The sequence below is a fragment of the Enterococcus dongliensis genome, from assembly GCF_031927985.1.
GTDB classification, from domain to species: domain Bacteria; phylum Bacillota; class Bacilli; order Lactobacillales; family Enterococcaceae; genus Enterococcus_A; species Enterococcus_A dongliensis.
Genome location: NZ_JARPZC010000003.1, coordinates 1 through 56042 on the forward strand (window position 1 = coordinate 1; position 56042 = coordinate 56042).

General features: G+C 37.3%; 67 protein-coding genes and 1 tRNA gene (1 of these 68 running past the window's edge). 10 read left to right on the forward strand and 58 right to left on the reverse strand.

Going from position 1 to position 56042, the window contains the following annotated elements; translation table 11 throughout:
• Nucleotides 1-458: 458 nt before the first annotated feature.
• The 8 genes from P7D84_RS02870 to P7D84_RS02905 form a co-directional block, all read right to left on the reverse strand.
• Nucleotides 459-1964: a HAMP domain-containing sensor histidine kinase gene (locus tag P7D84_RS02870; protein ID WP_311804938.1), complete on the reverse strand. Its 1506-nt coding sequence runs from the start codon at nucleotides 1962-1964 to the stop codon at nucleotides 459-461.
• Nucleotides 1961-2647 (reverse strand): response regulator transcription factor, encoded by a 687-nt coding sequence (locus P7D84_RS02875; protein WP_010740068.1) that lies wholly within the window; start codon nucleotides 2645-2647, stop codon nucleotides 1961-1963. The genes P7D84_RS02870 and P7D84_RS02875 overlap by 4 nt, the downstream gene beginning before the upstream one ends.
• A 107-nt stretch (nucleotides 2648-2754) precedes the next feature.
• Nucleotides 2755-4176 (reverse strand): NADP-dependent phosphogluconate dehydrogenase, encoded by a 1422-nt coding sequence (gnd, locus tag P7D84_RS02880; protein ID WP_311804939.1) that lies wholly within the window; start codon nucleotides 4174-4176, stop codon nucleotides 2755-2757.
• Nucleotides 4177-4428: 252 nt separating this feature from the next.
• Nucleotides 4429-4608, reverse strand: coding sequence for a 50S ribosomal protein L32 (rpmF, locus tag P7D84_RS02885; protein WP_010740070.1), 180 nt, complete (start codon nucleotides 4606-4608; stop codon nucleotides 4429-4431).
• A 59-nt stretch (nucleotides 4609-4667) separates the two neighbouring features.
• Complete coding sequence (locus tag P7D84_RS02890; RefSeq protein ID WP_137604384.1) at nucleotides 4668-5219, reverse strand: YceD family protein; 552 nt, start codon at nucleotides 5217-5219, stop codon at nucleotides 4668-4670.
• A gap of 204 nt (nucleotides 5220-5423) precedes the next feature.
• Nucleotides 5424-7208 carry a pyruvate kinase gene (gene pyk, locus P7D84_RS02895; RefSeq protein WP_311801507.1) on the reverse strand — a complete coding sequence of 595 codons (1785 nt, stop codon included), beginning with the start codon at nucleotides 7206-7208 and terminating at the stop codon, nucleotides 5424-5426.
• A 60-nt stretch (nucleotides 7209-7268) separates the two neighbouring features.
• Nucleotides 7269-8231 (reverse strand): 6-phosphofructokinase, encoded by a 963-nt coding sequence (gene pfkA, locus P7D84_RS02900; RefSeq protein ID WP_137604386.1) that lies wholly within the window; start codon nucleotides 8229-8231, stop codon nucleotides 7269-7271.
• Between the two features lie 137 nt (nucleotides 8232-8368).
• The gene (locus tag P7D84_RS02905) at nucleotides 8369-11626 is read right to left on the reverse strand and encodes a DNA polymerase III subunit alpha (protein WP_311804940.1); all 3258 of its coding nucleotides are present in this window, start codon (nucleotides 11624-11626) and stop codon (nucleotides 8369-8371) included.
• Nucleotides 11627-11744: 118 nt separating this feature from the next.
• Here P7D84_RS02905 and P7D84_RS02910 point away from each other — a divergent pair, with 118 nt between their 5' ends.
• On the forward strand, nucleotides 11745-11924 hold the full coding sequence (locus P7D84_RS02910) for a YjzD family protein (protein ID WP_137604388.1): 180 nt from the start codon (nucleotides 11745-11747) through the stop codon (nucleotides 11922-11924).
• Nucleotides 11925-11974: 50 nt separating this feature from the next.
• Here the strand turns inward: P7D84_RS02910 and P7D84_RS02915 are convergent, their stop codons facing one another.
• Nucleotides 11975-13177, reverse strand: a complete 1203-nt coding sequence (locus P7D84_RS02915) for a multidrug efflux MFS transporter (protein WP_311804941.1) — start codon at nucleotides 13175-13177, stop codon at nucleotides 11975-11977.
• A 179-nt stretch (nucleotides 13178-13356) separates the two neighbouring features.
• Here P7D84_RS02915 and P7D84_RS02920 point away from each other — a divergent pair, with 179 nt between their 5' ends.
• Nucleotides 13357-14163: a Cof-type HAD-IIB family hydrolase gene (locus P7D84_RS02920; protein ID WP_311804942.1), complete on the forward strand. Its 807-nt coding sequence runs from the start codon at nucleotides 13357-13359 to the stop codon at nucleotides 14161-14163.
• Between the two features lie 108 nt (nucleotides 14164-14271).
• On the opposite strand, the gene P7D84_RS02925 is transcribed toward P7D84_RS02920, so the two are convergent.
• Nucleotides 14272-15057, reverse strand: coding sequence for a hypothetical protein (locus P7D84_RS02925; protein ID WP_311804943.1), 786 nt, complete (start codon nucleotides 15055-15057; stop codon nucleotides 14272-14274).
• A 123-nt stretch (nucleotides 15058-15180) separates the two neighbouring features.
• Entirely contained in the window at nucleotides 15181-15402 is a 222-nt protein-coding gene (locus P7D84_RS02930; RefSeq protein ID WP_311804944.1) for a hypothetical protein, read from the reverse strand.
• 421 nt (nucleotides 15403-15823) lie between these two features.
• Between P7D84_RS02930 and P7D84_RS02935 the strand changes: the two genes are divergently transcribed.
• Entirely contained in the window at nucleotides 15824-16759 is a 936-nt protein-coding gene (locus P7D84_RS02935) for a Rossmann-fold NAD(P)-binding domain-containing protein (RefSeq protein ID WP_311804945.1), read from the forward strand.
• 312 nt (nucleotides 16760-17071) lie between these two features.
• Here the strand turns inward: P7D84_RS02935 and P7D84_RS02940 are convergent.
• Together P7D84_RS02940 and P7D84_RS02945 are read right to left on the reverse strand one after the other, a co-directional pair.
• A tRNA-Ser gene (locus P7D84_RS02940) sits at nucleotides 17072-17159 on the reverse strand.
• A 41-nt stretch (nucleotides 17160-17200) separates the two neighbouring features.
• Nucleotides 17201-17773: a TetR/AcrR family transcriptional regulator gene (locus tag P7D84_RS02945; RefSeq protein ID WP_311804946.1), complete on the reverse strand. Its 573-nt coding sequence runs from the start codon at nucleotides 17771-17773 to the stop codon at nucleotides 17201-17203.
• A 391-nt stretch (nucleotides 17774-18164) separates the two neighbouring features.
• Between P7D84_RS02945 and P7D84_RS02950 the strand changes: the two genes are divergently transcribed.
• The 4 genes from P7D84_RS02950 (at nucleotide 18165) to P7D84_RS02965 (ending at nucleotide 21872) form a co-directional block, all read left to right on the forward strand.
• Nucleotides 18165-18917, forward strand: a complete 753-nt coding sequence (locus tag P7D84_RS02950) for a threonine/serine exporter family protein (protein WP_137604394.1) — start codon at nucleotides 18165-18167, stop codon at nucleotides 18915-18917.
• A 131-nt stretch (nucleotides 18918-19048) separates the two neighbouring features.
• Complete coding sequence (locus tag P7D84_RS02955; RefSeq protein ID WP_137604395.1) at nucleotides 19049-19498, forward strand: threonine/serine exporter family protein; 450 nt, start codon at nucleotides 19049-19051, stop codon at nucleotides 19496-19498.
• A gap of 175 nt (nucleotides 19499-19673) precedes the next feature.
• Complete coding sequence (locus P7D84_RS02960) at nucleotides 19674-20273, forward strand: TVP38/TMEM64 family protein (protein ID WP_311804947.1); 600 nt, start codon at nucleotides 19674-19676, stop codon at nucleotides 20271-20273.
• Nucleotides 20274-20303: 30 nt separating this feature from the next.
• Nucleotides 20304-21872, forward strand: a complete 1569-nt coding sequence (locus P7D84_RS02965; protein WP_311804948.1) for a glycerophosphodiester phosphodiesterase family protein — start codon at nucleotides 20304-20306, stop codon at nucleotides 21870-21872.
• A gap of 32 nt (nucleotides 21873-21904) precedes the next feature.
• On the opposite strand, the gene P7D84_RS02970 is transcribed toward P7D84_RS02965, so the two are convergent.
• Together P7D84_RS02970 and P7D84_RS02975 are read right to left on the reverse strand one after the other, a co-directional pair.
• Nucleotides 21905-22051, reverse strand: a complete 147-nt coding sequence (locus tag P7D84_RS02970; RefSeq protein WP_311804949.1) for a hypothetical protein — start codon at nucleotides 22049-22051, stop codon at nucleotides 21905-21907.
• A 27-nt stretch (nucleotides 22052-22078) separates the two neighbouring features.
• On the reverse strand, nucleotides 22079-22297 hold the full coding sequence (locus tag P7D84_RS02975) for a hypothetical protein (protein WP_311804950.1): 219 nt from the start codon (nucleotides 22295-22297) through the stop codon (nucleotides 22079-22081).
• Nucleotides 22298-22910: 613 nt separating this feature from the next.
• Between P7D84_RS02975 and P7D84_RS02980 the strand changes: the two genes are divergently transcribed.
• Nucleotides 22911-23165, forward strand: a complete 255-nt coding sequence (locus P7D84_RS02980) for a hypothetical protein (protein ID WP_311804951.1) — start codon at nucleotides 22911-22913, stop codon at nucleotides 23163-23165.
• 120 nt (nucleotides 23166-23285) lie between these two features.
• On the opposite strand, the gene P7D84_RS02985 is transcribed toward P7D84_RS02980, so the two are convergent.
• Nucleotides 23286-23870, reverse strand: a complete 585-nt coding sequence (locus P7D84_RS02985; protein ID WP_311804952.1) for a KwaA family protein — start codon at nucleotides 23868-23870, stop codon at nucleotides 23286-23288.
• Nucleotides 23871-23891: 21 nt separating this feature from the next.
• Complete coding sequence (locus tag P7D84_RS02990; protein WP_311804953.1) at nucleotides 23892-24803, reverse strand: Kiwa anti-phage protein KwaB-like domain-containing protein; 912 nt, start codon at nucleotides 24801-24803, stop codon at nucleotides 23892-23894.
• 685 nt (nucleotides 24804-25488) lie between these two features.
• Between P7D84_RS02990 and P7D84_RS02995 the strand changes: the two genes are divergently transcribed.
• Nucleotides 25489-25683: a CsbD family protein gene (locus tag P7D84_RS02995; RefSeq protein ID WP_070621707.1), complete on the forward strand. Its 195-nt coding sequence runs from the start codon at nucleotides 25489-25491 to the stop codon at nucleotides 25681-25683.
• A 78-nt stretch (nucleotides 25684-25761) separates the two neighbouring features.
• Here P7D84_RS02995 and P7D84_RS03000 read toward each other — a convergent pair whose 3' ends face one another.
• From P7D84_RS03000 to P7D84_RS03110, 23 genes are all read right to left on the reverse strand, one after another.
• On the reverse strand, nucleotides 25762-26403 hold the full coding sequence (locus P7D84_RS03000) for a flagellar basal body L-ring protein FlgH (RefSeq protein ID WP_311804954.1): 642 nt from the start codon (nucleotides 26401-26403) through the stop codon (nucleotides 25762-25764).
• Nucleotides 26404-26411: 8 nt separating this feature from the next.
• Nucleotides 26412-26603, reverse strand: a complete 192-nt coding sequence (locus tag P7D84_RS03005) for a hypothetical protein (RefSeq protein WP_311804955.1) — start codon at nucleotides 26601-26603, stop codon at nucleotides 26412-26414.
• Nucleotides 26604-27317: 714 nt separating this feature from the next.
• The gene (locus tag P7D84_RS03010) at nucleotides 27318-28424 is read right to left on the reverse strand and encodes a GH25 family lysozyme (protein ID WP_311804956.1); all 1107 of its coding nucleotides are present in this window, start codon (nucleotides 28422-28424) and stop codon (nucleotides 27318-27320) included.
• Between the two features lie 13 nt (nucleotides 28425-28437).
• Entirely contained in the window at nucleotides 28438-28650 is a 213-nt protein-coding gene (locus P7D84_RS03015) for a phage holin (RefSeq protein WP_311804957.1), read from the reverse strand.
• A 12-nt stretch (nucleotides 28651-28662) separates the two neighbouring features.
• Nucleotides 28663-28905, reverse strand: a complete 243-nt coding sequence (locus P7D84_RS03020; protein WP_016180074.1) for a hemolysin XhlA family protein — start codon at nucleotides 28903-28905, stop codon at nucleotides 28663-28665.
• A gap of 62 nt (nucleotides 28906-28967) precedes the next feature.
• Nucleotides 28968-29096 carry an XkdX family protein gene (locus P7D84_RS03025; RefSeq protein ID WP_311804958.1) on the reverse strand — a complete coding sequence of 43 codons (129 nt, stop codon included), beginning with the start codon at nucleotides 29094-29096 and terminating at the stop codon, nucleotides 28968-28970.
• Nucleotides 29089-29466, reverse strand: coding sequence for a hypothetical protein (locus P7D84_RS03030; protein WP_311804959.1), 378 nt, complete (start codon nucleotides 29464-29466; stop codon nucleotides 29089-29091). The genes P7D84_RS03025 and P7D84_RS03030 overlap by 8 nt, the downstream gene beginning before the upstream one ends.
• 12 nt (nucleotides 29467-29478) lie before the next feature.
• Complete coding sequence (locus P7D84_RS03035; protein WP_311804960.1) at nucleotides 29479-30489, reverse strand: hypothetical protein; 1011 nt, start codon at nucleotides 30487-30489, stop codon at nucleotides 29479-29481.
• Complete coding sequence (locus tag P7D84_RS03040; protein ID WP_311804961.1) at nucleotides 30490-30642, reverse strand: hypothetical protein; 153 nt, start codon at nucleotides 30640-30642, stop codon at nucleotides 30490-30492.
• A 108-nt stretch (nucleotides 30643-30750) separates the two neighbouring features.
• Nucleotides 30751-33387: a hypothetical protein gene (locus tag P7D84_RS03045; protein WP_311804962.1), complete on the reverse strand. Its 2637-nt coding sequence runs from the start codon at nucleotides 33385-33387 to the stop codon at nucleotides 30751-30753.
• Nucleotides 33388-33398: 11 nt separating this feature from the next.
• The gene (locus P7D84_RS03050; RefSeq protein ID WP_016178327.1) at nucleotides 33399-33758 is read right to left on the reverse strand and encodes a DUF6711 family protein; all 360 of its coding nucleotides are present in this window, start codon (nucleotides 33756-33758) and stop codon (nucleotides 33399-33401) included.
• A 12-nt stretch (nucleotides 33759-33770) separates the two neighbouring features.
• The gene (locus P7D84_RS03055) at nucleotides 33771-38198 is read right to left on the reverse strand and encodes a phage tail tape measure protein (RefSeq protein WP_311804963.1); all 4428 of its coding nucleotides are present in this window, start codon (nucleotides 38196-38198) and stop codon (nucleotides 33771-33773) included.
• Nucleotides 38185-38550, reverse strand: coding sequence for a hypothetical protein (locus P7D84_RS03060; RefSeq protein ID WP_311800519.1), 366 nt, complete (start codon nucleotides 38548-38550; stop codon nucleotides 38185-38187). The genes P7D84_RS03055 and P7D84_RS03060 overlap by 14 nt, the downstream gene beginning before the upstream one ends.
• A gap of 32 nt (nucleotides 38551-38582) precedes the next feature.
• Entirely contained in the window at nucleotides 38583-38954 is a 372-nt protein-coding gene (locus P7D84_RS03065) for a DUF6096 family protein (RefSeq protein WP_221676770.1), read from the reverse strand.
• A gap of 75 nt (nucleotides 38955-39029) precedes the next feature.
• On the reverse strand, nucleotides 39030-39467 hold the full coding sequence (locus tag P7D84_RS03070; RefSeq protein ID WP_311804964.1) for a phage tail tube protein: 438 nt from the start codon (nucleotides 39465-39467) through the stop codon (nucleotides 39030-39032).
• Nucleotides 39468-39482: 15 nt separating this feature from the next.
• A complete protein-coding gene (locus P7D84_RS03075; protein ID WP_311800521.1) occupies nucleotides 39483-39848 on the reverse strand; it encodes a hypothetical protein in 366 nt (121 codons plus the stop codon).
• Nucleotides 39845-40384, reverse strand: coding sequence for an HK97 gp10 family phage protein (locus P7D84_RS03080; protein ID WP_311804965.1), 540 nt, complete (start codon nucleotides 40382-40384; stop codon nucleotides 39845-39847). Before P7D84_RS03080 ends, P7D84_RS03075 begins: the two co-directional genes overlap by 4 nt.
• A complete protein-coding gene (locus P7D84_RS03085; protein ID WP_311804966.1) occupies nucleotides 40374-40727 on the reverse strand; it encodes a hypothetical protein in 354 nt (117 codons plus the stop codon). The genes P7D84_RS03080 and P7D84_RS03085 overlap by 11 nt, the downstream gene beginning before the upstream one ends.
• Nucleotides 40708-41055, reverse strand: a complete 348-nt coding sequence (locus tag P7D84_RS03090; protein WP_221676774.1) for a phage head-tail connector protein — start codon at nucleotides 41053-41055, stop codon at nucleotides 40708-40710. Before P7D84_RS03090 ends, P7D84_RS03085 begins: the two co-directional genes overlap by 20 nt.
• A gap of 12 nt (nucleotides 41056-41067) precedes the next feature.
• Nucleotides 41068-42108: a major capsid protein gene (locus P7D84_RS03095; protein ID WP_311804967.1), complete on the reverse strand. Its 1041-nt coding sequence runs from the start codon at nucleotides 42106-42108 to the stop codon at nucleotides 41068-41070.
• 15 nt (nucleotides 42109-42123) lie between these two features.
• Nucleotides 42124-42762, reverse strand: a complete 639-nt coding sequence (locus tag P7D84_RS03100; RefSeq protein ID WP_311804968.1) for a DUF4355 domain-containing protein — start codon at nucleotides 42760-42762, stop codon at nucleotides 42124-42126.
• Between the two features lie 118 nt (nucleotides 42763-42880).
• Entirely contained in the window at nucleotides 42881-43102 is a 222-nt protein-coding gene (locus P7D84_RS03105) for a hypothetical protein (protein WP_311804969.1), read from the reverse strand.
• Nucleotides 43103-43131: 29 nt separating this feature from the next.
• Nucleotides 43132-44514, reverse strand: coding sequence for a minor capsid protein (locus P7D84_RS03110; RefSeq protein WP_311804970.1), 1383 nt, complete (start codon nucleotides 44512-44514; stop codon nucleotides 43132-43134).
• 79 nt (nucleotides 44515-44593) lie between these two features.
• On the opposite strand from P7D84_RS03110, the gene P7D84_RS03115 reads away from it, so the two are divergent.
• Nucleotides 44594-44902 (forward strand): hypothetical protein, encoded by a 309-nt coding sequence (locus P7D84_RS03115; protein ID WP_311804971.1) that lies wholly within the window; start codon nucleotides 44594-44596, stop codon nucleotides 44900-44902.
• On the opposite strand, the gene P7D84_RS03120 is transcribed toward P7D84_RS03115, so the two are convergent.
• The 18 genes from P7D84_RS03120 to P7D84_RS03205 all read right to left on the reverse strand — a co-directional run.
• On the reverse strand, nucleotides 44894-45205 hold the full coding sequence (locus P7D84_RS03120; protein ID WP_311804972.1) for a ribosomal-processing cysteine protease Prp: 312 nt from the start codon (nucleotides 45203-45205) through the stop codon (nucleotides 44894-44896). The genes P7D84_RS03115 and P7D84_RS03120 overlap by 9 nt on opposite strands.
• Complete coding sequence (locus P7D84_RS03125; protein WP_311804973.1) at nucleotides 45177-46610, reverse strand: phage portal protein; 1434 nt, start codon at nucleotides 46608-46610, stop codon at nucleotides 45177-45179. The genes P7D84_RS03120 and P7D84_RS03125 overlap by 29 nt, the downstream gene beginning before the upstream one ends.
• Nucleotides 46611-46622: 12 nt before the next feature.
• A complete protein-coding gene (locus P7D84_RS03130) occupies nucleotides 46623-47906 on the reverse strand; it encodes a PBSX family phage terminase large subunit (protein ID WP_311804974.1) in 1284 nt (427 codons plus the stop codon).
• Nucleotides 47899-48255 (reverse strand): phBC6A51 family helix-turn-helix protein, encoded by a 357-nt coding sequence (locus P7D84_RS03135; RefSeq protein WP_311800531.1) that lies wholly within the window; start codon nucleotides 48253-48255, stop codon nucleotides 47899-47901. Before P7D84_RS03135 ends, P7D84_RS03130 begins: the two co-directional genes overlap by 8 nt.
• Before the next feature lie 25 nt (nucleotides 48256-48280).
• Entirely contained in the window at nucleotides 48281-48505 is a 225-nt protein-coding gene (locus P7D84_RS03140; protein ID WP_311804975.1) for a hypothetical protein, read from the reverse strand.
• Nucleotides 48506-48826: 321 nt separating this feature from the next.
• The gene (locus P7D84_RS03145; protein ID WP_311804976.1) at nucleotides 48827-49483 is read right to left on the reverse strand and encodes a hypothetical protein; all 657 of its coding nucleotides are present in this window, start codon (nucleotides 49481-49483) and stop codon (nucleotides 48827-48829) included.
• Nucleotides 49484-49816: 333 nt separating this feature from the next.
• Entirely contained in the window at nucleotides 49817-50233 is a 417-nt protein-coding gene (locus P7D84_RS03150) for an ArpU family phage packaging/lysis transcriptional regulator (RefSeq protein WP_311804977.1), read from the reverse strand.
• A gap of 301 nt (nucleotides 50234-50534) precedes the next feature.
• Nucleotides 50535-50687: a hypothetical protein gene (locus P7D84_RS03155; protein WP_311804978.1), complete on the reverse strand. Its 153-nt coding sequence runs from the start codon at nucleotides 50685-50687 to the stop codon at nucleotides 50535-50537.
• Between the two features lie 26 nt (nucleotides 50688-50713).
• Entirely contained in the window at nucleotides 50714-51181 is a 468-nt protein-coding gene (locus P7D84_RS03160; RefSeq protein ID WP_311804979.1) for a class I SAM-dependent methyltransferase, read from the reverse strand.
• 262 nt (nucleotides 51182-51443) lie between these two features.
• The gene (locus P7D84_RS03165; protein ID WP_016182032.1) at nucleotides 51444-51653 is read right to left on the reverse strand and encodes a hypothetical protein; all 210 of its coding nucleotides are present in this window, start codon (nucleotides 51651-51653) and stop codon (nucleotides 51444-51446) included.
• Nucleotides 51654-51685: 32 nt separating this feature from the next.
• Nucleotides 51686-51904, reverse strand: a complete 219-nt coding sequence (locus P7D84_RS03170) for a hypothetical protein (RefSeq protein ID WP_265169371.1) — start codon at nucleotides 51902-51904, stop codon at nucleotides 51686-51688.
• Nucleotides 51867-52097, reverse strand: coding sequence for a hypothetical protein (locus P7D84_RS03175; RefSeq protein ID WP_311804980.1), 231 nt, complete (start codon nucleotides 52095-52097; stop codon nucleotides 51867-51869). Before P7D84_RS03175 ends, P7D84_RS03170 begins: the two co-directional genes overlap by 38 nt.
• Entirely contained in the window at nucleotides 52097-52558 is a 462-nt protein-coding gene (locus tag P7D84_RS03180; RefSeq protein ID WP_311804981.1) for a hypothetical protein, read from the reverse strand. The genes P7D84_RS03175 and P7D84_RS03180 overlap by 1 nt, the downstream gene beginning before the upstream one ends.
• Entirely contained in the window at nucleotides 52555-53058 is a 504-nt protein-coding gene (locus P7D84_RS03185; protein WP_311804982.1) for a Holliday junction resolvase RecU, read from the reverse strand. Before P7D84_RS03185 ends, P7D84_RS03180 begins: the two co-directional genes overlap by 4 nt.
• Entirely contained in the window at nucleotides 53055-53342 is a 288-nt protein-coding gene (locus P7D84_RS03190) for a hypothetical protein (protein WP_311804983.1), read from the reverse strand. The genes P7D84_RS03185 and P7D84_RS03190 overlap by 4 nt, the downstream gene beginning before the upstream one ends.
• Nucleotides 53335-54171, reverse strand: coding sequence for a DnaD domain-containing protein (locus P7D84_RS03195; RefSeq protein ID WP_311804984.1), 837 nt, complete (start codon nucleotides 54169-54171; stop codon nucleotides 53335-53337). Before P7D84_RS03195 ends, P7D84_RS03190 begins: the two co-directional genes overlap by 8 nt.
• 51 nt (nucleotides 54172-54222) lie before the next feature.
• Entirely contained in the window at nucleotides 54223-55146 is a 924-nt protein-coding gene (locus tag P7D84_RS03200) for a recombinase RecT (protein WP_311801325.1), read from the reverse strand.
• Nucleotides 55147-56042: the 3' portion of a YqaJ viral recombinase family nuclease gene (locus tag P7D84_RS03205; RefSeq protein WP_311801355.1), read on the reverse strand. Its footprint extends 46 nt past the window's final position; the window shows 896 of its 942 coding nt (coding positions 47-942); the start codon falls outside the window, past its right edge; its stop codon occupies nucleotides 55147-55149.

Consider the following 56042-nt stretch of genomic DNA (forward strand, 5'->3'; position numbering starts at 1 on the left):
TGTTGTTTGTTTCTATTAAATAGAAACGCCCTACACATTTGGTTTGTTTTATTCGTTCAGTTTTCAAAGGTCTACATCGCTTGTTGTTTTGTTTCAACAACTTTTATATCATATCAGATTTTTATTTAAAAGTCAATAACTTTTATTTAAAAACTTTTTGATAAAAAAACAAGTTCGAATCACATCTCGCTCAAGCGACTTTATAAAAATACCATAAGAACTTTCATCCGTCAACAATTATTTTTAATTTGTTTCAAGTTGTTTTTTTCTCTCGGTAACAGATAATAATATAGCAATCTTCAAGCTATAATGCAACTATTTTTTACATGTTTTTTTGATCTTTTTTATTTTTCGAACGTTCGATTAAAACTCTAAAATAACGTTCGATTTTAAAACAAAAATAACGTTATCTTGTACGATATATTTTCTAATTTTCGCATAAAAAAACAGCCGAGTTTTTACTCAGCTGTTTTTTCTTCGACCATTGGGATGAAAATTCTAAAAATTGTACCTTTACCTACCGAACTTTCTACACTAATACTTCCTTTATAACTCTCCAAAAGTTTATGGGCAATCGACAATCCTAAACCATTCCCACCTTTTGTACGGGCACGGGCTTTATCAACACGATAAAAGCGATTAAATACTTTATCGATATCTTCATCTGGAATCCCTTCACCAAAATCTTGGATTGCGATCTCAAATTTATTTAAAGTTGATGAGACCGAAAGATGTACTTCTTTTCGATCTGTAGAGTATTTTACTGCGTTATCTAAAATAATAATCAGAATTTGTTCTAAGTGATTACGATATATTCTCAACGTTTTTTCGTCATCAAGATCATCATCTAATGTGAAGGTAAATTCGGGGTAAAGCAATTTGAAATTGTTGAATACTTGGTTCGTGACCTCTTTTGCCTTAGATGTCTCATTTCCATAATAGACGTCCACTTGCTCTGCTCGAGATAAGTCTAACATCTCTTGAACCAAACTCTTCATGCGAACAAGTTCTTGTAGACTGGCTTGGATTGATTCATCCAATATTTCCGGATCATCTTTCCCCCAGCGATTCAACATGCTTAAATGGCCTTCGATAACTGCTACAGGCGTTCGCAATTCATGAGAGACATCTTCAACGAATTGTTCTTGTTGTTCGATATACATCCGTATACGATCAATGACGTCATTAAAGATAACTGCTAGATCTGCTAATTCATCATTAGTCGTGATTTCAGGGACATGTACTTCGGCTTGAGGATCTTGTCGAATAATCTCCATTGTATCTCGAAGGATCTTAACTGGTTTCAAGAAGTATGAGGATAGCAAGAATCCTAAGAAGCTGCTCAACAGCAATGAAACAATCTCTAATATGATCAATGTCAATAATAATTTGCTACGCATCTCATAGAAGTCAGATAGTTCGTAAAAGACTTGCGCATACCCAATTTTTTCTCTAGTTTCTTTAGAATAGATAGGTTCTACTGATAAAAATCCATTTTTATCATCGACTGTAACGATTGTTGGTTTCTTATGCTTTGTTTGAACTAAAGGTTGATAATTTTTTTTGGTTTTAAAGATTAGTCTTTTGTCTAGATTATAGATATCTAAGGATAATTGACGCTGACCTAATTCCGAAATGAAATCATCGATCCGTATCATATTGCCTTCTAAGGTCATGTTTTGATCATACATCGCACTGTCTCGGTTATTGGTTTCTGTCAGTGTTCGGTAGGTATTTACCAAAGTCAGCTCCTCATCTGCATTAGCTAAACGAGAAGTTACTTCAGAAATCGTACGTTCCACATTGTTTCTTTCTTTAGTCACGATCAAATTTACGGAAGACTTGTAAGTGATCACAGCAAAAATCGTAAATACCACGAATATAAAGAAAGAACTTGTAAAGGCCCACTTGATAGTGAGTGAGGGCCCTTTCAGTTCTCTTTGTTTCTTGTTAAATTTTCTCATGAGCGCATAACGTACCCGGTACCACGGACAGTTTGGATATAACTATCTTCCCCTGGTACGTCGATTTTATTACGTAAATAACGGATATATACATCAACAACGTTGGTTTCTACTTCTGTTTCATAGCCCCAAACCTTATTTAGTAAAACATCACGCGCTAAAACTACGTTGACGTTCTCCATTAGTGTCAATAATAATTCGTATTCACGTTTTGTTAGTTCAATGATCTCATTTCCGCGGCGTACGACACGGTTTTCTTTTTCGATTGTTAAATCACGATACGTGATGGTTGTTTGTTTTGCAACATTTTTATCGCCTTCAATATCAATTCGACGAAGTAACGCACGCAAACGTGCAAGCAATTCTTCAATCGCAAAAGGTTTGACGATATAATCGTCTGCGCCATGATCTAAACCAGAAACACGGTCGATTACGGAATCACGAGCTGTCATCATGATGATCGGTGTGTTTTTCACTTGACGAACACGACGACAAACTTCTAAGCCATTTAATTCAGGAAGCATCAAATCAAGTAAAATTGCGTCCCAGTCGCTTTCTAAAGCAGCTTCAAGTCCTGTTCTACCATTATAATGAACTTCTGTATCATAGCCTTCGTGCTTCAATTCTAGTTCGACAAAACGAGCCAGATTTTTCTCATCTTCAATGATCAGAATATTACTCATTTTTTTAGTTCCTTTCCAAGTTGAATTTCATTAAGCCTCTATTATTATAGGGCTAAACCTGTCAAAAAGCTATAGATACTTAGCACTTATCTCATAAATAACCTCTGCTATTCTTCGTGGTACCAGCTATAATGGAAGATTCCCTCTTTATCTGTACGTTCATACGTATGTGCTCCAAAGTAATCACGTTGCGCTTGAACTAAGTTTGCAGGTAAGCGTTCTGCACGATAAGAATCGTAGTAAGTAATCGCAGATGAAAATGTTGGTACAGGTACGCCAGCTTGGACAGCGATAGCAACAACTTCACGAACTGCTTGTTGATATTTTTCAGTGATTTCTTTGAAATATTCATCTAGCATCAAGTTGGCTAAGTCAGAATCTTTTTCATAAGCATCCGTAATTTTTTGTAAGAAACGTGCACGAATGATACATCCGGCACGCCAGATTTTCGCAATTTCACCAAATGGTAGATTCCAATCGAATTCTTTTGAGGCAGCGCGTAGTTCAGAAAATCCTTGCGCGTAACTCATGATTTTGCTGAAATAAAGAGCTTCACGGATTTTTTCGATTAATTCTTGTTTATCGCCTTCGTATTTATAAGGAGCTGGTCCAGAAAGTACTTTACTTGCTGCAACACGTTCTTCTTTGTAGGCTGAGATAAAACGAGCGAAAACAGATTCTGTGATCAATGGTAACGGCACACCTAAGTCCAAAGCACTTTGTGAAGTCCATTTCCCAGTTCCTTTGTTTCCTGCTGCATCTTTGATAACATCAACAATTGCTTTGTCTGTTCCTTCATCGTCTTTACGAGTCAAAATGTCAGCTGTAATTTCAATTAAATAGCTGTCTAATTCACCTTTGTTCCATTCAGAAAAGACATCGGCCATTTCCTCTACAGAAAGACCTAATAGACGCTGCATCAAATCATAGGATTCTGCAATTAATTGCATGTCGCCATATTCAATTCCGTTGTGAACCATTTTTACATAATGACCTGCTCCATTAGGACCAATGTAAGTTACACATGGTTCGCCATCTTCTGCTTTAGCAGCAATCTGTTCAAAAATTGGTGCAACTAAATCATAGGCTTCTTTTTGTCCACCAGGCATCATAGAAGGACCTTCTAAGGCACCTTTTTCACCACCAGAGACCCCAGTACCAATGAAATTGATTCCTGAGTTGGCTAGCTCTTCGTTACGACGAATCGTGTCTTTGAAGAAGGTATTTCCTCCATCAATTAAGATGTCCCCTTTATCTAAGTGAGGTAACAATGATTGGATCGTTGCATCTGTTGCTGGCCCTGCTTGAACCATCAACATGATGCGACGTGGTTTCTCGATTGAGTCAACAAATTCCTCGATTGAAAAAGTAGCTTTTAAGTTGCGATCGGGATGTTCTGCTACGACTGCTTCTGTTTTTGATCCAGTTCGATTATACAAGGCCACTGAGTAACCGCGGCTTTCGATATTCAATGCTAGATTTTTCCCCATCACGGCCATACCTACGACGCCGAATTGTTGTTTTGACATAATTATCCTCCTAGTTCCTATTAATGATCTTATTTCTCAGCAGAAAAATAAGGTGGATTCTCACCACAGGTATCTTTTCATTAATCATATCCAAGTACGCTCAATAAAATAGATACTTTAAATAATTCAATACGTTTCTCATTATATCCTAAGAAAGTGAGAATGGAAAATGAATAGTGTTTTTTTCTAAGAAAAAAACCTCAAGACTCCATGGTTAGTCTCGAGGTTTTGACTTTCTCTATTAAAAAGTGCTTATGCTTCTTTAGACATAACATCTTTTCCATCATAGTAGCCGCAGTTGGCACATACGTGATGGCTCTTCTTCATTTCGCCACAGTTAGGACATTCATTCAATCCTTTAATGGTCAATTTGTAGTGAGTACGACGTTTGTTCTTTTTAGCTTTTGATGTTTTTCTAGCTGGTACTGCCATTGGGTGTTACACCTCCTTATAAAATGAAGTATCATTTTCTGATACATTTTATTCCAATCTTACTTATCATCTTCCGATTCATTGAATAGTTCAGATAATTTCGCAAGACGAGGATCAATTGTTTCAGCAGATTCTTTTTTCTGCAAATACTCTTCTTCACTGACAACTTCCCAATCGTTACCTTTGGGTAAGTCTTTTGTTTGCATTTCTTCTTCAGAGAATACTTGCATTGGAATCGCTAATAAAATGTTATCTTCGATAGAATCTGTCAAGTCGATTGTATCATTGTCTAATACAAGAATCTCTTCGTCTCGTTCTTCTTCCATTGAAGACCATTGCTCCCTTGTCATGAATACTTCGTCCACTGAAAGATCAAGTGGCAGATCAACTGGTTCTAAGGAGCGGGCTGAAGGAACTGTTACAATAGTTTTCAGCCGATAATGTAAAATATATTCATTCTTCCCGACAGACAAGATTCCTTCTACAGTAACAGGTGCTACGGCTAAGATTTCATTATCCCGGGCAGTTAATGCCTCATTTACATCGATCGTTTCTGAAAAGTTTAAAGTTTCTTCTTTATAGCGGCGTAATTCGCCAATCGACCATTTCATTATTCATCACCTCTAAGCAACAATCGCTATTATACAGGTGTAAAAAATCTTTGTCAATGAAATTTTCTTGACACCTGCAAAAAACGTTGTGATGCGGTTTGTTATTAAAAACTAGTCTTTCGTTCACTCTTAAATTGTTACAAAAACCCTAATTGACAAAAAAAGCGAACCAATTAACTGGTCCGCTTCCTAACAATCTAAAGCTTAGATTGCTGTTGTTTGTCCACGGTAGACGATTCCACGACGAGGATCGATTGTGACTAATTCACCATCAACAACTGTTGATGTTGCATCTTTTGCACCAACGACTACTGGAATATCTTGAGCGATACCGACAACAGCAGCATGTGAAGTTAAGCCGCCATCTTCAACGATCAATGCTGCAGCTTTTTCAATTGCAGGCATGTAATCTTTATCAGTTGTCGGTACAACTAGTACCATACCGTCTTTAGCGTTTTTGATTGCTTCTTCTGCTGAATGGGCAACTACTGCATGAGCAACAACCGTTGATTCACCGATACCTTGTGCTTCTAATAATTTAGAACCGATCATTTGAACTTTCATTACGTTTGTTGTTCCGCGTTCACCAACTGGTACACCGGCAGTGATCAAGATCAAGTCGCCTTCTTTAGCAAAACCTAATTCAACTGCTTGTTGTGCTGCTAAATCGAACATTTCATCAGTTGTTGATGGTTTTTCAGCAACAGTTGGGTAGACACCCCAGTTGACCATCAAGCTGCGTTTTGTATTTTCATCAAAAGTTACAGCTAAAATGTCAGCATCCGGACGGTATTTAGAGATCATACGAGCAGTGTGGCCAGATTCTGTTGCAGCAACGATTGTTTTAACACCTAAGTTTTTCGCTGCACGTGCAACTGACAAACCGATTGTTTCTGTTACGTTTGATTTATCAAATTCATTGATTTGGAATGAACCTAATTCTGATAAAGCAGATTCAGCTTCCATATCGATACGAGCCATAGTACCAACCGCTTCAACTGGATATTTACCATTTGCAGATTCTCCAGAAAGCATTGTAGCATCTGTTCCATCAAATACAGCATTGGCAACGTCAGAAGCTTCTGCACGTGTTGGACGTGGGTTTTCTTGCATTGACTCTAGCATTTGAGTAGCAGTAATAACAGCTTTACCAGCATAGTTACATTTTTTAATGATTCGTTTTTGAACCATTGGTACTAGTTCAGGAGCGATTTCAACACCCATATCACCACGGGCAATCATGATACCATCAGAAACTTTGATGATTTCGTCGATGTTATCTATACCTTCTTGTGATTCGATTTTAGGGAAGATATGAACGTGTGTCATATTTTTTTCTTCAAGGATTTCGCGGATATCAAGAACGTCTTGTGCTTTACGAACAAAACTTGCAGCGATAAAGTTGATATTGTTATCTAAACCAAAACGAATATCGTCTGCATCTTTTTCAGTGATCCCAGGTAAGTTGATTGAGATTCCTGGAGCATTTACACCTTTACGTGAGCCTAGCATACCAGCATTTTTAACAAGCATTACTAATTCACGATTTGCTTCATCTTTATCGATGATTTCCATATCAATCAAGCCATCATCGAATAAGATGTGTCCGCCGATGTGTGCATCGTCGTATAGACCTGGATAAGTTACAGCAATTTTTTCTTTCGTTCCTTTGTGTTCAGAATCCATTGAGATACGTGTTTGGTCACCTACGTTAAATTCGATATAACCTGCACGGCCATAATCTTCTTCTGTAGTGTCTTGAACAGTTGTCCGGATTTCTGCACCTTTAGTATCTAAAAGAATACCAACATCTTTACCAGTTTTTTCTACTGCTTCACGAACCATGTTCATGCGTGCAAGTTGTTCTTCGTGATCTCCGTGTGAGAAATTGAAACGGAACACGTTAGCACCAGCTTCAATTAATTGAGAGATTGTTTCAACCGTGTTACTTGCTGGTCCTAATGTACTAACGATCTTAGTCTTTTTCATTACCTAATACGCTCCATTCTTGATTGTTTTAATATATAGTATTCACTATTATTAACGAGATTAAAATGAGATTTGGTTGTTCAAATCATATAATGATAAATCAGGTTTGTGTTTATTGTTTTCTAACGTCTCAACAATATTAGCAGCGACTACTTGGTTGTCTAACATACCAATACATAATCCGCCTTTACCTTCTAACAATAAATCCACTGCATATGAACCGAATTTACTTGCTAACACACGGTCGCGAGCACTTGGTGAACCCCCACGAACAACGTGACCCAACACACTGACACGAGTATGGAAATCACCGTATTCAGCTAATTTATCCGCAAATTCATTCCCGCCCATCACACCTTCAGCAAGGATGATCAAGCAATGTTTTTTCCCACGATCGCGGCCCGCACGAATCTTATTTGCAATGCGTTCCATATCAAAATCGTGTTCAGGAATGACGATTTCATCAGCCCCGCCTGCAACACCAGACCATAAAGCGATGTCGCCAGCGTTACGTCCCATTACTTCGATAACAAATGTACGAACGTGTGAAGTCGCTGTATCACGAATGCGGTCAATAGATTCCAATACTGTATTGATTGCTGTATCAAAACCAACTGTAAAGTCTGTTCCTGGGATATCATTATCAATCGTTCCTGGGATACCGACAGCTGGATAGCCATGTTTTGTCAATGCCATCGCTCCATGATAAGAACCATCGCCACCGATAACAACTAACCCTTCGATACCGAATTTTTTCAATTGTTCGATTCCTTTTAATTGTCCTTCTTCAGTCGCAAATTCTGGATAACGAGCTGAATATAGGAACGTCCCGCCTCGTTGGATTTTGTCACCAACATCAGCAACATCTAAACGACGAATATCACCAGCAACTAAACCAGCAAAACCATAATTGATGCCATAGACTTCCATGCCTTCAAAGATCGCTTTACGTACGACTGCACGAACAGCAGCGTTCATTCCGGGAGCGTCTCCTCCACTTGTTAAAATTCCAATGCGTTTCATTTTCTCACCTCATAAGTATTCTCAAAAACATACATCGTTAATCCATGGTACATTCTATCAAAAAACATTCCAAAAGTCTTGAGATGTCTCCGGGAAAAGCCCAGTTTTTGAAAAAAGTTTTTGAAAGTTACAAGAAATCATCTTATTACGACATTTTGCTCCCCTAATATGTCGCTTAAAGCCGCTAAAAGGGCGTCATTAATCCCTATCCAAAACTTTTTATCCAGCGCAATCTTTCGGCGACTTTTTTCATAATAGATTACAACAGGGACTTTTCCAGGAGATAATTGCAATCTTTCGGCAATCTCTTTTTGAATATCCGGAGTGTCTTGTTTTTCTTGAACACGTAAAAATAATGTTTTATCGCTAATTTCTTCCTCTGCTGTTTGAGCAGGAATCAAAGTTTCAACTAATAATTGGATAGCTTGATCATAGCGACTACGTTCTACTTTACCAGAAACAAGATAAACTTGTTCTAACTCAAGCTCATTGCGGAAACGCCGATAACTTTGTGGAAAAATCGTTAAAGAGATCTCGCCGCTTTGATCATTGCCTGTCAAAAAAGCCATCTGTTCTCCTTTTTTCGTTCGAATTTCACGAATGTCTTTTAAATAGAAGAGAATTTTTCCTTGTTTACCAACAGTTAGTTCAGTGATTGGTTGTAAATCTTTTTGTTTCAATAGTTTCGGATAGTTTTCTGTAGGATGGCCAGATACATACAATCCAAGGTATTGCTCTTCATAATTCAATCGTTCTGCTAATGAATAATCTTCTATCGAACGTTCTTTTAAACTCATGACATCTAATAACGATATGCTGCCACCACTATATTGAACATTTTGAATCTTCCCTTCCAACCCATCCGCCAATTCTCGGCGATTGGAATGTAATTCATCAAATGCACCAATAAAAATCAATGGTTCAATATATTCGTTTTTCAACCAACGTGTTTCAATACGTAATAGGAATTGATCCAATGACTGAAAGGCGCCTCCTTCTTTACGAGCTGTCAAAATGTCACTGACAAAATCACGACGCATGCCTTTGATTGCATCTAAACCAAACCGTATTAGGTTTTTTTCTATTAATGTAAAACTGTAGCTGCTGCGATTGATATCTGGTGCTAATAATTTTACACCCGCACGATTTGCTTCAGCGAAATATTCTCGTAATTTTTTCGGATCATTACGGACAGATTGCATCAATGCTGTATAAAAAGCGCCGGGATAGTGGACTTTCATGTATGCCATCTGATAGCCGACAAATGAATACGCCACTGAATGAGAACGATTAAACCCATAATTTGCGAAACGTTCGATATAATCATAGACTTCTTCAGCACTTTTTTGACTATGTCCTCGAGCGACCGCCCCTGTGATAAAGTGACGTCTTTCTTCATCTAATAAAGCTTTTTTCTTTTTGCTGACAGCACGACGTAAAATATCCGCCTCGCCTAAGCTAAATCCGGCCATCTGAGCAGCAACTTGCATGATTTGTTCTTGATAAACAATAAAGCCATATGTCGGTGCTAGAATCTGCTGAACAGAAGAATCTGGAAAAGTCACTTGTTCACGACCGTTTTTTCGAGCGATAAAACGATCGATGATCTGCATCGGACCTGGTCGGTACAATGCATTTACTGCAACGATATCCTCAAACGAAGTTGGATGCAGATTGCGTAAAACTTTACGAATACCTGCTGATTCAAACTGGAAAACACCGCTAGTTTCTCCCCTTTGAAACAGAGCCAGTGTTTCAGGATCATCTAACGGGATCGATTTCAAATCTATGTCTTCTTGATAAACACGACGAATCGTTTGTTGGGCATTGTCGATGATTGAAAGATTGCGAAGACCTAAAAAATCCATTTTCAACAGCCCAATTGCTTCCACGTCTGTCATTGTAAATTGCGTCAACAAAATATCTTCAGAACCTTTTTGAAGTGGAACAAGCGTCATGAGGTCTACATCACTGATGATGATTCCCCCAGCATGAGTCGAGACATGCCGCGGCAGTCCTTCTAAGGTTCGTGCTGTTTGAAAAAGCAATTCGCTTCGTTCATCTTGTGCAACTAGTCGTTTCAAAGATTCAGATTTTTCGTACGCTTCATGCAAGGTGATTTTCAACTGATTTGGAATAGCCTTTGACCAACGACTGGCTTCGCTTTGTGATAGTCCAAAAACACGACCGACATCCCGTAACACCATCTTAGCCGCCATCGTACCAAACGTGGCGATTTGCGAAACATGGAAATGACCATATTTTTCATGAACATAATGCAACACTTGATTTCGACGATTGTCAGGAATATCCAAATCAATATCCGGCATACTATTACGTTCAGGATTCAAGAACCGTTCAAATAACAGCTCATATTTGATGGGGTCTACATCGGTGATGCTCAACACATAGGCCACTAAGGAACCCGCCGCAGACCCACGACCAGCACCCGAGACAATCTTACTGCGATGAACATAATCCATAACATCCCAGACAATCAAAAAGTAATCATCAAAGCCCATATGATGGATAATTTCTAGTTCATATGCCAAGCGTTGACGATATTCTTCTGTAACGTCTGAGATTCTTTTTGGTAATTTTTGCCAACAGAGTTCTTGCAAATACGTTTTTGCTGTTTGTTGAGCAGGAAGCGGGTAATGGGGCAGTAATTTTTGATGTAAAGACAGCTCAAATTGACAAATTTCTACCAGTCGTTGGGCATTAGAGACAGCCAGCTCATCTGTAAAACTTGTCAACAGCTGCTCCATTTCTACTAAATAATTTTCTCCTAATTGATTAGTCAACTCTTCTTTTGGCAGTTGATTCCCACTTTGAATATGGTTCATCACTTTAACGGAAAATGCTTGCGCCGCATCTAAGTACGTCACTTCATGAAGCGCAAGCTTTGGATAGTTTTCTGGTAAATCAGATCTGTTCGTTGCCGGCGAAATACCTAAATAAACTTCACTGGAAATAGTTTCATTGATTTTTTTCAAGATCCGTTCAAGTGGAGCTTCTCTTCCTTCCACCGGTAAGACCGTGATCAGATTTTCAGCAGCGATTTTATATGTCGCGAGATCTAGTGGCGTTTCTGCAATCATCCGGGTACTAGATAGACGCATCAATTCTTGATACCCTATACCGTTTTTAGCGTATAATAAGAGTTTTTCAGAATGATCATCCACTAAAAAATCTAATTCTAGACCGATAATTCCGCTGATTTGATTCTTTCGACAAGCTTGGAAAAATTCCACTGCTCCATACAACACATTCTCGTCGGTGATTGCGATTGCAGAATAGCCGCGAGCTTTTGCTGATGCCACGTATTCGTTGATTGTTAACGTACTTTTCAATAATGAATAGGAAGTTTTTGTATATAGTTGTGGTAATGTCATGGTTTCCCTCCTATGTAGACTCTCTTAGTCTCTGATTAAACTTTCAGTACTTCTCTTTACTTTTCAGAAAATAATGCTAAACTGTAGCTAAATATTGTTGCGAAAAGAGGTACTCTTGATGAAATATCTAGTTACATTATTTTGGGCTTTCGCAATTGGCCAAGCCGTTTGTTATTTAGGCGGTGCTCTGCAAATTGGTACTTATAACTTCGGATTATCTACAATTATTTCGTTGATTATTGGAGTTATCGTCATCATTGCTGCGCATTTTGTTTCACCTAAAAAAGCCGAAGCATAGAAAAAACCAGTTACTTTATTGTAACTGGTTTTTTGTTTATTTCAAATTAATTATATCTTTGTCTTTGTCGTCAGTAACTTACGGAAATTGAACGTACTCAAAATAATATTTCCAAATACACAGGCACTAGTAACTAAAAATACAGCTGGATAACCCATCGTATGAGCCACAGTTGATCCTAGCATCGGACCAATTACCTGTCCGAAATTGTTGAACATTTGATTGTAACTAAAAATTCGGCTGACTCCTTCTGGCGGGCTGATTTTGCTGATTAATGTATTGATTGACGGCATTAGAGCACCTGTCGAAAATCCTAGAAAAAACCGCAGCACTCCCAGTTGGAATGGTGTTTTCACAAACGCCATCGGAATAAAACAAATCAATGATAAGATCAAACCAGCTAATAAGACTTTGTGATTGCCAATGCGATCGCCGATTTTCCCTAACGTTGGTGATGAAGCAATCGCTGAGACTCCTGCAACAGAAACAATCAACCCGCTGACTACTAACGCGTTCCCACTTGATCCACTCAGATCACGTATATACAGGGTTAAGATTGGACTGATACTGGTTGCTCCAACTTGTAGAATCAATGAGCTGATAAATAGACCAATCAAAATTGGCATGTAATTGATCCGCTTGCGTAACTCTGCCATGCTGATGACATCTGCTTTTTCAATGGGTTGAAAATCTTCTTTTACCATAAAGACAGTCAACACCGTACAGATTAGTAAAATACTTCCTGTAATAATAAAAACATTACGTAAACCAAACCACTGTGCCAACATCCCACCAATCAACGGCCCAATCAAGTTTCCTGCGACACTTCCAGTAGCTAACGTCCCTAACGCCCAGCCACTTTTTTGTTTAGGCACTTGCGAGGCAATCAAAGCTGTTGCATTTGGTATGTAGCCTGATAAAACACCTGTCATAAATCGCATGAACAACAGCCAATAAACATTTGGTACAAAAGCCAGCGAACCCATCGTAACGGTCATTCCTGCAGCCGCACGAATCATCATCAAACGTCTTCCTTTGCGATCAGCTAGATTTCCCCATAATGGTGAAACAATCGCTGCTGAAAACGCTGTTACAGAAATTGCCAGACCGGAGAATAGATCGACCTGTGATGCGGACGTTCCTAACTGTTCGATATAGACTGGCAAAAAAGGCATCACTAAGCTGAAACTTGCGCCGGTAAAAAAACAACCGATCCAAGAAATCAACAGATTTCTCCGCCAATTGATTTTCATTTTCCGTATCCCCTTTCTCACCATTTTCACTTTATATACTATCAGATTCTAGTCAAAAAAACTTTTCCCCCCACTCATTTTCCCTGTTAATTTCTTAATACTTCGTTCTTTTTTAAGCGCTACAGTTGCGTTTTTCAAAGAATATGCTAGACTAAAACAAATCGAAATGAGGAGATTTTATGAAAAAATTAATCGCAATTGATTTAGATGGGACGACTCTAAATCAAGACTCTAAAATTAGTGATAAAACTGTAAAAACGTTGCATCGTGCGATTGAAGATGGTCACTCTGTCGTGATCGCCACTGGTCGTCCATACCGCATGAGTAAAAACTTCTATCGTCAATTGCAACTAACGACGCCGATGATTAATTTTAACGGTGCGCTTGTCCATCTCCCTGGAAAAACTTGGGCGGGTGAACAAGAAACATCTTTTAATCGAAAAATCGTGTTTGATTTGATTTCAGAAAAGAAAAATCTAAAACTAGATTTTATTGCCGCTGAAAATCGTGAAACTTTTTTTATCGATGACTTAAAATTTTTCGATCAGCATTTTTTTGCTAGTGATTTTGCAACAAATGATAACTTATTAACAGTCAACACGTTGAAAACTAACCCCACTTCTGTTTTACTCCGCAGCCAGCCAGAAAACGTCAATAGTGTCTCTGACGAACTGAAACAACAATTCGGCCATGAAGTTGAAGTCAATACATGGGGCGGCCCAAATCCAATCTTAGAAGTCGTCGCTAAAGGGATTCAAAAAGCCCATGGTTTAAAACGCGTGATTGAGAACCTTAACCTAAAAAGTGAAGATATCCTGGCATTTGGTGATGAACATAACGACGTAGACATGCTGAAATTCGCCGGTTGGGGTGTTGCTATGGCCAATGGGACTGATCAACTAAAAGCTGTTGCTGATGACATCACTGAAAAACCAAATACAGAAGACGGTTTGGCCGATTATTTGACAAAATATTTAGACTTATAAGCTACTGTATTTGCTATACTAACTAAAAGCTGAGGACGGAATCATTAGTGATTCGGCACCTTAGCTTTTTTAATTTTTCCTCAAAAAAGAGAAGCCAAAAAGCTTCCCTTACTTCACTATCGTATATTCATCAATCGTTTTTCCCTGTTGATCTTTTAGTACTAGCCACCCATTCGTCCCAGCATAATAAAGAAAGATTCCGACCTCATTGACACTTTTTAAGACGATGTCTTCTGTCGTCACAAAATCCGAGATCTTGTCCGCATGATCTGCCCGTAATTTTTCAGTAAAGCGCGCACTGAATCCTATCGAGCCATCTTTATTCAGCGGCATTTCCTGTTTAAGTTTTGCTCCAGCTTTCAATACCATCTCATTGCGTTTTCGCCAAATGACTTCTCCTTTTGAATCATTGTAATCAACATAAAAAGAAATCTCACTAACTGCTTTATTCCAACGATGTTGTGCCTTAGCCGGTTTTTTCTTCAATTGCTTGTGTTCATACCCAAAAGCAGTCAAAATCTCAAACAATTCTTGTTGATACTCTGCGACTATTGGAAAATGATTGGTCGCGATTTTTTGTATAGCAAACAATCCAATCGTTTTTAAGGAATTTTCTTTCCAAACATCGAGCATTTGTTGCGCGAGATCTTTTGGCTCAATATCCCAGGGGACATTGATAGTCGCTAAGCTGTCTGATTCTTTTAACACTTTTTTATCAATTTTTTGCCCATAATCTATTGCGTATGCTTCGCGTCCTTTAAAATATACCAACAGTTCATCACTGGCTATTGTCGGTACTTTTGCTAGATCACGATAGATTACGATTGTTCCCTGCTTATCAAATTGGATGTTTACTGTCGCTTGATCAAGTTCAACCGCTAATTTAATCATCATTTTTTCCTCAAATCTTTTTTCTTTAGCTTATAAAAAAAGCATCTTTGAGTCGAACAATCTGCTTCTCTGATTTACTTTTTATCATACTGTTAATAAAAATTCTTCACCTGCTAACAAATTTTTCTAATCAAGAATCTTTTTTACTGTAAATGGCTGGGTCGTTTCAGAAGATTCTTCTTGGTCTGCTAAATCAAATAAAATAAGTGTCTCTTCACCTTCTACGATGACTAATTTTCCCAATGGATCACGAGTATCCTTTACAATCTGAGCTTCTTTAATCAACTCTTTAGGGTCACGTTTAGCAGCAAGTGCGTTACCTAAATTAAAAAATACAGTCTCTTCCATCTTCATCTACTCCTTCAAGATCGATTACCTTTAGTATAACAGACCTCGGGAATCCCGCCTCAACATACGCATATATAAGCTAAAGACAAGAACAGACAAACGTATAGATTGTCACTTGCTTTACATCAGTAAGAAATTTGAATCATTCAGTTATGTCAAATAGTCAGCGTCTTTACCAACTAATCGCACCTATATCCCCCATTGTTTAGTATTCAGCTAAAAATAATTTACTTTCAAAAATAGAAATTTCACTTTTTTAACCTTGACTGACTCTTTTATCGATTGAGACTGCCTGTATGTGGAACTTTCAGTTATATTTTATAAACTGTGTTAGACTGAACAAGCACGAGATCATCATTATGAAGTATTTTTTTAGTATCGAGCTATAAAAAATAATAGAAATTGAAATGGAGATGGAATTATGAAATTAGGTTTTGTAAAGTCAAATTTTCCAAATGAACGTCGTGTTCCTTTGTTACCTGAACACATCAAACAATTCACCAATTCAATTTACATCGAAACTGGTTTTGGCGCTGCTTTAGATATCTCTGATGATGACTACCAAAAAGTAGGATGTACTATCTTAAGCCGTCCTGAAATTTTTGCTTTATGTGATGGTATCTTCTCTCTCAAAATCCTCCAACCCTCTGATTATGATTTCCTTCGCCAAAAACAAATCATTATCGGCTGGACTCATCCACTAGGATCTGGAAAAGAATTTATGGAGACTCAAGCCATACCTAAAAATCTTTATATTCTTGATATCGATAATCAAAAACCTACTTTATACTATCAAGGAAAAGCTTACGCCACAGACTTGATTCCTAAAAATTTTGTTTATCAAAACAGTTTTTATGCTGGCTATGCCGGAGTTTTACACGCGCTGCTGAGTTTTGGATTGTTGCCAGATAGCCAGTTGAAAATTGCTATTTTAGGTTCAGGAAATACCGCTCAAGGCGCCTTTCATGCTATTTCCAAAATTTCTTCATCTGTAAAACTTTTCTATAGAAAAACACTTCCCGAATTTAAACATCAAATAGCTGATTATTCGATTATCATCAATGGAATTGAAGTAGGAGATTTAGGCACACCAATTATGACAATTGCCGAACAAGAACAAGTAAAAAAAGGAGCATTTATTATTGATATAGCAGCTGATGCCGGAAACGCTATTGAAGGAAATCATACAACGACCGTCTCTGATCCAATATATGAAAACAACGGCATTTATTACTATACACTACCGAATACGCCTACTTTTGCCTATCGAAATGTAAGCGGTATATTAAGCGAACAGTTTAGTAAGTATATTTTTAAAAATGATATTTCCTGTTTCATTGATGAAATGACAAATTAATTTTAAAGTAAAGTTTGTCTTTCTTACCAGATATCGAAATACCTCTCATCTTTTTTAGACAAAGATTTTCCTAACAACTGAGACTAAAAATGTAAGAGAAATTTCTCTTACATTTTTAACTTGATTAACTTAAATCAAGCACTTGGCGTAAAGATGTCTATAAGATTGATGTACAGATAATAGCTGGTATCTACATTCACGTTGCTGATAAATTTATCGACTTGATAAGTAAAGGAAAGCCCGCAAATAGTTTAAACGATAAAAAGACACAAAAATAGCGTGGTCAAAAACCACGCTAACACTTGGTGCTAAAGGAAGGTACAGGATTTGAACCTGCGCGCCGGTATTAGCCGGTTCGCCGGATTTCGAGTCCGGTGCATTACCACTCTGCCAACCTTCCGCACCATTTATCTTACCTTTTTTATTTTAAATGTCAAGATTTTATAATGTATCTAAAACAGAAGTATCTTCTTCTTTTAAAATATTATTAACTGTACGGTTGATTAAATGAACAATCTCATCTTGAGTAGGCTCTATAATACCTGAAGACATCAACGTCGCAATACCTGTTACACAGATCCAAGTTCCCATATGCAATGCATTGATATGATTTTCAGACAACCGACCATACTTAGGGTGCTCTAAAATTAATTGATGGAAGTAATTGTAAGAAAAGTCGTGCATTTTTTTTCCGCCACCATATTCTTGAGCAAACAAGGCATTATAAAGATTGCTTCGTTCTTTCGCAAAGTAGACATAGTTTAGACCTAGATCAACGATCGTATCACCTGTACGAACTTCTGGGAAAATATCGTAATACAAGTGATTACAAATCTCATCTAATAATGTATTTTTTAAATCACTCATATTTTTGAACTCTAAATAAATTGGTTGTGTACTGATGCCCATCTTTTTTGCAATATTTCGGGCTGTAAATCCAGAGAAACCTTCATTTTCGACAACTTCATAAGCAGCTTTTAGAATCTGGTCTTTAGTGTAAACTTTTCTTCTCATTTTAATTCCTCCCAGAATGTTATTATTTTTCCCGTCATTTTATTTTAATCAAAAACTGATTAGTTTTGCAACCCTTATCGAAGATGTTATCTAAATTTACATATTTTTTTTAAAATAAGCTAAATTATTTTTGTATTTTTTCTTATAAGGGGAGTGGAAACGTTTTATTTCCTTATCAATATTTAACTAACTTTTTTATAAAATGAAAAATGCGTTATCCATTTGCAGTTGTTTTTGTTTCTTTAAAGCTAAAACAAAATCTTCTTTTAGAAATTTTTCTGTTACTTTATTATACGTTTTCTAACAGTTAGTGACAATCCTTATTCTTTTTCTTGTCTATTTTATTTATTTTCTCTACTATAGTATTGAAATAGAAAAGGTGGTTAGCTTGATGGAACAGCAAAACTATACACAACTTGTTTTAAATACCTGTTTAAAGGCAGGTAAAATCATGATGGAATCCGGATCAGAAGTCTATCGAGTGGAAGACACGATGAAACGGATTGCTCTCAACGCAGGGCTCGACGATATCCAAACTTATGTAACTGCCACTGGCCTTATTATCGGCTTTCCTTCTGAACAAAATAGTCAAGTCGTTCAGATTACTCCCCAATCGATAAATTTAGAAAAAGTTACTGCGGTGAATCAGGGTTCTCGCCAATTTGCTGATGGTGAATTATCGTTACCGGATTTCTATCTTTACTTAGAAGAAGTGGATCAAGCTACTCCTGACTTTCCTTATTTATGGAAAATCATCGCAGCTGGGATTGTCAGCAGCACATTGATGATCATCTTAAATGGCACTTGGTTTGATTTTATCCCGACTTTCATTATCGGAATGATCGGTTTTGCAGTCCACACCTTTTTTGGTAGAAAATTACAAATGAACTTTCTAAATGATTTTGTCGCTGCTTTGATAATCGGTTATCTAGCATTACTTGCCGTCTCGTGGTCCGTTGCTAAAGATGTCAATAGCCTTATTATCGGCTCCATCATGCCATTAGTTCCAGGTCTAGCGATTACTAATGCTTTTCGCGATATCATGGCAGGCCATTTAATCAGCGGTGTTGCTCGCGGCACTGAGGCTCTATTCATTGCTGGTGCAATCGGGGGCGGAATTATCATCGCTTTTAATTTTTTTTGATCAAGCAACTATAACTGACAATGAAATGAACGATTCGTTGTTCATTATCTTTTTATTGCTCATAACTCTTTTGACAAAAACTGTTAACAAACGCAACAGTTTTTGTTTTATTCGGAACAAGGAGGGCTTTCATGAATTTTATCGTCAATTTTCTGTTCAGCATGTTTAGTACAATTGCCTTTAGCATCATTACCAATATACCTCGGCGCGCATTTTTAGCTTGCGGATTTACTGGTGCAGCCGGTTGGATGACTTTTTGGATCTTGCATACCTACTTTCAGCAAAGTATCGGGATCTCTAATTTTTTAGGCGCCTTAATGATTGGATTGATTAGTATTTTGTTTTCACGCATTCGCCATATGCCAGTGATTGTGTTTAATGTCCCTAGTTTGGTGCCATTAGTTCCAGGAGGACCCGCTTATATGGCGGTACGTCATATGATGAATCAAGAATTTACTGAATCTATGGAAAAAGTAGTTATCGTGTTAGTCACTTCCGGCGCGATTGCGATTGGTTTTATGTTCACCAACCTGATTGAGCGTGCTTTAAAAAGAACACGTTCTAATTTCCAAACAAAATAAAAAGTAGGAAAATCTTCCTACTTTTTATTTTTATCTCAACATACAAACGCATTCATTTATTTTCTAAAAAAATTTTAAGTTTCACACAAAAATCATAAATTACAACTTTAGACCTATGCATTTCCAAAATGAATCCTATATACTTCATTTTAGAAAGACAAAGGAGATGAATCGAATGAGTGTTGTTCAATCAAGAAGATTATTAAATATCATTTCGTTGATGGGAATCGCCTTGACGGTTAGTATCACGATTTATTTCTATCACTTAGGTGTATTTAATGATATGGACTCATTACGTCAACTCATCGGTCACTCACCTATCGCGGGTCCGCTTATTTTTATTTTGATTCAGATTATCCAAGTTGTGATTCCAATCATTCCTGGAGGGATCAGCCTTGCAGCAGGAGTATTGATTTTCGGTCCTTATATGGGCTTTGTTTATAATTATGTCGGGATCGTAATTGGTTCTTTAATCCTTTTCTTGTTAGGCAGACACTACGGCAAACCCTTGATTATGCATCTTGTTAGTGATAAGGTATACAAAAAGTATATTCACTACCTTGATGATCAATCTCGTTTTGAAAGAATATTTACCTGTGCGATTTTTCTTCCTATAGCACCAGATGATGCGCTATGTTTAATGGCTAGTCTGACGAATATCTCTTTTAAAAAATACAGCACGATTATCTTGTTAGCAAAACCCGCTTCGATTTTCTTGTATAGTTGGGCTTTACTACAAGGCGGTAACTTATTATCTAACTTACTTATCCACTAATTTTTAGTGGATTTTTTAATTGGAGGAATCATGAATTCTATTCGCCAACAACTTACTCATTTTTTCAGTACGTTTTCTTTAAACAGTTTTCTATTGCTTAGTTTTGGTCTCCCTTTCTTAACAGAGGGACTCTTTTTATTTTTACGGCAAAGTTTCTTAAATAATTCGTATCATTCTTTTTATCGGTTGTTATTTTTTGCCTTAATTTTTCTTTACAGCCTCGTTTTTAATCAGCCCCAAACACACGAAACATTCCAAAAAAATTTTTCATTAGCGTCTGTTTTTATTAGTTTTATTTTTTGGCTGTTGTTATCACCTATCTTTTTCTTTCGTTTTTATCAACTGTTTTTAGTCTGGGAACCGCTCCCAGCTCAAATCCTTTCTTTTCTATTTTTATATCGTTGGAAAGTCTTACCAGCAATCATTTTTCTTTATTTAATAATCCTCTATTTGCTTTATCGATCCATTTTGACGCCACGCTATCTTAAAGAAGGCCACCCTTTAAAAACAGGTATTCAACTTAGTTGGGCAAAAACAAAAAATAGCGTGATCAAACACGTTATCTTTTTCCTGATTCTGCCTGCTGCTTTTTTACTTACTAACTTTTTATTGAAAGGGGCATTTATTGCAGCAACGCAAATACTAACTGGATCAGTTACGGCAATGTTGTTGCTGTTGTTGCATCGAGTACTCCAAAATATGTTGTGGGCATTATTTTTTCTTTATCTACTTGCCGCTGATAAAAAAAGACGTATTACTACTTCTCGGACAAAAATTTCTAGTACTTGGTTACGTTTGATGATCCTTGCTTGCCTTAGCCTTTACTTTTTTCATTATGAAGCTATTTATCATACGCAGAGAGCTACAGAACCTTTGACGATTTCCCATCGAGGAGTCACCAATCGTAACGGACTTCAAAATTCCCTTGCAGCTCTAAAAAAGACCCATACAACGTCTCAACCTGATTTTATTGAAATGGATGTTCAAGAAACTGTCGATCATCAATTGGTGGTCATTCATGATGAAGATCTAAAGACGCTCGCCCATAAAAATTTACGAATTGACGAAACTACTTGGAGTGAGTTAAAAGAAATCTCCTTAAAAGAAAACGGCTATACTAGTAAAATCTCTTTGTTCTCTGATTACTTAGCTGCTGCTAACCGATTAAACCAACGCTTACTAATTGAATTGAAAGTTACCGCAAAAACTAAAAAAACAATCGTCCAACGATTGCTTCCTTTTAAAAATCAGCTAACTGATCATCAATTACAAAGTATGGATCTAAATACAGCCAATCAAATGAAAAAAAATTTCCCAATAATAAAAGTTGGCTATATCTTGCCATTTAACTTATTAGGTTCTCCTAAGACCACACTAGATTTTATCAATATCGAAGCACAAACCGCACACAGCGACTTGATCCAATATTTACGACAACAAAAGCAAGAAATCTATGTTTGGTCGATTGATTCAAAACAACAGGCAGCCGCATTTCGTTTTCAACGAGTCCACGGCTTATTGTCTGACGATCTTTCTATGCTCTCAGCAGTTCCTGATGATATAAGAAGCAGAACAGCCAGCATTTTATACTTTGATTAAAAAATAGAAGACAGCACACAAAAATATCCGAATCATGTATCATTGCTACTGTGATAAACGGCAGCCTTCCCTGATAGATGATTTGGATATTTTTTAATCCTATTTATTAAATTCTTTCCGTCTATATTTAACAAAAAAAGATCTGAATCCATCAAAAGATCCAAATCTTTTTCTTCCATAATAATCTTTCCCCATGACCCTAAAAATCATGCAGTATATTCTACTTCAATATAAGATAGAATATCCTCATATTTTACTAGCAAACGGTTTTGTAATTCGATTATCGCTGCACGATCTGATTGATCACAATCGAGGACATTAATAAGAATCGTATTGTTATAAAGTTGTTCAACAATCCCTACAACTTCATTTTTTATTCCAATTGCTCGACATTCATAAGCAAGACCAATTTCGATTGTTTCCATAACGACGCCTCCTTTATTTCTACGTTTTTATAATAACATAATAGGAATAATTTGGAAACGTTTTTATTTATATTTTTGCCTATAAATCAATACAAAAATATAGTTTTTGGAAAATTCGTAAAACACTAACTTAAACAACCAAAGTTATTTTTAATCTTATATTCATTTTATATTTATCCAGTTACACTCAATTTCATGTTCTAACAATTATGTTTTTTATGGATTATTTATTTTTATTCAATCATCCAGAAAGTACCTAGCTAAAAAATAGAAAAGTCGTTTTATTAATTGTAAAAGAAAAAAGCACTCAAAATTGAGTGCTTTTTTACTCATTCTATAAACGATCGTTTAATTCTTTTGCTAAATCTTCAAAGCCTGGTTTGCCAAGTAGAGCGAACATATTTTTCTTGTACGTAGCAGCTATTTCATTAATTTTATTAAAGATAAAATCGCGTTATATCAACATTTGTTGGTTATATCCTTCCTTCACGAATTGTACGAAAAAACCATCCACTATCACCAGTACTATCACCACTAAATATCTGCTTTCACACTTTACAAAAACGAACATATATTCGTATAATGATATTAACAAACATCAAGGAGGGATCCCATGGAATCGATAACAGGAACAGTTAGCAAAGTTAAAATTTTAAAAATGTCAGAACGTCCCTTACTGTTTTTTAAACTTGATGATGTTAGCTGCTTGATCGCTAGTCACTCTTTAAATTTTTTAGCTGATGTAGAGGATGGAATGCGGATCGCTGTTGCTGGTGAGTACAATAGTAGGAAACAGTTCGTGGTGAAGAAATATGCGGTGATTGGCAAGACGAAGATTATGATGGAGTTTGAAATGATGAAAGCCTGAGAAATCAGGCTTTTTATTATGCAAAAAAATACACGCCCACCGGTCATATGAGGCTTCAGTGGGCGTGCGCATTATGAGTTAGAATATTATTTGTACATTTAAAATACACCATGTAACCATTCATTTTGCTTCTTTCAACACATATATATCAGCCAAAACATTGATTTTATACACGTCTAAATTGTATCGAACTATATTTTTTAACTTATATTTAGATATTTTAGTGATATAAATGCCTTTCTCAGTTGAAAAGACATTGTAGTTAAAAAGGTTATAAATCGGATTCATAAAAATCTGATCATTCTTAACATAGAAGGTACCAATTATTACAAACAAAAGTAAATTCACAATTAAACTTCTTTGGCTATCAACTTGAATTGAAAGGATAGGAACTATATAAGTGACAATGTATCCCATTGTATCTTCTCTTACAAACTCTGCATCATTCATTTTTGATTTTACTCCATTCTTTTTAGTGTAGACAAAAAAGAATAATAAACAGCCTATAAGAGAAAAACAAAATAATACTATCAGTCCCCACCAAAAAAAAGATACTGTTGTATTAGAAAAATCGAACTGCTCAGAGACCCTTTTTAAAGAAATGTCTCCGTTAATATCTTTGAATTGAAAATTTTGAATAAAAAGTAACACGTACAGAGGCATGAAGGAAGACATATAGAATAAAAATTTTTGTAAGGTTCTCATTTCATCACCTCCCAGTGTTTCCTAATTTATTTCTTCTCCATATCTTTCTTGAATTAATGATTGGTAGTAACCATCAGATATACATCCCAATATATGATTTCGCGATTCTTTTGTTTCGTTATATATTATTTGACCGTTTTCTAATCCAATGTCTAACTGAAAATGGTTTATAACCAAAGGTAAGTTTTCGATATGTTCAAAAAAACCTTCTAAGCGACCTGGAGTATTTATTATTTTTGTCATTCTCCTAGCAGAAAGTTTATCTGTTAAACAATCCTGATAAAACTGATCAAAGTTCGCAATAATATTATGTTGGCGGATGCTTGTTAGTGCTTCTTCTGCTCGTTCCGCAAAATAATCATTTAATTTAAAAATGGTTTGAAGTGCAAATCTATTTACAATGAGGGCTTCCTCTCTGAAAATTATAATATCAACATCTCGATCTAAGCCAAAAAAATCTCTTGTATCTATAGATCGAAAAGAATTATCATCAAAGATCCCCAAAATACCATTTCTTATTTTATTCATTTTTGTGAATCTTCTAAATAATAACAAGCGTTCATTATTTCTTTGGAATTCGAAAACATAGTAATTGATTTTTTCGATTTCAATTTCATTAATATCACCATTAATGTTATCGGGATTAGACAAATCGTCTAAGATATCTTCTATATGCGCAGTTAAAAGATCTGCTACCTGCAATGTTCCTTCTACAACAATTGAAGGATCGTAGTTTCTTTGCTCTAAATCAAAAAAATTATTATTCAATATTTCAATATAGAACCTCTTTAATTCGCGACGCATCCTCAAAGGTAAATCCGGTGTTCCTATCTCAATTCCATCACCAATTTTTCTTACTATTTTCATACAAATTGAATCATTTAAATCTTCGTTGACATCATTAATAAAATTTCTAATATCCTGAATATTCATTTGATAACCTCTTTTATTTTATCTACTAACATAATTAAAACAAAAGAAAGCCATGAAAACAAGCGTTTTCTAAGCTTCCTCAGCAGATATAATCAAAAGGATTACACACATATTATATCAAACTTACGTTCGTTTTTCAATATCGATGTACCCTGTAGGCCTCGAACCCGCATCTTCCGATATGAACCGGAGTATTCTACCAATTGAACTAGGGATACTCTTAAATAAGGATTATTATTTTTAAAACGTGTTATAATACAGAATAGAACGTCAGATCTTCCCCACAGTCCACTTCCCCAAGTAACTGTATCTGACGTTCCCTTTTTTTATGGGCGAGTGACTTCCCAATAGAGTAGATGTTACCTAGAAACCGATTTCTTTGCAAATGATACACTCATGTTTCTAAGTTCCACAAAAAAACAACCAGCTCGCACACGACTGGTTGCTATCAAGATGAAACTTAGTTATGAAAAAGAAGTAAGGTTTAACGAAAACCTTATCTATATTTATACCTCTGCGCTTGGATTTTGCAAGCGGTCTCTTCTTATTTTCTAACTTATTGATATAAAAATAAACGCCCTTGCTTGCTTAGATATTTATTATTTTTAACCTTAAATGTATATGATTTGCTTTAACTTTTGAACTACTACTATAATATGATTAGAAATAAAAGGAGGGCTTTATTATGACAGACAAAGGTTTTACGGACAAAGCTAAGGGTAAAGCGAAAGAAACCACAGGAAAAGTAACTGGTGACAACAAAAAGAAAGCGGAAGGCCTACTTGATCAAGCTGTTGGTAAAGTAAAAGAAGTAGCGGCAGACGCAAAAGAAAAAGTTGAAGATATCACGGATGACGTCAAGAAAAAATTAGACAAATAATTGAATCTACAAAAGTAATTAGAATAACATATACCCTCTACAACCAACTAATGCTGTAGAGGGTGTTTGAATAATAGTTTATATTGGATTTTCTTCATCTAGGTTAATAAGCAACATATCGTTATCACTTCTATAAGTTAGCATGGTATGTTTTACAATAGTTTGTCTTTCAACTACATGCAACCAAGTGTTTTTAGTCCGTAATACTGGAAAAACTATACTGAAATCCTTATCTTTATATATTTTCGCGCGTGGCTTAACGACTCCTGCTAATTGAAAATACTCTGGTGATATAGTTACTTTCAACTCTCCAACAATCCTGTTGTTGTTGATTAGTTTTACCCCTTGTAATAAAGAAATTACGCACAGCATCAAATCCCCTGATATTTCAACAGATAAAGTTTCTTTCTTTAGTCCAGACAATATTGAATTTATATCTTCTAACAGCTTTCTTTCATCAAAAATTGGAGCAATTTTAATTCGTACTTTTTCAGTACCGATTTTCTCTGCCTTTAATTTCGTTTCAAGAATGTATTTATGTATATCCCCTCGGTCTCTTTCTCTATGGGCCACAAAATTGGCCAACTCAAAAACTATGCTATTATTTTTGCTATGTTGCCTTAAAAGGATTAATAACAAATAGACGTCCATTTCTACAAATGTGTTTTGATAAAATGACGTTAAGCATCGGTCAATCAATACGCTTTCTTTATTATCCATTACAACATTTACTCTACAATAAATTCTCGCTTTATATTTTTAAACTCATCATCAGAAAGCAACTTAGCTATCACTTTTTTAGTAAGGTCAATATCTGGATAATATACCCCATAGCCTTCATTCAATGAGAACAAAATAATTTTTTTCAACTCTCTTAACTCAGAATTATTGAGGAGTATCCTTTCATTAGTTTTATCCATGAAAACTACCTCCATTCGTGGTATAATATTATAAAGGCAATTCATGTAGAGCTTTCACTTTTGCAGGGTGGGCTCTTTTTTATTTTATCATAAATGCAAGCCCCCTACTAAAAAGTAGAGGGTCTCCAGTGTTACAAAGAAAACTTATTCTGGGTTTAATGGTATTATAGCAAAGCGCTTACAAATTGCAATAGAAAAAAAGACCTTTTGTTCGTTTAATTCTCGTTTTACTTTTTTTCCTAAATACAAAAAACGTCCCCGCTTGGGACACATTGTAAAGAGGTGTGCGGGGTTCTATTAATTATATTAAACTACACATAAATTCTAGTGTCAAATGTTTTAAAGATATATTTTTCAATGTACCCCACAGGAGTCGAACCTACATCTCCCCCTGTCTTCTCTAACCAACTGAGCTAAGGGTACAAATAATCATTTGTGCAAACGTATACAAAGCGTTAGAATATAAATTAGGGATTCCTGATCTTCCCCACAGCATACCCTGTTTTTCTCTCAACCTTGCTGTATCAGGAATCCCTATTTAGATAGTATTCGTATGTTAGTTGTAGAGCAACCATTTTGCCTCCAAAACAAAAAGCTGATCCAACCATGGGGGTGGTCGATCAGCATGTCTCTAATACTGGTATCAGCCACCAGCGTTAGTTAGTATAACTTATAAAGAAAATTAGATGCAAACATTATTTTATACATTGTAGATTATACATCCAAGTACCAACGAGTTTCAGTTAAATCATTAAATCCACCTTTCACATCGCCTTTCGGATCATTAGTGCTGCGAATCATGATAACAATTGAATGACCCTTAACATCTTTCTGATTAAACTCAATATTAAATCCAGCAACATCATTTCGATTATAGACTTTTGCCGCATCAGCTCGTGGTAAGTCTTTCAATTTGATGCGTTTCAATTCTTTTCCGTTCGTACGATCTAAGATAAAAGCATACTGATGCTTATGAGTGCGAGTACTCCATCCTTCTGCTTTGATCTTCCCATTAACTGCACCGAAGCCATCAACGTGCCCTTTATCAGCTTTGACTTCCATCACCGAATAGTTTTGGCCCGCACGGTAGACATCGGTAACTTCTGCTGGATTTGGATCCGGTAATGTTGAATAGCCGTTATCTGTAATACCGGTCAAATCGACATTGCCATCAAGCCCGCCACCCACGTATGTTGAAGTAAACTGGTAAATTGCTACGCCATCCATTGATGGAAAATAATTATAATTTGGATAAGGTGTGACATTGTAATCAGGATACGCACCTATCCATAAAGAATCCGGAAACTCAGCTAAAATTTGTTGATAATAAACGTTAGCCAGTGTGAACGGTTTGTATGAATAATACATCGGAGTATATCCAGCGTCTCGAATACGACGCATACCGTATAAAATAGTATCTGTGTTCGCTTGCTTATTCGAGCTTGCCCCATGCTCAAAATCCAGCGCAACAATTGAACCACGCGGTGTCTTAACCTTTGGTAAGAAGTAATCCATTGTGGTTTTAGCAATACTCATGTTACCCCAAGTGTCATACCAGATATACGTGTGCGCTCTCTTTCCCTGAGCTAAAGCTGAATTCACTTGGCTTTGATACGTCCATTGATCATACAATCCACCAGCATTGTATCCACCAATCTGGCTAATACTGAATTTATCATGAGCGTAGCCAAATTGACCTTGTGCGCCTTGATAAACTGCCCAATCGACCCCTTGATCTCCTTTAGCCGCATCCACATTCATTGGGAAAATCGGCAATAAAAAAAGAGCTGCAACAGCTCCCATCATGAATTTCTTTTTCATTCTATTCCTCCTACTATTCTTTTTCATCTTTGGGAAACATCTTATATGTCCGGTTGGACACGCCTAAAACTGTTCCGAGAAAAGCGCCAAATCCAGTAATGATAATGACTACAACATCGGTATATTCCCAGTTGACTGCTTTTCCCACTAGGCCAACAAAAGTGGCCAATGCGGGTATAACTATCAATGCAATCCATTTAAGAACTTCAAATGTCCTATTTTGCATGCGATTCACCTCCTATAACTTAGTTAAGAAATAGCCTAATATAGTAATACCTAAACCTATCATGTACCCCCATGACCATTTGTTATTTGCTTTAATTTCTTTGATGTCATCAGCATTGTTGAGTGCAATAGAATATGCGTGATCCGCCACATCTTTCGCAGCATCCGCCTTCTCTCTCAATGCCTCGTAATTATCAAGTTTTGTTTCAATGCGCACTAAGCGCTCAATAACATCTTGTGCAGTATCATCTTTCAAAACTCCCCCGCCTTCCAACTAAATAATTAGCCCCGTCAAAAACGAGGCTAAAAAAATAAAGCTTATTCAGCTTTAGCGATAATCTGATTTGCTTCTTCTTGCGTGATGCAAAGCGGAACGAACTCGCGTACTTGATCATCAGTGAAGCAACCCCAATCGTACATCATTTTCACATCGTCAAAATTAAACATTCGTAGCACCTCCGATTTGAGCTTTGATCGATTCAATTTCTTTATTGATTGTGACATCATTCAACATCAATTTAGCGTTTAACTGTGCCATCGATTCTGTTTTATTAGTTAATGCTTCATTTGATTCTTTTAGCGTTGTGTTATCAACTTGCAAACCTGTAGAAATATTTTCCAGCAATTCAAGTTTTTTAGAATAATCTTGAGTCACTGACTCTTCCCATTTATTCTCTGCAAAGTTGAAGAATTGGGACTGTGTATTTTCCAATTCCAGCGGCGGAACTGCTACAAAAGGTAATAATACTGGAAAATCATCTGCTACTTCGTGTTCTTCGTAACCTAACGGGTATAATACTTTGTAAATTGTTTTCATCGTTTTCCTCCTTTAATAAGGGTCTCTTGCTAACCAACAAAACGAACCTGTTAACCACGCATCTTTTGCTACATTCCCTGTGCAAATAATATTATTAATCGTTGATGGATCGAAAGTTAGCAAATAAAAATTGCCGCCAGAGGCCCAATACATGCGAGGCATGTCAATCGGCGCTGCCCATGATGGAACATCAGACCAAACAGCTTGATTATTTTTCGCCGCTGACAATTGAAACGAACCTGTCAGATAAACGATATCTCCTCTTCGAGACAATCTCATACTGCCGTTCGAAATAACTGAAGCATTGTTGTTTTTATCTACTGACGCAAAATCATTTACTGATTTTGTTAAAACGGGCAAATTCCCTTTCACTTGAAGCCCATCTTGAAAATTCTTTGTTCCTAAAATCGTTTCGTTACCAGTAGTAGAAACAAACTTGCCTTGAACCCATTTTGCGATTGCTTTAAATACTAAAGCAGGCGTCATAAACTTATTAGTGGCCGTCCCCGCTTCAGCTTCAGCCTGCGTCGCCATACGAGAATCTACGTGCTGCTTGACGCCCATTGGCGTAATGAACTTATTCCCCGCAAGCCCCTGTTCTGCATCTGTTTGATTAGCTGTAGCGTAGTTGTCGACGTTGCCGAGACCAACTTGAGCCTTTGTTACTGAATGCGGATTAGTTTTGTCAGCAACATGACTATCGTACTCCGTTTTACTGGCTTGCTCCACATTCGTAACATTACCTAATCCGACTTGGCCTTTGGTAACTCCATGAGGATTGGTTTTATTTGATGTATGGAATGTAAAATCAGTTTTAGGCGCTTGTTCTACATTGGTCACATTTCCAAGTCCTACTTGTGCTTTAGTCACCTTGTGCGGATTAGTCGTATTTTTATCATGTTCGTCTAATCCTGTCTCTAAATAATTCATTCTTTCGGCAGTGACTACTGCACCATTCTGAATATTTTCTTCTTCAGTTTTATTATCATCGTAAGGTACCCAAGTCTGCTTTTCATAAGCCATTTACTCACCTTCTCCTACTTTTGAATCTTTACTATCAGACAATTGTCCCAAAGCAGCATTCAAAGTTGCGTTTTCTAATTCTACTTGCGAGAGTCTTTTTAATAAATGTTCTATGACTTTATTTGCATCTACTTCATAGCCGTTCTCTCTCATATGATCATCTCCCTAAAGTAAGCAATATAACTTACATTATTTATATTTATCATTACAACTCAAACGTGTTTAGAGTTATTCGATGAAAGAAAAGAGTAATCACTAATTCTATTTATTATCTAAATATGATTTTAGCTGATCACTATCATCTTCCGGGTACGGAATGATTGGTGATATAGTTTCTGTCGCCTCTTCCGAGGAAAGTATCTTAGTTGGTAAATTGGGATGTTTTTCTTTATTGGATCTAGGCGTTTCTAAATAGAAATCTTCATACCCTAAACGATAAGCGACTAGTTGATAACTCATTGTTACATAGGGTCTGTCAGACTTAACTGAAAAGGAATCTCCTCTTAGGTTTTCTGCGTAAACAATAGAGTTCTCATAAGGTGAAAGAAAAACATGATAATTATCAGACTTAGTATTGATTGTTTCTAAAAATTTTTCTTCTATAATCACTTGCCCATGTCCATTGCTATCAGTTGTCACTTTCCCATATGTGGCGAATAGATATTCTGGAGTCTCATACGCGTTTAAAAGTCGTTCCCCGTAACTTTGGGTATTAACTAGCGAGTTTTTAGTACCAGAAACACTCAATCCATTATAAACTCTCAGTCCACTATTGATTATCGACGTTTGATATCCCATTAATTTAATTTGAGAGGTTGTTATATTCCCATTTGCAAAACTGTAGGAATAGCTATTAGCTTGTATAACTATAGAAACTCCAGAAGCATTAATATAGCTGTAGTTTGCATCTGGGACAAACGCTCTATTACTCCAAAAAAGACTATCCGAACTAAATGAAAGCCATGTTTGATTTTCGGCACCATTATCATAAGAACTAATAACCAAATTATCCTTGCTATCGCGTAATTGGAATCCTCCACCGACTCCCATCTTATATTTGACTATTCCAACGTCTGCGCCAGTGAATTTGCTTGCTTCTAAGGACATAAAGTCTTTATTATGCTCTTTAGAAAACCATGTGAGCTTTCCATTGTCTTGGGTCATTCTAAATTCAGCGCCATCCGTAACTATTTTGCTACCTGTGATGTTTACACCTTGAATAGTAATTGCTTTTAAAGTTCCCGCCGTGATTGCAGAAGCGTCAAGATTTGTTACTCTTATTTTTGAAGCATCTAACGTTCCGGTAGATATCGCTGAAGCATCAAGGTTGGTAACTCTTATTTTCGAGGCATCTAATGTTCCTACACTAATTGTTCCAGCATCAACTGATCCAATCATTGCCGATGTGATTACTGCCATGTCAATCTTCGTCTCGTTAGTTAGCCATAATTTTGCCCCTTTAATTTTCAGCCACTCTTTACCATCCATCTCGTCACTTAAATTAATGGTCTTTACTATTTCGTCTTTCGGAGTAGAATTCTCAATTTGCTCTTTAATACTTTCCTCTAAAGCGGTGGATGTAGTCATTACCCACTCGAATACTCCTGGTGATGTTTGTTTATAAACCCATATCTCATCATCTGGCCCATTCTTTTTAAACCAGATGTCACCTTCTTTAGGATTTTTTGGTTCTTCAGTTCCTTCATAAACATTGTTCTTGCCAGCAGCATCAATTCTATAATCGATATCATCAAGCTTTTGTTGCAACGACCCTTTGAATGATGAGACGTTAGCTGAATAGGCTTTAGTATCAGCGCTAATAGTTGAACTGAACCCACCGTCAAAAGACATGGCATAATTTAGAACAGGAGATTTAAATCTATTACCCTCTCTATCTGTCATGGTTACCCAGTCTCCAACCTCTAAAGCCGGATTCCCTCGCCATTTTAGAGTGATCGGATAAAAATTGATATATCTTATTTTCTGGAAGATATCATCTAACAAAATCTGAGTCATTACATTATTTTCCAGAGAAATCTGCGCACCACTTGTTGATCCTGATTGAAGAATAACTGTTTCATTACTAGATTCATCGGTTTGGTTAACAACTTTACATGTAATTCCTCTAGGCTGATAAAGTAATTCACTTTTTACAAGACCTTTTAAAAAGTATTCATTTGGCTCAATCTTAAAGTTTGGGTCGGCTAGTTTTCGAATTGACAATCTACCTTCTCTATCAAAACAAACAAAACCGCCTTCAAATTGTCCGATTAAACCTATTGCCTGTCGATATGTGTATCCCTCAAACTTATTTATCGTGTAATTACTCAAATGGTTAAACGAAACAGGATCAATGATACTTCCGCTTTTATTTGCTATTTCTAGTGCAATGTCTGCTAATTTTGTTGGATATTTCAACTCGGACTCATATTTGTCTTCCATAAAAATAAATCCGTCTCTAGCTTCAACAGTTGTAGTCTTTTCATTTCTGTCGGGATCAACTCGACCACTAATGTAGAACGTTCCTAGAGGAACAAATTCATATCTATCGGGAACATAACTCACCAATCTTACTCTCCCGACTTTTGCTCGATCAACTTTTGAAACATGATTGATATTTGATGGCAAGCCGGTTCCTCTTATTTTGAATCCTACTTCTACCTTTATCTTGTCTAGTTCTTTTAACCCTTCAATAATTTCAGAAAAAACGATTTTAACTGTAGCTGACTGCGTTGAGCCAATCTGGAAACTTTCTCCACCCAAAGCTCCCATTGAATAATCAATTTTCTTTATTTTGTCTTTAAGATATATGACTTTATCATTAACAATGATGCGTGCAAAAGCTTCCCTTTCTTTATCTTTACAGGCTTCAAAGAATTCATTCGAAACTATCAACATTCAATATTCACCTACTTTTCAATTAAAGACACTGACAAGCCTTGCCACATCATCTTTGAGAATTTTTCATTCCAAGAGTAAACAGGTACAACTCTATCACCGCAGTAAAACGTTTTTGTAATCAATCCTGCCTCCTGTGGATCAAAATACCTTACTGTAAAAAAGGCAGAATCAATTAAGCGCAAAATTAAAGAGACCTCTGAAATTTCCAAAGGTCCCCACTTTACATCTAATTTAGTTTTTCTTCCAAGAATATCGCGAACCATATCTCCATTAGCATTTCTTCCACTAGAACCACTGTCTAAGGTTTGTATGCTCACAGATAATTCTTTTGGCGTTACTACATTTGACCCTGATATCAAGAAATCCATTAGCTCATCTCCTTATAAGTTTAGTTCTACATTTCCTATCTGTTCATGATACTGATTAATGCCTCGTACAGTTACTTGTCCTAATCTAGTTGAATCTACCTCTAGAACAACTTCCAAGGGCCCGTCGTTCCCCTTCAGATCCAAATTAGAGAGCGCGTTGATAATGGCATTCGCGATTGTATTACCAAGACTTGAAAGTAGATTATCTGATAAGTTTTCCATCCCATTACCAGTAATAGAAAAACCTTTATTCTTTTTACCAGATGAACTTGAACCAGTATAACTATCAGATGAATCTCTAAATACTTCTGGCATTGTTAAATCAGGGATACCATCATACCCCATGAAATCAAGCGCTTCGTTGATTCTTTGAAAGGCTAGTTCTGGCTTAGTTACTGGAACAACCCATTCAGTGTTATTGCCTTCAGACATTTTGTACCAGCCAAACTGATCTACTCTACCTCCGTTAGCAAATCCCTTTTTCTTACTTTCGTTTTCTCGATCGAGTCGGAATAGTTCAGAAATACGATCACTCACGACACGAAAAGCACTTGATTTAATTCTCTTAGCCGCACCTAGAGCCATCGAAGCTCCTGGTTCAGGTATATCTGCTACATCAACGAATTTTTCGAATGCTCGATCTAATAAAGCACTCGGACTTATCGAACCAAAGAAATTCTTAACACTGTCGATTAATCCACCTTTATAATGAGGAATGTTACTCATAAAGTTACTAGTATCTCTACCATTTAATACTTGAGTCCCTTTAGGAAGATTGACCATGTAGTCTTTTTGATTTGGAAACATACCCATTTGTCCATTCGGCAATTTATACATTTCACGCCAATTGCTGCCGCTTCCATCGTTTACCATAGCTAATCCGCCAGGATGTGAATTGGTGCCTGTTGCATAACTAAAGTATGGAACTTGCCAAGATGATAGTCGCCATCCAGCACCCAAGCTACTCATCACCCAGTTAACTCCTGAGATAATGCCGTTAACACCTTTACCGATGCCAGAGGCTAATCCATTCGCAATATTATTCATCGCTTGTTTAATAGACTGTAAACCATCAGATAAGCCTTTTGCGATATTTCCAGGTAAATCTTTTGCCCATCCGCCAATCTTTCCAAATACTTCAGAGGCAGTATCCTTAACCCCATGTAATGATTTTCCAAGATTATCTTTCATAGATGAAAATGCCGTTTCAGCTTTACTTCTAGCCGTTTCTGCACCAGATCGAACTTTTTCTGATATATCTGACCACTTGGATTGTGCAGATGATCTGACATCATCGAATTTGTTTCTAGCACCATCAGCTAGGTTTTTAAATTTCTCTTCGGCCCAATCTTTGGCTTGTCCTGTTTTATCACGGACTGTATTTGCTGTATTAGTAAATTTGTCTTTAGCAACGTTATAGATTTCAGAAGCTTTGCTAGTTACAGCATCTTTCGCAGCACTCCATTTTTCCGAAGTCCAGTTTTTGACATTATTCCAAGCCTCAGATGTCGCAGTCTTGATTCCTTCCCATTTCTCAGAAAGCCAAGTACCTAGTTCTCCTGCTTTTTCCTTGATAGTATCCCAGTTTTGCCACAGCGTAACACCCACAGCGATAATGGCTCCAATAGCAAGAACTGCTAATCCTATAGGACTGGTAAGGAAAGCTATTGCCCCACTAAGAGCTGTAGTTACTCCAGTTGCAATTACCGCTACCCCATTCCATATAGCAATAGCACCATTTACCAAACCAAGTGCTGTTGCAAATGAGGCGACTATCGTTACAAATGTTGAAAAGCCTTCTGAATGTTCAGAAATCCAGTTCCCAATTCCTGATAAAACGTCGCCGATTTTTTTCAATACATCGACGATTACTCCGCCAGTCCATTCAGCAAGAGGCTTCAATATATTATTCCATAAAAAATCAAAAGCTGGTTTACATCCGTTAATTATTCCATTAACTAAATCAATTGCACCTGCTAGAGCTTCAAAGAACGCCGGTATCAATTTTTCAATTGTAAATCCCGCTAATGGTAATAAAACATTTTTATAAAACCATTCAAGCCCATCACCAATGTTTTTTGTTAATGGTTGAATCGATTTCAAAAGTCCATCAATCGACCGAAGCAAAGGTGTAAAATCAAGTGTCTTAGCCCAATCGGCCGTTGCCTTCGTCATATTGTTTATATTTCCTAACAAACCTTCAATTATACCGAGAATCCTTTTGAAAATTGATTCACCAACATTTCCTGTTTGCCAAGCAATAGAAAGACGATCCGCCAAATTCTTAATAGTATTGTTGATATTGGTAAATATCTCTAGTATATGTCCTGCAATTTTTTCTCCTAGACCGTCATTCCATGCATTTCGGAAAGAAATTGCGATTTGATGTAGTAGTTCTAAAATAGCATTGAACATGTCGAAAATAGATTGAATCAGCGCAGTCCCGCGTCCGTTATCTTCCCATGCCCGTTTAAACGCCCCAGCTATATCACCAATAATATTTAAGACATCCGCCAATAATATAAGTAAGTTTTCTACAAACCTTTGACCGGTTCCATTGGTCCAAACTTCCATGAACGATTCACCTATCGCTTGAATCAATCTGACAACTTCTCTAAGAGCGTATTTCCAGGCGTCAATGACTTTTTGACCTTGTGCATCCCAGGCTTTTTTTATAGGGTCAAAAAGTTGAGACATAATATCTTTAAATTTTTTGGCAAAGTCCGTTAACCATTTGGGCGTTTCTGGAACTGTTGCTGAACCAAAATCAGCCCAAGGCGCTTTACTCCCTCCAGCATTAGGATTCTTAGGTTTCGAAGGAATTTCTTGCGGTACAAAAGGGTCCGAGAAATCTTCATCAGAGTCATTGCTAAAATCTAAAATATTTAATTCGTCAAACCCTGCTAGTAATCGTTTATATTCTTTGACTTTTTTTCTTGCCGCTTCAGTTTGGTCATGTTGTGCTTTTAGTTGCTTATTAGAATCACGTATGGATTGTGCCATCTCATCGTATCCGTCTGATGCATCAGATGCAGCATTGCCCGTATCATCTAATGCTTGGACATTATTCATCAGTCCTTGTGCACCGTTGAATGCATCACCGATGTTCATTCCGAAAAGTGTGGATATAAATCCGGCAATATAGCCAGTTACTTTAGCTAAAGCTGACATTAAAGCATTTATTGCTGGTAGCGCTGCTTGGTAAATCGGATAAAATGCCGTTAGTAAATTGACCTTAATTTGATTTAAACTTGCTGAAAACTGGGCATTAGTTTGTAATGCTTTAAAAAGACCTCCAGCTAAAGTCATGATTCCTTGGTATAAGAAAGTGAACAAGAACAACTGTGACCATAGCATTTTCATGGATCGGCCAAAGCCACCCATACCCTGAGCCATTCTAGACGTTCCGTTAGTAACTTGCTTCGATTGTCGATCAAAAAGACCTCCAAATCGACCGATGGAATTACTCATCATGTTCTTAAATCGTGAAAAAAGTCCTTCGGATTGTTTAGTAGACCCCGAAAGATTTCTCATGCCATTTGCTGCCATACGAGCTTTTACAGGTTGCTCGCCAAGTTCCGTATTTACACTAGACAACGCTGTCTTTAGAACGCCAGAACGATCTTCCAACTGAGCATATGAACGTTGTAAAGCATCATTGTCTGCAATCAATTTTTCCATTTTTGCTGATTGCTTAGAAATGGATTCGGCAGTCTTTGTTGATTGTGGTGTATCTTGAATACCTGTAGATTTCCACTTACCAGATGCGAAATTTCCTGTTTCTGTTTGTTGCATCTTCATTTCATTTTTCAGGGCCTTGACTTTGGCTCTCATAGCTTCAATTTGCCGTTCGTTGCCTTCCATCTTGGCTGAAATACTTGATAAGGAGTTGGGGATAGCATCATATTCGGATCTTAACCCTCGAACAATCGCTTGAGCTTGTTGTTGCGACTTGTTCATCTGAATTTGTGCTTTTGAAATTTGTTCGCCTATTCTCGACTCGCTTTTTGTATCACCAGATAATCGAGCACCGTTTTTATTAGCCTGCAAATTAGAAATTCGTTGTTGTGCTGCTTTCGCTTGTTGCATTTGCGTGTTCACTTTATCAACTGCCGTTTGGACATCCTTTGTCATTTTGACAGCGCCTTTAGATACACCGGCAGAAGGTGATTTTCCAACTTCTTCACCATTACTTGATGCTGATTGGTTCATTCGCTTCAGCATAGAATCAAAATTTGAATTCATTTTCTCGAATTGTTTGGTAAATTTATCGAACCCTTTAGAATCAGATAAATTCTTTTCTACTGCATCCATTCCCTGTCCTGATGAACTTTTGACTCGACTCATCATTGAGTCCATCTTTTGCTCAAATCGAGCGACCTTTTCCTCAATAGGACTCAGGTCACCATCAAAGACGACTTCAAGTCTATCCAGTTCCATGATCTATCCCCTCCTTTTCCTGTTTATTTTTTCGCTCTCTAGTTGCTTTTATCATTTCAGTTCGTTCAATCATTCTAGCCTTCATAATTTCCCAATCTTGTGGCTGATTCGATTGTTCCTGTTTATCTTCCGTTTTCAAGAATGGATAGTGTTGATCTGGTTTAGGCATTTTCTTCGGATCATTAAAGCCATAAGCGTTCAATTGTGCCGCTTTGTAATCCATCATGGCTTTTTCTTCTAGCTGCTGCTTTTTAATCGCAACATTTGCTTCAGCTTGTACAACTATTTCCTCATAGGTCATTGACCAGTATTTCTCTGCAGGTATTCCCGCCTCTACTGCTTTGGGATACATCTCTTGCAGCAAATCAGAAAAGGAAGAGAAGCCTACACTAGACTCTCTTCCTCGTTTTTCTCTTCCCCAACTAGGTCTTCTTCGTCCGTCGTTTCCGACTCGAAAAAACCGGCCTTCTCCATCAATTCTTGAATGACTTCGAAAAGCTTCATCATCGATCCGCCTTTAGAAATATATTCATCATAAAGTTTCGTCATATCGGCAGACTTGATGTTTGCTGTTTGGTTCGCAGAATGCAAGATAGTTAGCATTTCACCTAATCGCGGCATTTTCATTCCACCGTTGCCAGTCATCATAATTCCAAATAACGATTTACCTAATTTCTTCTCAATGTCTACCGTTGCACTTCCATCTAATACAAGGGATAACGTTTTTGCTCCAAAATCTACTTTCATTGGTTTCATATTTTTTCCTCCTAATAGTTGAATACGGCCAAGAGCTATTTCTTAACCGTATAGTTTTCCATCAATTTATTTCTCTTACGCCCAATCTGGCCCATCAGAAACAGTTACAGATAAAGTGAACTGATACGCGCCGTTTACTTCACCAGAACCCATTTTTACAGTCACGCCGCCTGTAAAAGTACATTTTGCACCGTCGGGATATGCTAATTCAAATTCTGCTTCTTTGCCGGCTGTTTGAACTGCCTTTAACTTAGTGAACACAGCTTTATCATACAAGAACGTGAACTCTAATGAATCCATATCTTGAATCCCTGAAATGTATTTTTTATTTGCATCTTTTAGTGTTGTGATATCGACCTGTTCTGGATCTCCACCAATCTCGGGAACAGCCTGTAACCCCTCGATTTCTGCAAAGGTAGACTCTGAGCCTGATTTCATTGACAACATTGTGTCCTTTGTTAATAAACCGGCAAATAACTGTAAGTTCATCGGCAAGATTTTTGTTTTCTTCATGGTATTTCCTCCTAATTATTGGTATACAAAAAGCGTTCGATTATCTACTACTCCTCGGAATGTTAGAATCGAACGCTTTAGTGCGTCTTGATTGCCATCGTCGCTGGCTATGTTTTTAAATCCAATATCTTTCAATACTTTGATTATTTCACTCTGCATTTCTGATAATGATTTGTTTCCATACAAATCAACTTTTACTGTCCATTCAGTTAATGCTTCATTGTCGGAAATATCTTTCTTGTGTGGCTTTGCCTTTGTCGAATATATCGCTGCAGGCATTTGCGACCATGTATTGGGATATTCAGCAGATACGAGCTTCAGCTCAGCCACCTTTTTCAACTGAGTAACAATATCAGACTTAATGTTATAACGCTCTGTCATAGTTTCCTCAGTCCTTCCTGCACACGATCTTTATAAATGTCTTCGGCCATTTCTATCACTTCTTTCATTGATGGATATAGCCAAGGTCTAGCAGGCTGCCCGCGAGTCATAAAGAAATCTTGACCTTTGATAGTCACTCTTGGAATTCCATACACTGCTTCAAGATCAACTGGTGTTTTATGGGCAGGGATAAACCACCGTTCAGTAGAATACACAGGATCCACCCCTGGTGGTAAATCTTTTGGTGATTCTGCCCCAACTGGTCCAGTACCAAGTTCACGAAACAAAGCTTCCATTTTATCTGACCACACACGACCAATTACTTTACCTTTACCATCGATCACGACTTCTTGTTTTGGAGAGCCACTTAATTCGCCTGATCCGTACTTAATTGACGATTGTAGACGACTTGATGCTCTCGCTACTGTTTCATCTACAATATCAAAGGTTGCTTCGAAAACAGCATCTTCCATCACTTTAGGAATTGCTCGTATTTTCGACATCAACCGGTCAGCACCTCTGAACTCAACGCCCATCTTCATCACCTAGTTTCTTCAAGGTCACGTTACAATGAGTGGAAAATGTTTGAATGGCCACGATCTCGTAATCCGGATCTTTATCTTTACTTACATAAAGACAAATGCCATCTTTTTCATTTTTCCCTTCTTTGATTTGATCCCCCTGATATTTACAAGACTTGACGTAAGGAAGACTCTGTCCATACACAGAAGCCATGACCTGTCCGCCAGCTGACTGAACATTCATTTGAAGTTCTGTTGATTCAGTCGAGAATCCTTCTTGAAAGTTCCCTTCATCGTCTTGGTCAGTTAATCTCTCTTTTAAATAAACAGTTGAAAGATCACGTTTCCTTAGGCGCATAGAAACTCACGACCTTTCCCAATCGGTGATTATTTAACCCTGATTTCAATTTATCAGGAATATCAGTAATGAACGTGTGAGAGACACCGCCCTCAGAACGAGCAGTATCTCCCTCATTTCCCTCTTGATTCCAAGTAATAACGACCAGCTGGCGGGCATAGTAATAAAGCTGGTCATTCATCTGTTCAGTAGTGCGACCAGTGTAATCAAGAATGAGGATAATCGCATCTTCTAGCAATGCTTTGATTTTAGTTCTCTCCTGTTCTTGAACACCGTCAAGGCGATCCATCAATACATCTGTGTGTTGTTTCAGCAACTCCTCATTCATTTTATTCACCTCTTATTCGCCGCTTCCGCCTCCACCAGATACGGTAACATTAGGAACATAAAGTTTATGTTTAAATTGGACAATACGAACATTTTTAGGTTCGTAAACGCGTTCCCAGTTTGCTCCTGTTCCTAATTCAGCATTTGTTGGTGAAGAACCAGCAACAGAAGTATTTTTGAATTTCACTCCGCGAGGGTGAAGAATGAAATGTTGGCGGTTGATCAGAATGTCATCTCCTGCTAAGGCGACACGATCGGTTTCGGTTGGAACTGGTGCAGCGCCATTCCCTAATCCAATCGCACCTTGTCCAAAGATATAAGACGTAAATACATCTCCGTCCACAGGCATGCCGTCATCCACGATTACTCGTTTACCCATGTAAGTTGGAATAGGCTTATTCTCAGAATCCAACGAAAATTCAATTAAGTTCTGTTTCCGAAGATTCGCATAAACGGAAGAATGGACCCCAATAGCTGTTAGCTTTTCTTCTGCGTCTCCTAATTTGTAAGAAGCATCTAAAAATGTTTCCCCAGTAAATGCAGCTGCATTCCCTGTTAACGCGGAAATATCCAATGCATTTCCAGCCATTTTAGTTCCGGCAGCAGCATAGATCCCCTTAAGTACGGATAATAAAGTAACTTGTTGACGACGTGCCCAGTAAGCAGCTACTAAATCACCAATAGCGCGCATTGGATCATCACCAGAAAGTGCTTTTGCTAAATCGTTTGCTTTCCAAGCTTTACCACGCATTAAAAGAACAGCAACGTCTTGACTAGCAACGATCTTATCTGTATCTAGTGGATCAGTGTCAGATAGCACTTCGTCATCGCCAGACAAATCTTGCCAGAATGGCATGTTGATTAACTTACCTCCAGATGTAGCAAGTGCATCCAACTCGGGATTTTTAGTAACGATTCCAGATTGATATAAAGCAGATAATTCTGCAGTACGTTCGATTACGTATTTGTTAAATACTTCAGGTACGATGACGTCTTCAATTTTTGTCTTTGCGGCAAATAATTGAAGATTTAATTTTAGTAACGATTTTTCCATTTTAATTCCTCATTTCTATTTTTTGTTTGCTAATGCTTGCAATGCTTTCGCACGTTCAGGGTCTTCTTTAAACAAGCGCCCTTGCGCTGTTAGGTTTAAGGTTTCTTTAGCAAAAGGATTCGCTTCTGACTTGTTCGCACCAGCCCCCAATGGGTTGTCTACAGAGTCTAATAACGCTTGGTCAACAGCTACTTTCAAGGCTTTATCCCATTCGATTTTAAATGACTTCACATCCTCAATGGCTTCTTCTGCAGTGTCCCCGTGTATACGCGAAGCTAGAATACTTGGAATACCAATTTCTTGAAGCTGTTTGCCTTTTTCTACTAACAATTGTTCTTGACGAAAAACCGCTTTTTCCTTTTCAAGCTCATCCTTTTCCTTTTGGATCAGAGCTTGTTGACGTTCTTCTTCAGAAAGCTTCGCAAGTCGAGCAGCTTCGTTCTTTTCTTCTTCGATACGTTGTTCGATTTCAGTCTTTGATTCTTTTTCCCACTTAGCTTTTTCAGCCGCGATCATTTTTGCAATATCTGAACGCGTAAAAGTTTTTTCCTTCGTTTCTTCATTAATTTCGTCCTCCGAGGTTGTTTCGTCGGCCGCCAGTTCATCCTCTGCGAAGAGTTGAAGATCCCAAGAAATAAGTTGACTATTTTTCATACATTTTTCCTCCAGTCATTACGTGACCAATCGAATCTCGTTTTACGGTCGGCACCGAAACAGCTACAATTTATAACGCCCTGAGCAGTAGAGGGCAAAATAAAAAGCCTAGCAATTGCTAAACTTGCAGTTCCGATATTAATTGTTGTTTGGCTATTTCCATCATCCCGATAGCATTAATTGATGTTGATTGAGTATAAAACGTACTAATGACTCCATCTGGATTAATACCGACTACTACAATGCTGTCGGCCTTCTCGAAAAAATCCTTCGATCCATCCATAAACTCAGCGTTTGTCACTCCGCGCTCTTTCTTTTGCTTTAATTCTAAAAAGTCCATTCGGCAACCTCCACTTTAGTGTGTCAATTTCATCTCTTATCTCGATATATCTTTTTTAAATCTTGCCATCTCTTTTTATTCCCATACTTGATATCCTGATAATCGTCTAACGTTGCAGGAGTGTCGTCTTTTCCAACAACATTTTTTAGACGCTTGTATTCAAGTAAATCTTTCTTCTGATTCTGGATCTTTTTCTTTTGGATCTTTATTTCTTTGTCAGAATATTTTCCCTTAAGCTTTTTCATCCAATCATCGTAGGTATCACGTTGTTCAATGCTCATTGTTTTACCAGTAAATGGATCATTAGCAGTTCGTTTACCAGTCAGTGATTGCTTCCCAATATAAGCAATTGAAATTGTTCGACACCAAGGATGAAACGGTGGATATGTTCCGGCTGCCCCATTAACCACAGCTTCGGAAACAAGATAAATCTTACCGTCTTTCCCCTGACAAATCTTTGAAGTTCTGAAATCTAAAACAGCAATTAAACGATACTCTTTTACACCTCTGTCGTGCCACGCTTTGAGCTTTGCTTGATTTGCCATGTAATTGGCCTCAGTACGTATTAAACGTTGAGCGACTCCAATTGAGCGGTCAAATTCGGCCGCTATCGCTTTAGCCATTTCAAACTCGGACATCCCTGTCATAGACTCAACAGTGAATAACTCTTCAAGACGTCTGGCTAAGGCTTCAGTATCTTTCCAAATCCGTTTTGAATAGTTCGATCCATGCCAATGTGAATCCAGAATGCTTTTCGTATATTTTGTGGAAAGCTCCTTAAACTCGTAATCATTCGATCGGTTCTTCGGATCATTCCAAACTTCAATTGGCACACCACGTTTTTGAGCTTGCTTGAACGTCTCTATTTTCGAGTCATACTTTTGACCATCCCACACATTGATAATCGAATCGTTCTTTGCTTGTTCAATTTGTTGAATCACAGCTTCAGAGGTCGCTTCATTGTATGAATCATGAATGACATCAATATAGAAGTCGGTAGACTTGCTCAGTTGAACATCAGCTATTTGTTTAGAAACTAAAAAAGACTTGGCTTTCAAGTCTTCTGCTCTTGTTATGCGCTCTTTAAACGCTAGACCATTCAATCGTTTTCTTGCTGACTCTTGAAGCTCAGGATTTGATACATCATCAGCAAGCTTTCTCAGTTCTACCAATTCATAAGGTTGGACGGTTTGATTAAGTAATACTCTTGTTTCTTCGTCATCCATTCCAGAGCGTTGCTTTGCACGACTAAATAGATTTCTTGCTTGCTTAGTCAAGTAACTCTGAGCTTGACGGTATGCAGTTATAACCTTTTGTTCGACTCGTTGAGCGGCATCATTGATTTTCTTCTCTTGCTTGATGCCTCGATCGAGCCAATAGGAGTCATCTTGTTTTTGTTTCTTTTGAATCATCTAATCAGCTCCTTGTTTTGGTATACTTTCTTTATCAACGAGTGGTCCGTTGAAATAACTGATAAGGAGGTTGTGCTTGATGAAAAAAACATATAGCGAATTTATGAATCAATTAGACCCCGTCGAACTTGAAAATTTATCCGAAGAAATTTCCAAATCTTTTTCTGAACAAAATGGGTACGAGAATGGGCAAATTTCTAAAGATGATTTCGTAACATTTGCAAACTACTCAGCTCAGAAGTACTACACTTTTTCTTTTAGAGAAGTACCACAACTGGTTAAATTAATTGGTGGCATTTTTTTGATGTCTAGTTCTACAAATTGCTCCTTACTACCTTCAATAGCTTGGAGCAATTCTGCTATTTCTTTCGGTTCCCCTTCAATTTGAATTTTCATTCTCAATCACCTCTACTTTAAGATTTTCTGGATGCTGTTCTTCGATGCTTTCCAAACCATGTAATAGTGCCGTTAAAAGAATCACATTCTTTCTGGTTGGTTCAACAACTATTGTTTGTTCATTATTCGAATTGACGTCCACTACTTCGCCAGATAGCTCGTTGACTATAGTGATAAATAGCGCCGACACACCTGCACACACAATATCTGTGCCGTGTTTAGAGTAAAAAGCATGTCCTTCCATTGTAACACTTGAGAAATAGTCGTTACTCTTTTTGAACGTTGCTTTGATCATCGTCTTCCTCCTCTGGCGGATCATCTAAATCCGAGTTACTATCTTCCGCTTGAACACCCATTGCTTTTTTCTGAAGTTCGATCTTTTCTTCTTTTTCAAGATTCAGTTGCTCAATTACTTCGTCAACATCGTCAATGTCAGGTAACCAACTAAGTAAAACTTTCAACGGTAGAATACCTGCATTGTATGCAGCTACGATCTGATTTATAATATCGCTAGTGTTCACCGGCAAATTAGGTTTTAACTTAATCTTCGTACCTGTTGTATCTAATGATGAATCCTTAATTTTAAGGATGTTTTCGAATAGTTGCAGCCGTTGACGTAATCCCTTGATCATATAACGTGACTTAACAGACATCAGTTGCAATAAACCAAATAACTTATATTTCATTGCTTCCCCACTAATATTTCCTGCAAATTTTTCATCATTCATATTAGGAACATACGTTACCTTATGGATATCGTCTAAGATTGCTTCTCTGAGAAGGTTCACCCCATCTTCGTTTAGTTCCTTTGTTAAATACCCAGCATCAACCTCGGATGGTTTAGCACTTGTTTGAAGCATTTTTTCGCTCGCTAACTTCGCACCGTCCCCATCTTGTAATGTAAAACCTCGGATAAATAGAATCGCGTCCACAAAAGCTTCTTTGTCATTCAAGCGATCTGATTCAAGTAGATTATATGCATCAATTAATGAAATGGCCTGCTCGAAATCACCTTGCTTCTCCTCGTTGTTCCGATATTCAATAACTGGAACTTTTTTGAAGAAATGCTGTTTCACATCAATTAGTAAATACTCTCCGAACCCTCTCGATTGTGTTTTATAAGTGATAACACGGTTATCGTTATAATATTTTACGATGTAATGGTCAATTCCACCTTGTAAGTCGAACACAGGTTGGTAATGTACAGCAAATAGAGAATTCTTATCCACGGTATCGTCTGTAACTAAAAAGATTCCTCTTGGATCAATACACTTAATACGTATTTCGGTTGTATTTACTTCTTTCCCTCTCGCAAGATAAAGCAGCTCATAAGCAATGCCGAATGTAGATAAATCTTTTTCTAGCTCTGTATCATGTGAGACGATATCCAATTCGTTATACACATCCAATACAGGTTGGATATTTTTAGTTGCATCGGAAACATAGGAGATAGGATTACCAACCATGAAACCAACGTTCATATCAACTACATACTTCGCGTGATTGACAAGTATCTTATTATTTGGTGCAGCTTCATTTTCTTTCTTACGTTTTGTGATGTCATGCTTGCCATCATAATAGTCCGATAGTTTTTCTAAACGTCTCAACATTTTCATATGCTCTTGTATACAATAATTAAGCAATTCAGCAGTTGGATTGTTTAGATCTCCAGCTATTTCTCTGTTTACAACAATTGCCATTTTCTCACTCCTCTAGTTAAACCCGAATTGTACTTTCGGAGAAATAATTACTTTCACATTTCTCATGTCTTCGCTGAAGGCATATCGAGTTGCATCAATCGTATGGTTGTCTTTATCTTCAAGTCTTGGCTTTGGATTCCCATCCTTATCCACTTGGTAATCTATATTTTCAAATTCTCTTGCAATATTTGGTGTTCTCAGCGGGTCAATACAGATAAAATCTAAGTCATCTAACCATTCTTCCCCGTATTCGACTGAATCGGGTCCTTTTTTTACTCCTCGAATTCTCCGAATTTCATGCTCACTTTGAAGTTCAGCAATTGATTTAGGCTCAGCAGAATCAGCAAATATTTCATTCGATTGATACCCTCTTGCTTTTGCTTGATTTGAGAACTCTCGATTGCTCATTTTTACACCATAGATTTCATCTATAGCGTAAATCCCATTTTTCTTTTTGTCATAATGCCAACGAACGAACGCTAAAGGATCAGTAGCATATCCGAAATCGAGACCATTTCTGATGTTGTCAAAGTTCGCGACCATCTCATCCGTAATACTTCCTGGTTCTACTTGAAGATTATCGAACGGAACAACACCTGAACCGATGGCTTTGCCTAAATACTCCCAATCATAACGCCTCGAATTACGTTCTTTTGTTGCTTCTGCCTCTTCTATAAAGGCTTTAGCTATAAAGGGATTGTCTTTATATGTTGTATGGTGGACATACGTATTTTTTGGTTGAAAACTAGTCTCGTATTTTTTATTTACCCAACTTTGTTTTCTCTTCGGAGGGTTGTAGCTGTAAAAGAACTTATAAAAAAGACCATCTGCAAGCTCTCCACGTAAAAGGGAGTTTGTAATGGTCGTTACATCTTCTTCTGTTTTAAACTCTGCTAATTCTTCTATCCAAGCTATTGTGAAAGGAAACTTGCTATCCTTTAAAGATTTAATCCGTTCAGGGTTTTGGGCGCCTCGAAAAGTAATATAATTTCCTCTGGGTAAGTACGTGATCCGCATAGGACTCTTATTTACTTTGAAATAACTCGTTACGCCTTGTTCTTCAATCGCCCACTTCAATTGTTCAAAAACCGATAATTCAATTGTGTTGTCAACAAATCTGATAGCAACCGCGTTGACTGGATACCTCATGATTAATTGTATGATTACATGCGCAATATCAGAAGATTTACCTGAACCACGACCGCCTTTTTCAACAATATGAAGAATTTCTGGATCAATTGCTGCTCTCCACGTACTATGAAAAGCTTTTGGCAAATACTCAGATAGTTTAACCATCTGGCTCACCACTAATGTCATCCTCAAATACAGGCGGCTCAATTGAAGTAATCTCCTTCTTATCAACAGGAGCGAATCCACCACGATCAAGAATATCTTTAGCTGCATTAAAACGAACCATTTCTGATCTGGCTGCTAAAAGCTTCAACATTGTATTCAACGCTTTACCAGACGACTTACCCATAATAGTTTTTACATATTCATCATAAGCACGAGTGAAATCTTCGTCCTTTAACCAGTTGTAAAGTGTCTGTTCGCTTATCTTTAGTTCTTCAGCGATTTCAATCCGCTTTAAAGAGCCTTCGAACAGCAATTCTATAGCCTTATTATGCCTATTAGTAAGTTTCATAAAATCACCTCCAAACTAAAACAAACTAAACGTATTTCTTGATATTTTTTTGGATATGCTCATCTTTCCAATGTCCATAACCACAATAGACTAGCTTGCAATAATCAATCTCTACTGGCGTTGCCTCTCTTGTCATTTCGACAATTGAATACTCCGCCTTCATTTGAACAGACATAACCACCCGTTTATGTTGACCTCTCATTGGTAAAGGATATTTATTGTTTAGTGACACATACCAATAGTTTCTCATTTTTATATTCCTTTTCCGCATTGTCCTGTAAGCGTTACAATGATATAATTTCTATGTATCATCCTTTTTAAAAATTTGTTTTTTCACTTGGCCGCTGCGGAAACAGCGGTCTATTTTGTTGCGTAAAATAAAACAGCCTCATGAGGAGACTGCCATTTCTTCAACTTCTTTTTCAACTGCTCTAATTTCTCAGCGTCGGACTTCTTAATGATTTCGGATAATTTAAACATACTATTCCTCCTCAAAATAATCGGCCATCGAAAATGTAGGTTTTCGGCCAAAATAAAAAGACCACTCAATGAGTGATCTTGAACAAAACTTCTAACTATTCTTTTCTAATGAGTAACGTTGATATGCCTCTGGGTCTTGAATAATCTTAAAATATTCAATATCTCTTTCTGTTACTAATTTAGTCAACTCTATTTGATCCTGATTTCCTTCAATGGATTTCTTTAATTTTTCAGTCAATGGTTGACCCAATCCCCTTTTAAAGTTGAATCCGATTAATTGAAGAACATTTAATGTTTCAATAGTGACGATCTTTTCTAAAGGCTTAATACTTTCCAATATTTTTGCAGATTCATCACCAGTAAGTTCATTTGCAAAATCTTTAAAAGCAGGAATGATATTATCAGTGATGTATGATATATCAGTATCCGTTAATTTTTGAGCAACAAACTCATCTTCATAAATTTTAATTGCTCTTAAAAGTTGGTTTTTATCAGTTATCAAATCATTTATAATTTCTTCTAACTGGGCTATCGTCGCTTTATCGTCCTTTTTTTCTCTTATAATCTTAATCTTATCTGAAATAGCTGAAGCAGTATTTCGAATTGCTATTTCTGCAACATTTGTCGCTAACCCCACTAATTGAGCATTTGACTGAGCATCCATCTTGAGCACCTTCTCTTTCTTTTTTTCTTTAAATCTACCATAAAAAGAAGTCACTTCAAACGTATTATCAGATAATTTATACATCTCTTCACCCTCTAGTTTTTTGCAAAATGAAGCTTTTCAACTCCATTCATCATTTATTTTTTGGTGTGCCGCCTAAGATTGTAGAAACCGAGAGAGGAAGCTGTTCACCTCCTTTTTCCATAGAATATTGTGAGTAGTCTATGATTGTTGATAACTCTCTAATAAAAACAGCTAGTTCAGATGGTTGTTCATTTACTCCACTTTTTAGCAGTTGTCCTGTTTATGATGTTCGTCTGACTAGCTGTAAATATACTAATTTGATAATAATAGTATATAGCAGAAAAACGTTGCAAAACCGCCAAATATCCCGCAAAAAACCGCCAAAATAATTGTTCAACGATATGCGATCAATCTGCCTTTTTTATAAGCTTCAGCAAATTCAATTAGAGCTTCTGACATTAGTCTTTCAACGCTGCGCTCAGAGTAGCCAATTTCACGGCCGATTTTATAATTTGAGTAGCTATCAGTAGTGCAATATCGATAGTAAAGGACTTGACGGCTAGTTAATCCTAAAGCCATTAAAGCAGCTAAAATAGCGTCTCGTTCCGCCTCGGCTTCCATAAACTGAACTAGGCCATCTTCTACTTTATTACCCCAACGATCACCTTTTGGCATATCGGACATGATTGGAGATTTAATATCTATCATTGACTTTCCCGCTATACGTACCCACTTACGATAATTTTTCAATATTTTTCTTGCATTACATTTAGTTTGATAAAAATCGACTTCTCTCAATAGCGCTATCATGCCATCCGCTCCTTGTGCTATAATGTTATTGACTAGATAACATTTAGCGCTGAGCTTAGACTTAGTGCTTTTTTAATAGGTTCAATCACGAGATTCTGGCTGGTATTTTTTGTGCTATAATACATTTGTCTAGCGGAAACTAGACATTGGTCAATGTTAGGGTAGTCGGTGGTCGGCTACCTTTTTCTATGCAATCGCTTCGGTTACCGGAACTAAATTGCCGAAAACCTACATTTTCGATGGCCCTTTTCCTACATTTTCAATGGCCATCTTTTTTTACTTGTTAGGCTGAGTTCCCTACTCACCACACAAAAACTTTCTTCTCTGTTTCATCAAATTCAACTTCGCATGATTCATGAGTGTAAAATTCACCTATCCCCATTTCAGTTACATGGACTTCGAGGGATTTGTCTTCAATTTTCTCTAACTCTTCAATTAATTCTTTGACTGTCAATTTCTAAACCTCCTCTATTGGCCGAGTTACAGTAGGTCTTTAATAAACGCCAGCCAATGCGTCTTACTTCGCTTATTGCCAAATAGTGGCTCATATGGCGCAATCGCTACTCTAATGTCATGCAACTTGATTTGATCCTCATTCCACTTGAAAATTAAGGTCCCGTTTGGCCTCAACACTCGCATACATTCAAAGAAGCCCGATCGAATATCAAATTCCCAAGAGTCTTTATTTAACTTGCCATACTTTTTGGCCAACCATGAATTTTCACCGGAATGGATCAAATGCGGCGGGTCAAATACGACTAAATCAAACTCATTGTCTTCAAAGGGCATATCACGAAAATCTGCAACCACATCTGGATTAACGTTAATAACATGACCTGTTGATAATTCTTCATACTGCTGACGACAATCCATAAATGTTACGTCAGAATTGTTCTTATCAAACCAGAACATTCGACTGCCGCAACAGGCATCTAAAATTTTGGGCAAATGATTAACTCCTATCTAAAAATCATTTAAAATTATTCGCACGAGATTGGCATTGATATGCCCTAGCCGCTTCATTCGGTTCAAATGCATCTCAGCATAGTCATATCTATCGATGGGAAAGAATGGATTTGTTTCAAATGCTGTTAGCAGAGATCTCAGTCCGTCAGTGGTTTCCGGCGGAAGATTGTATTTGTCAAGATTATTGAGAATTTCTTCTAACTTATTCAGCTCTCATCATCCTTTCCTGCTCTAATGGCGTGAGTTACCCGAACTTTACTTTTTCAAATCGATTCAGGTAATAGGTTTCCCCGTCTACTTCGACATAATTTCCAATGATGTCTTCATCATTTACGTCTGGTATAGTGCCGTAATCTCCTTCGCTCCATTTGTTGTATGCTTCCTCAGCGGTTTCAGCCTCAATTTCAATGCTAACTTGTTGCTTTCTTTCCCAATTAATTTCAAAAGATGCCATGATATTCCTCCTCTAAGTCCTCCATTAGTTGACTAATTCCTATTGCTGACTTCAATACACTGTGTAGGAATATCTTTTCCCTCATACGTACTAATACCTGCATCTAGTAGTGTTACCTCATAATCTGCCGCTTGTGGGTAAGTTGCTAAAATATCTTTAGCTAAAATGCCTGTTGGGTACGTCTCTTCCACAATTTCAAACGTTACGTTAGCTTCATTTGGTAAAATTTTCAATAATTCTTTTAGTTTCATTTTCTTCCTCCTCCTGCTTCATCAACTTTTTAGTAAACGGATTTCTTTCGTACAGCTCGCCAGACTCAATGTTCACCACAATCACAATGCCATTCACTTCTGCTGAGAAATGAACACTATCCCACTGACGGTATTTTTTAAGACGCTGATAGCCGTATGATGCAGCTATTTCTCTAATTTTTTTCTTTGGCATCAATCATACACATCTTTCTTTTTCAGATTTACACGCCGATTCAGTTTTGCTACCACTTTTTCATCGATTGAGTTGCATTTAACGATTTCAAAACTAGCGGTGTTACTATATTCATTGACCAACTTTCCCTCGCACGAATAGACACATTGCGGGCAATCTAGCTCGTATAACACGTCATACTTAAATTTCGGACGTTTAGGTCGCATCCAATTTTGCATTTCTGTAAACTTGTCCTTTTTTGGTTTTTTATTTTTCGTTCGCAACTTCGCTGCGCAACTCTTGCAGCGCTTTAATTTCCAGATGTTATCATTTTTGACTATGCGTTCTCTGCCACACGAACATCTAGCAATCCATTCCCTGTCGTTTTTAGCAGGTCTGACGATCGTGTAGTCTCCGTATATTTCGCCAGTACGATCACGCTTCTTATTTTTTGTGGCTTCCATCAACGAACCTCTTTTCATTTCAAGTCTTCAAGAATATTTCTGCGGTAATCAATAATTCCAGTCGCTTGATCAACTTCGTATTCCTCTAATCGCCCAATTGGAATTGATTTGCGTTTGTTTAAAAGCATTTCTTGCTCAATGTTCAGGTAGTCGTCAATATCGACTAGAAACACTCTCCTAGCGTTCTCAAGAGCGACTAGCAGAAACGCACAAGCCCCGTCCTTTTTAAAATCTTTTAGAAATGCTTTTTGATGCGGTTTGACTGTTACGACTTTGCCTGATCCAAACGGAAAATTCGTCTTGTTAGCGGTCAATTTGCAGTCAAAGGCAATCGGTGTGCCGTCTAAATGTCCGATAAAGTCACATCCTGTTTTCGTGTCTCTAACGATGATCTGGCGGCCGCCTTGCCTGATTGTTTTCGTGCCGTTCGGAATCTTTTCGACAACCCCAAATCCTTTGACACGATAGAATTGATTCACGCTCTCAATATGTTTTTCAAACTGACTCCAAGGCTTCATGCACTTATTACCTGCCTTTTTTGAAGTTCAACTAGTTTCTCATTCGCCTTGTCTTTCCAAAATGAGTAAGATTTATCCATCAAATTCCGAAGATCATTTTGGTTAGGGAAAACAACTAAGTAAAAAATGATCATGTATTTTTTGAATTGCCATTGCATTTCTTTCAGTGGCGGTTCTTCTTCGCTATATACTGATTTCAGAGTGTTCAAGGGATAAATCATACATTGTTGATATTGGTTTGGAAGCAGATCGGTGATTTTTTTTGCCAGATCGTAATCATTCATTTATCGTCACTCCTAAGTTAATCAATTCTTGTCGGGCTTTTTCAGACGCCTCTGCCTCAGTCATCGGATTTGCAATGTGATCGGGTAACTGCTCGACACGTCCTTTAGCTTGCCTCTGAGCCTTCTTGCGATACTTGCCAGCTAGATAATTTCTAACCTTTTCTGGCGTATCAAGACCGGACTCTTCCCAGCTTTTTAGTATTTTATCTAGGTAACTATAGCTGCGAGCATCGTGTGCAAGCATATCGTTGATTGCTTGGATCACTATCTCATCCTGACCCTCAAAGTCATTAACCCAATACTGAATTGATTGAGTAATAAATGGTGCCGCTGCTGAATCAATTTGATTAAGCCAGTATTGTACAGCGCTACTTTCTGAATGCTTAATATTACTAGATTCAGAAGATTTAGTTAGGTCTTTGTCTAGTACTTGTATAGTACTAGTAAGATCTTTATGTTCTACTTGTTGTGATACTGGTATATCAACTGGTTGTGATACTCCTGATAAACCAGTTGTGTTACTCTTGCTAAACTTGTTGTTATACAAGCGGACGATACGATACTGTGGTTTGTCAGTATTTTTCTTCCCTTGCTTGTATTCGATGAGGTTTAACTGAATCAGACTATTACGAGCTTTAGCTAATCCGGGAATAGAAAGCCCTGTAAGATCGGTGAGTGCCGAATTTTTCAAAGGAAACCAACAATCTAATTTGCCTTCATCGTTCGCGTAATCCAATAATTCGCGATACAGATTATTTTGACCAATTGAGATATCAATTTCGTTTTGCTTCAATTTACGGTACTCTCGTCGTTGTTTAAAATAGTCCAAGATTCAACCCCCTTTCTATCAATAGTTAAGAGGGAGAAAGTCTCCCTCAGATTAAAATGGGTATTTATCGTCTTTCAATGGTGGCTGCTTATCGTTAAATAGAGCAGTTTGATTTTCATTGGTCGGTTTTTCATTAACCTTTTCTGCTTCTTTTCTATCAGTTTTGATTGGCTCAGCTTCATTCAATGCGGTCTCTTCAATCAAGTCGTCATTATCATCAAGTCGAAATACTTTTTCATCGGAAGTCACTGCTGTCTGCATTTCTACCGACAAAATTCCCCATTTAGCAAGAAGATTACGTAGTACCGTTTTTATGGCCATCGAATCATAGTTATCTTTCCAAGCGCCTGTTAATTTTTCTTTATCGTAACCTTTAGCATTTTTAATTCGATGAGCTTCGATTTCTTGTTTCGTCCAATAAACTGTTTTTTTAAATCCATTCAATAATTCGAAGAAACCTACATAACCGATGACTTTATCTGAAGCCTTGGCTGAATAATCAAAAATAAACTCTTCTGTGAGGGGATTCCATTCAATCAATTGACCTTCATACACTTCTAAAGCGTTCAATGCTTTGTACTGCCCAGAACGTTGGGCTAGTTGAATATATCCCTTGTATCCTAGTATGAATTGCGCTTCATTATGTGTGACCCAGTCTTTTCCAACTTTTTCTTTTCTATTAAATGGAACGACATATGCATAACCTAAATTCTTATCAATGGGTAAATCCATGGTCGCAGCTTTTAATGCAGAAGCAATAATTGTCATTGGTTCTGCATTTGAAAGATAGTTATCTCCTCCAACTAAAGTCATCAATGATCCCATGAAGGAATCTGACTTCTCATGGAGAATATCCTGAAACTTCTTTTTCATAGTTGGTGTATTCATTAATGCTTTGAACCCTAATGATTGAGCGCTGACTTCTTGCGATTTCTGTTCGCTTAACTGATTTTTTAAAGTATCATTTGTGGCCATTTATTTGATCTCCTTTTCAGCTAGTCGTTTAAAACTAGACGTTTTGTAAATACTAGAATCTTTTACTACTTCTGGATATTTCTCAGCTAACAGCTTTTTATCAAGTGAAGTCCGTTCTTGTGACTTCCACGAAACAATGAATTTAGGGCTTATACCGACCACTGCATCATTTTTTCCAAGTTCCGATTTTATTTGGTTATCGATCTTCTTAATCTGAGTCTGAATTTCCTTTTCTGATTTCTTTAGGTCCCGTTTACTTTCGATCAATTCGTCATATTCGCTAGATAAACTGATTTCTTCGGTTCCCTCTGTTGAATAGTGATTCTTTATAAACTCGGCGGTAGCGTCGCTACCATCGATAGGTGGTTCCATTCCTGTAATAACATTGATTTCCCAAAATTCGACTAGTCGCTCAGTTATTATGTCAATCAATTCTTGATCCCGTTCTATCTTTTTCCAAATGAACTTTTGTCCACCAATTAAGACAGCGATGTACGCGAAATCTCTATTTAAAACATTCATGTAATGTTGTATTTGACAAAGATAACTCATGGGGATCTCTTCGCCATCCCATTCTTTTGATAAGAAGCTATTCGCTGTTTTACATTCCAATATGGCATTTTCACCGACAACATCTCGATCAATATTGGCTCTCAAAAATGGATGCAACGCGTGCTCAAATACTTGATTGCGACGCCGAACTTTTTTTCCAGTTCGTTCGGTAAATTCTTTTGCGACTATTTCTTCTAAAACATTGCCCCAATAGGCTGGTTCGCTATTTGATTCATCCAGTTCTACTTGTCCTGTTTTCTCTAGCCATAGTTGATAAGGTGATTTCCACTTATTCAATCCAAGAATAGTTCCAACATCAGACCCACCAATACCTTTTCTTCTGT

Excerpts from the sequence above, each read along its gene's own strand:
- P7D84_RS03145 (WP_311804976.1), bottom strand. The coding sequence starts at position 49,483 with ATGTATAAATTATCTGATAATACGTTTGAAGTGACTTCTTTTTATGGT.
- P7D84_RS03150 (WP_311804977.1), bottom strand. The coding sequence starts at position 50,233 with ATGATAGCGCTATTGAGAGAAGTCGATTTTTATCAAACTAAATGTAAT.
- P7D84_RS02935 (WP_311804945.1), top strand. The coding sequence starts at position 15,824 with ATGAAATTAGGTTTTGTAAAGTCAAATTTTCCAAATGAACGTCGTGTT.
- P7D84_RS03075 (WP_311800521.1), bottom strand. The coding sequence starts at position 39,848 with ATGACAGAGCGTTATAACATTAAGTCTGATATTGTTACTCAGTTGAAA.
- P7D84_RS03185 (WP_311804982.1), bottom strand. The coding sequence starts at position 53,058 with ATGAAGCCTTGGAGTCAGTTTGAAAAACATATTGAGAGCGTGAATCAA.
- P7D84_RS03140 (WP_311804975.1), bottom strand. The coding sequence starts at position 48,505 with ATGAGAAACTATTGGTATGTGTCACTAAACAATAAATATCCTTTACCA.
- P7D84_RS02870 (WP_311804938.1), bottom strand. The coding sequence starts at position 1,964 with ATGAGAAAATTTAACAAGAAACAAAGAGAACTGAAAGGGCCCTCACTC.
- P7D84_RS03030 (WP_311804959.1), bottom strand. The coding sequence starts at position 29,466 with ATGAAAACAATTTACAAAGTATTATACCCGTTAGGTTACGAAGAACAC.
- gnd (WP_311804939.1), bottom strand. The coding sequence starts at position 4,176 with ATGTCAAAACAACAATTCGGCGTCGTAGGTATGGCCGTGATGGGGAAA.
- P7D84_RS03175 (WP_311804980.1), bottom strand. The coding sequence starts at position 52,097 with ATGCCAAAGAAAAAAATTAGAGAAATAGCTGCATCATACGGCTATCAG.
- pyk (WP_311801507.1), bottom strand. The coding sequence starts at position 7,208 with ATGAAAAAGACTAAGATCGTTAGTACATTAGGACCAGCAAGTAACACG.
- P7D84_RS02875 (WP_010740068.1), bottom strand. The coding sequence starts at position 2,647 with ATGAGTAATATTCTGATCATTGAAGATGAGAAAAATCTGGCTCGTTTT.
- P7D84_RS02915 (WP_311804941.1), bottom strand. The coding sequence starts at position 13,177 with ATGAAAATCAATTGGCGGAGAAATCTGTTGATTTCTTGGATCGGTTGT.
- P7D84_RS02910 (WP_137604388.1), top strand. The coding sequence starts at position 11,745 with ATGAAATATCTAGTTACATTATTTTGGGCTTTCGCAATTGGCCAAGCC.
- P7D84_RS02925 (WP_311804943.1), bottom strand. The coding sequence starts at position 15,057 with ATGATGATTAAATTAGCGGTTGAACTTGATCAAGCGACAGTAAACATC.
- P7D84_RS03060 (WP_311800519.1), bottom strand. The coding sequence starts at position 38,550 with ATGTATCCCAAAGCAGTAGAGGCGGGAATACCTGCAGAGAAATACTGG.
- P7D84_RS03065 (WP_221676770.1), bottom strand. The coding sequence starts at position 38,954 with ATGAAACCAATGAAAGTAGATTTTGGAGCAAAAACGTTATCCCTTGTA.
- P7D84_RS03025 (WP_311804958.1), bottom strand. The coding sequence starts at position 29,096 with ATGTTTAATTTTGACGATGTGAAAATGATGTACGATTGGGGTTGCTTC.
- P7D84_RS03200 (WP_311801325.1), bottom strand. The coding sequence starts at position 55,146 with ATGGCCACAAATGATACTTTAAAAAATCAGTTAAGCGAACAGAAATCG.
- P7D84_RS03015 (WP_311804957.1), bottom strand. The coding sequence starts at position 28,650 with ATGCAAAATAGGACATTTGAAGTTCTTAAATGGATTGCATTGATAGTT.
- P7D84_RS03165 (WP_016182032.1), bottom strand. The coding sequence starts at position 51,653 with ATGGCATCTTTTGAAATTAATTGGGAAAGAAAGCAACAAGTTAGCATT.
- P7D84_RS03000 (WP_311804954.1), bottom strand. The coding sequence starts at position 26,403 with ATGGATAATAAAGAAAGCGTATTGATTGACCGATGCTTAACGTCATTT.
- P7D84_RS02930 (WP_311804944.1), bottom strand. The coding sequence starts at position 15,402 with ATGGAAGAGACTGTATTTTTTAATTTAGGTAACGCACTTGCTGCTAAA.
- P7D84_RS03010 (WP_311804956.1), bottom strand. The coding sequence starts at position 28,424 with ATGAAAAAGAAATTCATGATGGGAGCTGTTGCAGCTCTTTTTTTATTG.
- P7D84_RS02980 (WP_311804951.1), top strand. The coding sequence starts at position 22,911 with ATGGAATCGATAACAGGAACAGTTAGCAAAGTTAAAATTTTAAAAATG.
- P7D84_RS03095 (WP_311804967.1), bottom strand. The coding sequence starts at position 42,108 with ATGGAAAAATCGTTACTAAAATTAAATCTTCAATTATTTGCCGCAAAG.
- P7D84_RS02975 (WP_311804950.1), bottom strand. The coding sequence starts at position 22,297 with ATGGAAACAATCGAAATTGGTCTTGCTTATGAATGTCGAGCAATTGGA.
- P7D84_RS03080 (WP_311804965.1), bottom strand. The coding sequence starts at position 40,384 with ATGGGCGTTGAGTTCAGAGGTGCTGACCGGTTGATGTCGAAAATACGA.
- P7D84_RS02985 (WP_311804952.1), bottom strand. The coding sequence starts at position 23,870 with ATGAGAACCTTACAAAAATTTTTATTCTATATGTCTTCCTTCATGCCT.
- P7D84_RS03110 (WP_311804970.1), bottom strand. The coding sequence starts at position 44,514 with ATGATTCAAAAGAAACAAAAACAAGATGACTCCTATTGGCTCGATCGA.
- P7D84_RS02945 (WP_311804946.1), bottom strand. The coding sequence starts at position 17,773 with ATGAGAAGAAAAGTTTACACTAAAGACCAGATTCTAAAAGCTGCTTAT.
- P7D84_RS03090 (WP_221676774.1), bottom strand. The coding sequence starts at position 41,055 with ATGAATGAGGAGTTGCTGAAACAACACACAGATGTATTGATGGATCGC.
- P7D84_RS03170 (WP_265169371.1), bottom strand. The coding sequence starts at position 51,904 with ATGAAACTAAAAGAATTATTGAAAATTTTACCAAATGAAGCTAACGTA.
- P7D84_RS03050 (WP_016178327.1), bottom strand. The coding sequence starts at position 33,758 with ATGGATTTCTTGATATCAGGGTCAAATGTAGTAACGCCAAAAGAATTA.
- P7D84_RS02965 (WP_311804948.1), top strand. The coding sequence starts at position 20,304 with ATGAATTCTATTCGCCAACAACTTACTCATTTTTTCAGTACGTTTTCT.
- P7D84_RS03120 (WP_311804972.1), bottom strand. The coding sequence starts at position 45,205 with ATGATCAAAGCAACGTTCAAAAAGAGTAACGACTATTTCTCAAGTGTT.
- P7D84_RS03055 (WP_311804963.1), bottom strand. The coding sequence starts at position 38,198 with ATGGAACTGGATAGACTTGAAGTCGTCTTTGATGGTGACCTGAGTCCT.
- P7D84_RS02890 (WP_137604384.1), bottom strand. The coding sequence starts at position 5,219 with ATGAAATGGTCGATTGGCGAATTACGCCGCTATAAAGAAGAAACTTTA.
- P7D84_RS03005 (WP_311804955.1), bottom strand. The coding sequence starts at position 26,603 with ATGGATAAAACTAATGAAAGGATACTCCTCAATAATTCTGAGTTAAGA.
- P7D84_RS03100 (WP_311804968.1), bottom strand. The coding sequence starts at position 42,762 with ATGAAAAATAGTCAACTTATTTCTTGGGATCTTCAACTCTTCGCAGAG.
- P7D84_RS03085 (WP_311804966.1), bottom strand. The coding sequence starts at position 40,727 with ATGCGCCTAAGGAAACGTGATCTTTCAACTGTTTATTTAAAAGAGAGA.
- P7D84_RS03035 (WP_311804960.1), bottom strand. The coding sequence starts at position 30,489 with ATGGCTTATGAAAAGCAGACTTGGGTACCTTACGATGATAATAAAACT.
- P7D84_RS02970 (WP_311804949.1), bottom strand. The coding sequence starts at position 22,051 with ATGGAAGAAAAAGATTTGGATCTTTTGATGGATTCAGATCTTTTTTTG.
- P7D84_RS03045 (WP_311804962.1), bottom strand. The coding sequence starts at position 33,387 with ATGTTGATAGTTTCGAATGAATTCTTTGAAGCCTGTAAAGATAAAGAA.
- P7D84_RS03115 (WP_311804971.1), top strand. The coding sequence starts at position 44,594 with ATGAAAAAAACATATAGCGAATTTATGAATCAATTAGACCCCGTCGAA.
- P7D84_RS03130 (WP_311804974.1), bottom strand. The coding sequence starts at position 47,906 with ATGGTTAAACTATCTGAGTATTTGCCAAAAGCTTTTCATAGTACGTGG.
- P7D84_RS03070 (WP_311804964.1), bottom strand. The coding sequence starts at position 39,467 with ATGAAGAAAACAAAAATCTTGCCGATGAACTTACAGTTATTTGCCGGT.
- P7D84_RS03135 (WP_311800531.1), bottom strand. The coding sequence starts at position 48,255 with ATGAAACTTACTAATAGGCATAATAAGGCTATAGAATTGCTGTTCGAA.
- P7D84_RS03125 (WP_311804973.1), bottom strand. The coding sequence starts at position 46,610 with ATGGCAATTGTTGTAAACAGAGAAATAGCTGGAGATCTAAACAATCCA.
- P7D84_RS03105 (WP_311804969.1), bottom strand. The coding sequence starts at position 43,102 with ATGGACTTTTTAGAATTAAAGCAAAAGAAAGAGCGCGGAGTGACAAAC.
- P7D84_RS02995 (WP_070621707.1), top strand. The coding sequence starts at position 25,489 with ATGACAGACAAAGGTTTTACGGACAAAGCTAAGGGTAAAGCGAAAGAA.
- rpmF (WP_010740070.1), bottom strand. The coding sequence starts at position 4,608 with ATGGCAGTACCAGCTAGAAAAACATCAAAAGCTAAAAAGAACAAACGT.
- P7D84_RS02920 (WP_311804942.1), top strand. The coding sequence starts at position 13,357 with ATGAAAAAATTAATCGCAATTGATTTAGATGGGACGACTCTAAATCAA.
- P7D84_RS02955 (WP_137604395.1), top strand. The coding sequence starts at position 19,049 with ATGAATTTTATCGTCAATTTTCTGTTCAGCATGTTTAGTACAATTGCC.
- P7D84_RS02905 (WP_311804940.1), bottom strand. The coding sequence starts at position 11,626 with ATGACATTACCACAACTATATACAAAAACTTCCTATTCATTATTGAAA.
- P7D84_RS02950 (WP_137604394.1), top strand. The coding sequence starts at position 18,165 with ATGGAACAGCAAAACTATACACAACTTGTTTTAAATACCTGTTTAAAG.
- P7D84_RS02960 (WP_311804947.1), top strand. The coding sequence starts at position 19,674 with ATGAGTGTTGTTCAATCAAGAAGATTATTAAATATCATTTCGTTGATG.
- P7D84_RS03180 (WP_311804981.1), bottom strand. The coding sequence starts at position 52,558 with ATGAAAAGAGGTTCGTTGATGGAAGCCACAAAAAATAAGAAGCGTGAT.
- P7D84_RS03190 (WP_311804983.1), bottom strand. The coding sequence starts at position 53,342 with ATGAATGATTACGATCTGGCAAAAAAAATCACCGATCTGCTTCCAAAC.
- P7D84_RS03040 (WP_311804961.1), bottom strand. The coding sequence starts at position 30,642 with ATGAGAGAGAACGGCTATGAAGTAGATGCAAATAAAGTCATAGAACAT.
- pfkA (WP_137604386.1), bottom strand. The coding sequence starts at position 8,231 with ATGAAACGCATTGGAATTTTAACAAGTGGAGGAGACGCTCCCGGAATG.
- P7D84_RS02990 (WP_311804953.1), bottom strand. The coding sequence starts at position 24,803 with ATGAATATTCAGGATATTAGAAATTTTATTAATGATGTCAACGAAGAT.